The sequence below is a fragment of the Candidatus Amarolinea dominans genome, from assembly GCF_016704685.1.
Taxonomy (GTDB): Bacteria; Chloroflexota; Anaerolineae; order SSC4; family Amarolineaceae; genus Amarolinea; species Amarolinea dominans.
Window position 1 is genome coordinate 1 of sequence record NZ_JADIZS010000003.1, and the last position, 49038, is coordinate 49038.

At 61.9% G+C, this 49038-nt stretch carries 30 protein-coding genes, 1 tRNA gene, 1 other RNA gene and 1 pseudogene; 11 read left to right on the top strand and 22 right to left on the bottom strand.

The window, feature by feature from the left end:
- The 3 genes and pseudogenes from IPF85_RS03000 to IPF85_RS03010 all read left to right on the top strand — a co-directional run.
- Nucleotides 1-2857: pseudogene (locus tag IPF85_RS03000) on the top strand (DNA-directed RNA polymerase subunit beta); the annotation flags it as partial.
- 78 nt (nt 2858-2935) lie between these two features.
- Nucleotides 2936-7393 (top strand): DNA-directed RNA polymerase subunit beta', encoded by a 4458-nt coding sequence (locus IPF85_RS03005; RefSeq protein WP_343406588.1) that lies wholly within the window; start codon nt 2936-2938, stop codon nt 7391-7393.
- A 264-nt stretch (nt 7394-7657) separates the two neighbouring features.
- Nucleotides 7658-8590: a hypothetical protein gene (locus tag IPF85_RS03010; RefSeq protein ID WP_343406589.1), complete on the top strand. Its 933-nt coding sequence runs from the start codon at nt 7658-7660 to the stop codon at nt 8588-8590.
- 153 nt (nt 8591-8743) lie between these two features.
- Here the strand turns inward: IPF85_RS03010 and IPF85_RS03015 are convergent, their stop codons facing one another.
- Nucleotides 8744-9151: a response regulator gene (locus tag IPF85_RS03015; protein ID WP_343406590.1), complete on the bottom strand. Its 408-nt coding sequence runs from the start codon at nt 9149-9151 to the stop codon at nt 8744-8746.
- Between the two features lie 392 nt (nt 9152-9543).
- Between IPF85_RS03015 and IPF85_RS03020 the strand changes: the two genes are divergently transcribed.
- Nucleotides 9544-10452 carry a tRNA (adenine-N1)-methyltransferase gene (locus IPF85_RS03020; RefSeq protein ID WP_343406591.1) on the top strand — a complete coding sequence of 303 codons (909 nt, stop codon included), beginning with the start codon at nt 9544-9546 and terminating at the stop codon, nt 10450-10452.
- A 107-nt stretch (nt 10453-10559) separates the two neighbouring features.
- Here the strand turns inward: IPF85_RS03020 and IPF85_RS03025 are convergent, their stop codons facing one another.
- The 4 genes from IPF85_RS03025 to IPF85_RS03040 form a co-directional block, all read right to left on the bottom strand.
- Nucleotides 10560-12668, bottom strand: a complete 2109-nt coding sequence (locus IPF85_RS03025) for a choice-of-anchor J domain-containing protein (protein ID WP_343406592.1) — start codon at nt 12666-12668, stop codon at nt 10560-10562.
- Between the two features lie 73 nt (nt 12669-12741).
- Complete coding sequence (locus IPF85_RS03030) at nt 12742-13197, bottom strand: NUDIX domain-containing protein (protein ID WP_343406593.1); 456 nt, start codon at nt 13195-13197, stop codon at nt 12742-12744.
- 77 nt (nt 13198-13274) lie between these two features.
- A complete protein-coding gene (locus IPF85_RS03035; RefSeq protein WP_343406594.1) occupies nt 13275-14099 on the bottom strand; it encodes a hypothetical protein in 825 nt (274 codons plus the stop codon).
- A gap of 168 nt (nt 14100-14267) precedes the next feature.
- Nucleotides 14268-14855, bottom strand: coding sequence for a sigma-70 family RNA polymerase sigma factor (locus IPF85_RS03040; RefSeq protein ID WP_343406595.1), 588 nt, complete (start codon nt 14853-14855; stop codon nt 14268-14270).
- Between the two features lie 242 nt (nt 14856-15097).
- Here IPF85_RS03040 and IPF85_RS03045 point away from each other — a divergent pair, with 242 nt between their 5' ends.
- The 3 genes from IPF85_RS03045 (at nt 15098) to IPF85_RS03055 (ending at nt 23603) form a co-directional block, all read left to right on the top strand.
- Entirely contained in the window at nt 15098-20014 is a 4917-nt protein-coding gene (locus tag IPF85_RS03045) for a hypothetical protein (protein WP_343406596.1), read from the top strand.
- A gap of 275 nt (nt 20015-20289) precedes the next feature.
- Nucleotides 20290-22281: a DNA primase gene (gene dnaG / locus IPF85_RS03050; protein WP_343406597.1), complete on the top strand. Its 1992-nt coding sequence runs from the start codon at nt 20290-20292 to the stop codon at nt 22279-22281.
- A gap of 20 nt (nt 22282-22301) precedes the next feature.
- On the top strand, nt 22302-23603 hold the full coding sequence (locus tag IPF85_RS03055) for a sigma-70 family RNA polymerase sigma factor (RefSeq protein ID WP_343406598.1): 1302 nt from the start codon (nt 22302-22304) through the stop codon (nt 23601-23603).
- Between the two features lie 78 nt (nt 23604-23681).
- Here IPF85_RS03055 and IPF85_RS03060 read toward each other — a convergent pair whose 3' ends face one another.
- A complete protein-coding gene (locus tag IPF85_RS03060) occupies nt 23682-24833 on the bottom strand; it encodes an ATP-binding protein (RefSeq protein ID WP_343406599.1) in 1152 nt (383 codons plus the stop codon).
- A gap of 266 nt (nt 24834-25099) precedes the next feature.
- Here IPF85_RS03060 and IPF85_RS03065 point away from each other — a divergent pair.
- From IPF85_RS03065 to ssrS, 4 genes are all read left to right on the top strand, one after another.
- Nucleotides 25100-25172: transfer RNA gene (locus tag IPF85_RS03065), tRNA-Asn, on the top strand.
- Between the two features lie 75 nt (nt 25173-25247).
- A complete protein-coding gene (locus IPF85_RS03070) occupies nt 25248-26279 on the top strand; it encodes a homoserine dehydrogenase (RefSeq protein ID WP_343406600.1) in 1032 nt (343 codons plus the stop codon).
- Between the two features lie 24 nt (nt 26280-26303).
- Nucleotides 26304-29699 carry a carbamoyl-phosphate synthase large subunit gene (gene carB, locus IPF85_RS03075; RefSeq protein WP_343406601.1) on the top strand — a complete coding sequence of 1132 codons (3396 nt, stop codon included), beginning with the start codon at nt 26304-26306 and terminating at the stop codon, nt 29697-29699.
- Nucleotides 29700-29767: 68 nt separating this feature from the next.
- Nucleotides 29768-29946: non-coding RNA, 6S RNA (gene ssrS, locus IPF85_RS03080), on the top strand.
- A gap of 50 nt (nt 29947-29996) precedes the next feature.
- On the opposite strand, the gene IPF85_RS03085 is transcribed toward ssrS, so the two are convergent.
- The 16 genes from IPF85_RS03085 to metH all read right to left on the bottom strand — a co-directional run bounded on the left by IPF85_RS03085 (nt 29997) and on the right by metH (nt 49022).
- Nucleotides 29997-31070: a radical SAM protein gene (locus IPF85_RS03085; protein WP_343406602.1), complete on the bottom strand. Its 1074-nt coding sequence runs from the start codon at nt 31068-31070 to the stop codon at nt 29997-29999.
- A gap of 4 nt (nt 31071-31074) precedes the next feature.
- The gene (locus IPF85_RS03090) at nt 31075-32598 is read right to left on the bottom strand and encodes a radical SAM protein (protein WP_343406603.1); all 1524 of its coding nucleotides are present in this window, start codon (nt 32596-32598) and stop codon (nt 31075-31077) included.
- A gap of 18 nt (nt 32599-32616) precedes the next feature.
- Complete coding sequence (locus IPF85_RS03095) at nt 32617-34107, bottom strand: radical SAM protein (RefSeq protein ID WP_343406604.1); 1491 nt, start codon at nt 34105-34107, stop codon at nt 32617-32619.
- Between the two features lie 16 nt (nt 34108-34123).
- Entirely contained in the window at nt 34124-35566 is a 1443-nt protein-coding gene (locus IPF85_RS03100) for a radical SAM protein (RefSeq protein WP_343406605.1), read from the bottom strand.
- Between the two features lie 32 nt (nt 35567-35598).
- A complete protein-coding gene (locus IPF85_RS03105; RefSeq protein WP_343406606.1) occupies nt 35599-36765 on the bottom strand; it encodes a radical SAM protein in 1167 nt (388 codons plus the stop codon).
- Nucleotides 36756-38225, bottom strand: a complete 1470-nt coding sequence (locus IPF85_RS03110; protein ID WP_343406607.1) for a radical SAM protein — start codon at nt 38223-38225, stop codon at nt 36756-36758. Before IPF85_RS03110 ends, IPF85_RS03105 begins: the two co-directional genes overlap by 10 nt.
- Before the next feature lie 176 nt (nt 38226-38401).
- Nucleotides 38402-39904, bottom strand: a complete 1503-nt coding sequence (locus IPF85_RS03115; RefSeq protein WP_343406608.1) for a radical SAM protein — start codon at nt 39902-39904, stop codon at nt 38402-38404.
- A 196-nt stretch (nt 39905-40100) separates the two neighbouring features.
- The gene (locus IPF85_RS03120; RefSeq protein WP_343406609.1) at nt 40101-40532 is read right to left on the bottom strand and encodes an HNH endonuclease signature motif containing protein; all 432 of its coding nucleotides are present in this window, start codon (nt 40530-40532) and stop codon (nt 40101-40103) included.
- A gap of 4 nt (nt 40533-40536) precedes the next feature.
- Nucleotides 40537-40908 carry a hypothetical protein gene (locus IPF85_RS03125; protein ID WP_343406610.1) on the bottom strand — a complete coding sequence of 124 codons (372 nt, stop codon included), beginning with the start codon at nt 40906-40908 and terminating at the stop codon, nt 40537-40539.
- A gap of 90 nt (nt 40909-40998) precedes the next feature.
- Complete coding sequence (locus tag IPF85_RS03130) at nt 40999-41349, bottom strand: rhodanese-like domain-containing protein (RefSeq protein WP_343406611.1); 351 nt, start codon at nt 41347-41349, stop codon at nt 40999-41001.
- Between the two features lie 2 nt (nt 41350-41351).
- On the bottom strand, nt 41352-41621 hold the full coding sequence (locus IPF85_RS03135; protein WP_343406612.1) for a DUF433 domain-containing protein: 270 nt from the start codon (nt 41619-41621) through the stop codon (nt 41352-41354).
- A 59-nt stretch (nt 41622-41680) separates the two neighbouring features.
- Nucleotides 41681-43132, bottom strand: a complete 1452-nt coding sequence (locus IPF85_RS03140; protein ID WP_343406613.1) for an RtcB family protein — start codon at nt 43130-43132, stop codon at nt 41681-41683.
- 112 nt (nt 43133-43244) lie between these two features.
- Nucleotides 43245-43619 carry an iron-sulfur cluster assembly accessory protein gene (locus tag IPF85_RS03145; RefSeq protein ID WP_343406614.1) on the bottom strand — a complete coding sequence of 125 codons (375 nt, stop codon included), beginning with the start codon at nt 43617-43619 and terminating at the stop codon, nt 43245-43247.
- Nucleotides 43620-43682: 63 nt separating this feature from the next.
- Nucleotides 43683-44717: a GTP 3',8-cyclase MoaA gene (moaA, locus tag IPF85_RS03150; protein ID WP_343406615.1), complete on the bottom strand. Its 1035-nt coding sequence runs from the start codon at nt 44715-44717 to the stop codon at nt 43683-43685.
- The gene (locus IPF85_RS03155) at nt 44714-45373 is read right to left on the bottom strand and encodes an ArsR family transcriptional regulator (RefSeq protein WP_343406616.1); all 660 of its coding nucleotides are present in this window, start codon (nt 45371-45373) and stop codon (nt 44714-44716) included. The genes moaA and IPF85_RS03155 overlap by 4 nt, the downstream gene beginning before the upstream one ends.
- 109 nt (nt 45374-45482) lie before the next feature.
- Nucleotides 45483-49022, bottom strand: coding sequence for a methionine synthase (metH, locus tag IPF85_RS03160; protein ID WP_343406617.1), 3540 nt, complete (start codon nt 49020-49022; stop codon nt 45483-45485).
- Nucleotides 49023-49038 lie beyond the last annotated feature (16 nt).

A 49038-nucleotide genomic window follows, 5' to 3' on the forward strand; every position in this document is an offset into this window, starting at 1 on the left:
GAGTTGATTCAGAATCAGCTGCGCATCGGCCTGCTGCGCATGGAACGCGTGGTGCGCGAGCGTATGAGTACGCGTGACCCGGAGCAGGTCACGCCGCTGGCACTGGTCAACATTCGCCCGGTGGTGGCTGCAACGCGTGAATTCTTCGGCGGCAGCCAGCTCAGCCAGTTCATGGATCAGACCAACCCACTGGCCGAGTTAACCCACAAGCGCCGATTGAGCGCCCTCGGACCTGGCGGTCTTCGTCGTGAACGCGCCGGCTTTGACGTGCGCGACGTTCACCACAGCCACTATGGCCGTATCTGCCCCATCGAGACGCCGGAAGGCCCCAACATCGGCTTGATCGGCTCGATGGCGACCTTTGCACGGGTCAATGAGTATGGTTTCATCGAAACCCCGTACCGCCGCGTCTTCAGCGCGGTGCCCAACCGCGCCGACAACCTGACGGGCCGAATCCTGCGCGAACGTCTGGTTGATCCCATCAGCAAGGATGTGATTGCCGAGCCAGAGACGGAAATTACCGCGGACATGGCTGAGTTGATCGCGTCTTATGCTGAGGCCTACAGCGAGGTGCGGGTCAAGTCCTTCGCCTCCACGAACGTCGTCTACGCAACGGCCGATGAGGAAGAGAGTTTTTCCATTGCGCAGGCCAGCGCCGCGCTCAATAGCCGTGGCGAGTTCCTCAACCCACGCATCGGCGCGCCACAGTAAGGATTTCCTGTTCGAGGTGCCGGAGCGTATCGAGTTCATGGACGTGTCGCCCAAACAGAGCGTCAGCGTGTCAGCCGCGTTGATTCCGTTCCTGGAGCATGACGACGCCAACCGCGCGCTGATGGGATCGAACATGCAGCGTCAGGCCGTTCCCCTGTTGCGCCCCGAAGCCCCCATCGTCGGCACCGGCATGGAATACCAGGCGGCCGTGGACTCTGGTCAGGTGGTGGTTGCCCGCAAACCGGGCGAGGTTACCAGCGTGACCGGTCGAGATGTGACGATCCTGGAAGAGGATGGCAGTCGCCGCGTCTACGCGCTGCGCAAATTCAACCGCTCGAACCAGTCCACTTGCATTGACCAGCGCCCTGTCGTCCGCAAGGGCCAGTGGGTGCGTGAGGGCGCCGTCCTGGCCGATTCAAGCTCGACGGAGGTCGGTGAACTGGCGCTAGGGCAAAATGTGCTGGTGGCCTTCATGAGTTGGGACGGCGGCAATTACGAAGACGCCATCCTGATCAGTGAACGCATGGTCATGGAAGACAAATATAGCTCCATCCACATCGAAAAGCATGAGGTGGAAGCGCGCGATACCAAACTGGGGCCGGAAGAAATCACCCGCGATATTCCCAACGTGGGTGAGGATGCACTGAAGGACCTGGACGAGGAAGGCGTGATTCGCGTCGGCGCCGAGGTGGGACCGGGCGACATCCTGGTCGGCAAGATTACACCGAAGGGTGAAACCGAACTGACGCCAGAAGAAAAATTACTGCGAGCCATTTTTGGCGAAAAGGCGCGTGAGGTCAAGGACTCCTCGCTGCGTCTGCCCCACGGCGAAAAAGGCAAAGTGGTAGACATCAAGGTTTTTGGCCGCGATGACTACCGCGACCTACCGGCAGGCGTGGAAAAAATGGTGCGCGTCAGTGTGGCACAACGGCGCAAGATCATGGAAGGTGACAAGATGGCCGGCCGTCACGGCAACAAGGGCGTCATCTCCAAGATCGTGCCAGTGGAGGACATGCCCTACCTGGAGGATGGCACACCGGTGGACATCATCCTCAACCCGTTGGGCGTGCCGGCCCGTATGAATATCGGTCAGGTGCTGGAAACCCACTTGGGCTGGGCAGCCGATCGCTTGGGCTTCCGCACCAACACCCCCGTTTTCGATGGCGCCAAGGAGCGCGAGATCGAGGCCGAACTGGCCCGTGCCTGGTTGATTGACCTGGCCTGGCGCGACGCCTCGCAGCGAGCCTGGCACTGGGTGGCGGCACAAGGTATCCCCGCCGAAGAGATCGAGGATGATGCCGATGCCCGTACCCGCTTCCTGATTGATTTCCTGTCGGAGCGCGGGTATGACCCGGAACTGGTGCTCAGAGATACGACCTTTGCACGTCGCGCCACGCTGCGCGAGTGGCTGAGAGATCAGGGGTATCATCCCGATGACGTTTTGATGTTCGAGGATGTGGCCTACAATCGCGACCTTCGCGACCGCGCGGACACCCAGGCCATTGATGTCTGCCTGCACGAATGGATCAAGTATTACGATCCAGACACCAGCCCGGGGACATTGGCCCTGTCGGAATTAGCCTTGCATGAGGCGGCCGAGCAGGTGAGCCTTAAAGTCGGCTGGCCCCTACCCACGACGGGCAAACAGGTGGTGCATGACGGCCGCACAGGTGATCGCTTCGACCGCCCAGTGACCGTGGGCATCATCTACATGCTCAAGCTGGCACACTTGGTCGAAGATAAGGTGCATGCCCGCTCTACCGGCCCGTACTCGCTGGTGACGCAGCAGCCGCTCGGTGGCAAGGCGCAGTTCGGCGGTCAGCGCTTCGGAGAAATGGAAGTGTGGGCGCTGGAAGCCTACGGCGCCGCGCACATCCTGCAGGAAATGCTGACGGTCAAATCGGACGACGTCACCGGGCGTGTGAAGACGTACGAATCAATTGTCAAGGGCGAGCCGATTGCCGCGCCGGGCGTTCCAGAATCGTTCCGCGTGCTGGTGAAAGAACTGCAATCGCTCGGCCTGTCGGTTGAGGTCATCAACGAGAAGGACGAGATCATCCAGTTTGGCAAGGAAGATACCGATGAGCGCCTGCCGAAGCTGGGATTTAGCCTGAGTTTACCGGGGCCAATGGCCGGACGCGACTGAGAAATGCTGCAGGCTGCGCGTCGAACGAACGGTTCGACGCGCGGTGTTCAGCGTTGCGCCTTTCGATAGGGGGTAACCGTGGAAGTAAACGATTTTGATGCGATTCGGATTAGTCTGGCGTCGCCGGAGCAAATTCGCTCCTGGTCACACGGGGAAGTCCTGAAGCCAGAAACAATCAACTACCGGACGCTGCGGCCCGAACGTGATGGATTGTTCTGTGAGAAAATTTTCGGTCCCACGAAGGACTGGGAGTGCTACTGCGGCAAATACAAGCGTGTGCGCTACAAGGGCATCAAGTGCGATAAGTGCGGCGTCGAAGTGCTGCCCAGCCGCGTGCGCCGCGAGCGCATGGGGCACATCGAGTTGGCCTCGCCGGTCAGCCATATCTGGTACGTCAAAGGTGTGCCCAGCCGGCTCGGCCTTTTGCTGAACATCTCGCCGCGCAACCTGGAGCGCGTGCTCTACTTTGCCCAGTTCATCATTACGCGGGTAGACGAGGAAGCGCGGGCGCGCATGATTCAGCGCCGCGACCGCGATCTGAATCTCAAACTGCAGCGCATGGAAAATGACCTGCAGACCAAGCTGGCCGATTATGAACATCGCCTGGCCGATGCCCTGACCCGCCTGGACAATGAAGAAGCGCGCCGCATCGGTGACATCGAAGATGAGATGGCGCGTAAGACCAACGAGGCGATGGGCACGGGCAGCCAGATTCAACGCCAATTGGAAGGCCAGATCGGCAAGATCGCGGCCGCGGCTGTGAACCTGCCCTGGCTGAGTGACGCCCTGGTGCCGGTCGGCGAGCCGATTGACCGCCACAGCCTGAATCGGCTGGGCGATAGTATGCAGCAGCGCCTGACCGAGATCAAGGAGTCCGGTGATCAGGACAAGGCGCAGATTGGTCTGCAGGCGGCTGCTCGGCGCGACCGCTTCCGCCATGAGGTGTCCGAGAAGAGCGAAGGTCAGCGCCGGGATGTGGAACGCGAAAAAGAAAAACTGCGCGTGACCCATGATCAGGATGCGGCCGAGATCAAGAGCATCAAGGAGCTTGATCTGCTGACCGAGACCCGCTACCGCGAACTACAGGAGCGCTGGAGCTCGCTGTTCGATGCCGCCATGGGCGCCGAAGCCATTCGCGATGTCGTGGCCCGCATTGACCTGAACAAGATGGCCAAGGAACTGCGCCACGAGATCCGCATCAGCAAGTCGAAGCAGCGCCGCAAGAAGGCAGCCAAGCGCCTGCGCGTGGCCGAATCGTTCCGCAAGTCGGGCAACCGGCCGGAGTGGATGATCCTGACCGTGCTGCCGGTCATCCCACCGGATCTGCGCCCGATGGTGCAGTTGGACGGTGGACGTTTCGCGACCAGTGACCTGAACGACCTGTATCGCCGCGTGATCAATCGCAACAACCGCTTGCGCCGCTTGCTGGAGCTGGGCGCGCCCGATGTCATCGTGCGCAATGAAAAACGCATGTTGCAGGAAGCCGTGGACAGCCTGATTGACAACGGGCGCCGTGGCCGGGCCGTCAGCCGCAGCGGTAAACGTAAGCTAAAGAGCCTGAGCGACATGCTCAAGGGCAAGCAAGGACGCTTCCGCCGCAACCTGCTGGGCAAGCGCGTGGACTATTCGGGCCGCTCTGTGATCGTGATCGGCCCCACGCTGGCCCTGCATCAGTGCGGTCTACCGAAGAAGATGGCCCTGGAGCTGTTCAAGCCCTTCGTCATGCGCAAACTGGTGGAAGCCAACTTCGCGCACAACATCAAGAGCGCCAAGCGCCTGGTGGACCGGCTCAGTCCGGAAGTGTGGGACGTGCTGGAAGAGGTGTCGTTGGAGCGGCCGGTGCTGCTCAACCGTGCGCCTACCCTGCACCGCCTGGGCATTCAGGCCTTCGAGGTGGTGTTGATCGAAGGTCATGCCATCCAGATTCACCCGCTGGTCTGCTCGGCCTTCAACGCTGACTTCGACGGCGACCAGATGGCCGTGCATGTGCCGTTGAGCGATGAAGCGGTGCGTGAGGCGCGCGAACTCATGCTGTCGTCACACAACCTGCTGAAACCGGCCAGCGGCGAGCCGATCGTCGGGCCGTCCAAAGACATGGTTCTCGGCATGTACTGGCTGACGGGTGAAAAGCCGGGCGTCAAGGGTGAAGGCAAGGCCTTCGGCAACATGGACGAGGTCAAGCTGGCCTATGACCTGGGCGCGGTGGATCTGCGTGCCAAAATCAGGCTGCGCTACCACGATTGGCTGCGCGACGTGTCCCTGGGCAACCTGCACTTGGGGCCGAAGGCGCACGCCGCGCTGGAAGCAGCCGGCGTCACCACAGCCGCCCAGGTGGTCGAGCTGATGCAGCAGGCGTCAAGCGGCCAGCCCTCGCCGGTGATCGGTCATACTGAGGAAATTCGCGCACATCTGCTGCGCCTGGGTGTGGCCGCCGAAGCCCCGCGGATGCATGGTCTCATCGAAACTACGGTTGGACGCGCGATATTCAATATGGAGCTGCCGCGCGAGCTGCAGTTCGTCAACAAAGTGATGGACAAAGGCTCGGTCAACACGGTGGTTGCCGACTGCTACCATCGCCTGGGTGTGCGTAAGACGGCCGACCTGGTGGACAAGATCAAGCAACTGGGCTTCATCTACGCCACCCGCAGCGGTATGACGATTGCGGTGAGCGACATCCAGGTGCCGGAAATCAAACAACAGATCATTCAGGACACCACCACCGAGGTCGAGAAGGCCGAGCGCCAATATCGCCGTGGCCTGATCACGGAAGAGGAGCAGTACAACCGCATCGTGGAGCTGTGGACGCGTGCCACCGATGACCTCACGCAGGCGGTGAAGCAGCAGTTGGATCCGCTGGAAGGGCTAGGCGCGATGGCTATCAGCGGCGCCACCAAGGGCGGTGTAACGCCCATTCGCCAATTGGCCGGTATGCGCGGCTTGATGGCCGACCCTTCAGGTCGTATCATTCCGCTGCCCATCCGTTCCAACTTCCGCGAGGGCCTGACCGCCCTGGAATACTTCCTGAGTACGCACGGCGCCCGCAAGGGTTTGGCCGACACCGCGCTGCGCACCGCCGACGCCGGTTATCTGACTCGCCGCCTGGTAGACGTGGCGCAAGATGTCATCATCAGCGTGGACGACTGCGGCACCGACGCCGGCATCTGGATCGAAGCCTCCGTGAGCAGGCTCATTGGCGAGGCGTTCGGTGATCGTCTCGTTGGGCGCTATGCGGCCGGGGCCATCCTGCATCCACAGACCGGGGATGTCATTGTGGAGAAGGGCCAGATGATTGACGAGGTGGCCGTATCGGCCGTTCTTGCGGCCAAGGTGCAGCGAGCCTATGTGCGCTCGCCCTTGATCTGCACGCTGACTTTCGGCCTGTGTGCCACCTGTTACGGGCGCGACCTGGCCCGTGGCGGCATCATCCGCCAGGGCGAGGCGGTCGGCATCATCGCGGCGCAGTCCATCGGCGAGCCGGGCACGCAGTTGACACTGCGCACCTTCCATACCGGTGGTGTCGCGGGCACCGAAGACATCACGCAGGGTCTGCCCCGTGTGGAGGAATTGTTCGAAGCACGCAATCCCAAGGGCGAGGCTGTCATTGCTGAGATTGACGGCAGTGTGGGCATCTATTGGGAGGGCGAGCAGCGCAAGCTGAAGGTGACGAACACCAAGCTGTTGTCGCAAGAACGTGACATTCCACGCCACTTCCGCCTGGCGGTCGGTGACAGCGATCGCGTGCAGGCCGATACGCCGCTGGCTGTGGCTGTGAATGAGCAAACGGGCGAGCCGATCAACATCACGGCCGGGCTGGATGGTCACGTTTTCATCGAGGAAACCGATGACGGCTGGCGGGCGGTGGTGCGCCGCGAGGAAACTACGGTCTGGGAAAAGGCCATTCCGCCGAGCGCACGTCTGCGCGTGGACAAGGGCGACGTGGTGAAATCGGGTCAGCAGTTGACCGAAGGCGCCAAGAACCCCAAGGAAGTGCTGCGCATTCAGGGCCGCGACACCTGCCAGCTCTACCTGGTGGAAGAGGTGCAGAAGGTGTACCGCTCACAAGGCGTGAACATCCACGACAAGCACATCGAGGTGGTCGTGCGCCAGATGATCCGCAAGGTTCGGGTGCGCGCGACAGGCGATACCGAGTTCCTGCCGGGTGAGTTGGTTGACCGCTTCAAGTTCGACGAGGCGAACCAACGCCTGATCGAGCGCGGACGCACCCCGGCGCGTGGTGATACGGTGCTCCTGGGCGTCACCAAAGCCTCCTTGAACACGGAAAGCTTCCTGGCCGCGGCCTCCTTCCAGGAGACGACACGCGTGCTGACGGAAGCGGCCGTGCGCGGGGCGCAGGATGATCTGCGCGGCCTGAAAGAGAATGTCATCATCGGCAAGCTGATCCCGGTGGGCACCGGCTTCGAGAAGCGCCGCCAGCGCGTGCGCACCGAAGGGCACGATGTGGGCCGCGAAGAAGCCGCCCTGGCCGAGCGTGGCCTGGCCGCCGAGCATGGCGACGTGGAAGCCGATCCTGATTGAGCGACTAGCCGGGCGCTGGCATGAGCCGGCGCGGCAGTAACCGGTTTTTGTACGAGAGAACGGGAGATCAGCCCTGGCTGGTCTCCCGTTTTGTTTGGGAAGAGGGCAAACCTCACCATACGTGCCGCAACCATTCACATTTTTTTCACAGGGGAGTTGCCGACGCAATTTGGCAATTCACGCAACTAGGCACAATCGGCTGAGTGTGCTAGAATACGTTCACTCGTTCCACTTTCCCCTGCGTTCATGTTAGGAGGTATGCACATGCGTAGAACTACTCGGTCTCTGTTGGTCCTCGGTCTCGTGCTGCTGCTGACTCTGTTCAGCGTCTCGCTGATGGCAGCCCAACCGAGCGCGCCCGTCTCGGATGACGGCCCCACCCTGGCAGGCGTCAACGCACCGCCGACTCAGCGCGTCGGCCCTGGCCCCAGAAGCCCCTACAGCGATCTCTTCGACAATGGCCCCCTGGTCAACAGCCCAGGCACCGGCCCCGGCGGCAGCGACGAGAGCATCGCGCTGAACGTCACCGTGGGTCTGACCAGCCGTGGCTTCAACGCATCGGCCAGCGGCCTCTTCCGTATCTCTGACGATTTCGCCATTCCCAGTGGGGCGAGTTGGCAGATCACCGGGGTTCGCCTATACGTTTACATGGGGGGATCGCCCACTTCGCCCAGCCCATTCACGGCAGTCAATTACCAGATCTGGAACGGCCCGCCCAGCGACCCCGGCAGCACCGTGGTCTTTGGCGACACTACCACCAACCGCCTGGTGAGTTCAACCTGGGCCAACATGTACCGCCGCCAGGAGTCCACTCCGACCGACTACACCCGTCCCGTTTTCGTACTCAACAACAGCGCCGGGGTGACGCTGGCGCCAGGTCACTACTTCATTGACTGGCAGGTGGACGGAGACATCAACTATACCGGGCCCTGGCAGCCGCCGGTGACGATTGACGGGCAGACCACTACGGGCGATGCCCAGCAGATGGTCAGCGGCGTCTGGCAGCCGGTTGTGGATGCCGGCCTGCAGACTCCCCTCGGTGCGCCCTTCGTCATCGAAGGCACGGTAGTCAATCCCACGGCCGTCGAACTGAGCAGCCTGCGGACCGACAGCACTCCCAGCCTGTCCTGGCTGCCCCTGACAATCCTGGCTCTGTTGGCCGCCGGCCTCACTCTGCGTCGCCGCCTGGTGCGCTAACAATTCGTATCAACGCCGGACTTGGGCGACAAACCGGGTCCCTGGTTGAATCGAAAAAAAATAACAGGGCGTGGCATCTGTGTTGATGCCACGCCCTGTTGTGTGATCGTTACAAAGCGGGCGACTGCACATCGCGGCAACGATGACGCAAACCTAGGTGCGTTCGACAACCGGCTGACTCCGCTCAGACAAAACCCGCCCGATCGTCCCGATCAAATCGTGCATGAAAAACGGCTTGGTGACGTATGCCTGCGCCCCCGCCACGTGCAGACCATAATCACGGTCCTGGGCCAGGGCTTTGGCCGTCAGAATGATCACCGGCATGTGCTGCAGCGCAGCGTCCGCCCGGATACGCCGCAGCACCTCCCAGCCGTCCATCCCTGGCATCATCAGATCCAGCAGCACCAGGTCGCATGGCTGCTGCCTGAGCAATTCCAACCCCGCTGGGCCATCAGCGGCTGTGAGCATGTCGTAGTCCTGGCGTGCCAGAATCAAGCGCACCAGTTCGACAATCTCCGGTTCATCTTCGATATAGAGAATCGTTACCCTATTTTCGCTCATCAACAAGTGCCTCCGCTTTTGACGCCGTCCACGATGCATGAATACTGTGAGCGTCACCCATTGGGAACCTGCGCGCCCTGGCGATGCTGCGGGCAAGACGCCCGCGCGCCCAGCCTGTGACGCTCTCGGAGGGTGCATTTCAGTCCTGGGGCACAGCCCACGCAGGTGGGCTTCGCAGTCGTTGCAGCGACTTGCAGTCGCCGGGCCTGCCCCCAATTTGAAATGCACCCCTCTCCGGATGTTCAATTGCAGCGCAGCGCTGCCCGCGGTATAATCGGTGCTCCCGTTCTCCTGGGGTTACAAACCAAAATCCCCTCAGAAATTCGTTTTCGGCGAGAGAGCGATTTCTGACAACGAATTTTGCCGACAACAGAGCAAAGGGAGCAACTACCTTGTCCGCACTCGCCCAGTCCAACGATCTTGTCTTGCTTGTCAGCGAGGACGAGAAACGCTACCTGGTTCGCCTCAAAGCCGGCTCGATTTGGCATTCTAATCGCGGTCGTCTCCCGCACGACGCCCTCATTGGGCAGCCGTTTGGGCAAACCGTGCAGACCCTCATCGGGCGCCCGCTGCTGATGCTGGAACCGACAACATACGATCTGATCTCGCTGCTCAAACGCGTCACGCAGATCATCTTTCCCAAAGATGCGGCCCACATCCTCATGCGCCTCAACCTGTTTCCGGGCCGCCGCGTGTTGGAGGCGGGCACCGGCAGCGGCGGTTTGACGCTGGCCCTGGCGCGGGCCGTCATGCCCAGCGGCCATGTCTACACCTACGAGATCAAGCCGGAGACCTTCACCCTGGCCAAGCGCAACCTGGAAAGCCTCGGCCTCTTGCCCTACGTCAGCCTGCAGCAGCGTGACGTGACCGTCGCCGGCTTCGACGAACAGGATGTGGATGCCTGTTTTCTTGATCTGCGCGAACCCTGGGCGACCCTGCCCGCTGCCGTGACTGCTCTGAAGACCGGCGGCATCTTCGGCAGCCTGGTGCCCACCACGAACCAGGTTGAAGAGATGCTGCGCGCCCTGCAAACACACGGCTTCAGCGATATCACCGTGGAGGAGCTGCTGCTGCGCAGCTACAAACCAGTGCCCGACCGCCTGCGCCCCGCCGACCGCATGGTGGCCCACACAGGCTACCTGATCTTTGCGCGCAAACTGGCAGAAGGTGAAGCGCATCGCTGGCGACCGCGTGAGCAGAAACGCTATGCCGGGCGCCTGGCGGCCCTGGCCGGCCCGGTCACTACATCCCCCGACAATGACCTGGCCGACGCTGACGACGCCGAGTTGGCGACGCTTTGACTTTGCCGGCCAAATCGTGCTGACCCCTGTCTTGCGACGGGGGTCAGCATTTTTTGTTATCCGTTACATCCGTCAAACTCCAAGCCGGCTTCGTGACCCGACTGAGTCTATTGCTGCCGCACCTCGAAGTTGTACGAGGCCGGTTCCGTTGTGACCGGGGCGATGGCGCTGACGATCAGGTAGGCCACCTTGCCATTGTTGCCAATGGCCGGCACGACGAGCGAGCCGCGACCATCTGCACCGACCTCCATCACCGACACCTTGACGCCTTGACGATCCTGTTCCACCACCTGAATCAGCCAGCGCTGGGTCAGCACGTTATCGGTGCGCAGCCAACCCTTGCTGATCCAGCCCCCGTCGCCATCTTCGACATCACTGCTGTAGTTGAGTTCAGGGATGCTGATATCATCGAGCAGAATGCCCGGCTCATTAGCCGCGTCGTCGGTAATGTACTGGAAACGCACCTGCACCTGCTGGCCTGCATACGCGCTCAGGTCAATGCTCTCCTGCACCCATTCCGGTGCGCGTCCGCCGCCGCTGACGCCGGTGTAGCCTGCGCCGAAGCTGTTGCCGTTCGGATTTGTGGTCACACTATAACGACCTGCCAGAATGGTCCAGGTCGCGCCCGCGTCGGTCGAGGTTTCGACATAGGCATAGTCGAAGTCTTCTTCCAGGTCGTACCAGGCCCAGAAGTCCAGCGTCGCGTTCTTGACCCCACTCAGGTCGAAGTCGTGCGTCAGGGTGGCGTCGCTATCATCGGTGCGATTGCCCCACCAGGTGAAGGCGCCGCTGTGAGGCTCTGCATCCACCAGGCCAACGGTGGTGCTGCCGCTGAAGTCAATCGTCACATCACCGCTGCCCTTCAGCGCAAAGTAGTCGGCGGCATACTGAGAAACCTGACCGCCATCTTCGACGGCCGGGTAGCGCCGGAAGCTGGCCTCAAGGCTGACCTCACCGGGGTCTGCGGATTGATAGCCAAAACGGCCATTATGCACGGACGGATCATCGAGCAGATTGGCGACAATCCAATCGGCAAAGACGGCATCAAAGTTGGCGCCGGTGTTGTTGGCAGTCAACACGTCGTCGAAGCCGGCAATGCCGTTGAGACCCGATGCAACCAGCGAGCGCGTCATCTCTTCACCGAACTGCTCCAGGAAATAGGCCATGAACAGATACGCGCTGCCGTAGTGCGGGGCGTTGGTGCCAGGCTCGGAACCCCAGGTGGTCAACTGCGTGTCCGGGTTGGCCGTGAAGGCGCGGTCGGCGCCGCCCGGATCGAAATCGTTGAGCGCCGAGGCAAGCTCGGACGAGCCTTCGTTGACCCACGTCTCTTCATTGCGGTCGTTGTGCCAGTGGATCATGTGCTGGAACTCGTGCGCCAGGGTCCCATCGTAGAAATCGGTGCCTGGTTCGTTGTTATCAATGTTGATGTAGAACATCTCCTTCTCGTTGGAGAAGGGTTGGGCCTTGCGCGAGAATTCATCCGCGGAGGAGTAATAACCGGCAATGCTGTCGCCCAGGTCGCTGGCGTGCAGAATGTGCAGATGCACGTCGTTGTCAACGCCTGGCGTCCATTCGCTGCCGAAAAACTCCCGATTGGTGGGATAGGTCTTGGCCTCGAACAACTCGGCCGAACGTTCCAGGCCGTCTTGATTGACACGTTGGTCCTTTTCAACCCACATGAAAAGGTGTGGCGTCTCATAGCGCAGCTCGGCCTCGATCTCGAAGTGGCGGTTGTCATCCACATTGCTCACCGTGAAGGTGGCGACATCGCCCACCTCGAACACGGGTGGCGTTGAATTGACGGTTTCGGGAATGTCACCGATACCCGGACGCAACTGCATGGCCAGCAAGCGCAGATCACGCTCTGGCACGTTGACTTCTCGCAGCAGGCGCTCGGTCTCCGAACCGGTATCGGAACTGGAGACGGTTGGGCGCGGTGTACCCGCGACCGCGGTGGACCGCGCCGGCGGGGTGGAGGTGACACGCGGCGTGCGCGGGGTGGGCGTGCCGGCCACACGGGTGAACTCAACCACCGGCGTGGACCAATCGCTGATATTGGATTCACCCATGAAATTGAAGAAGATGGTGCCGCCGGCAATCAAGGCCAGGCAGCAGCAGCACAGAAAGATGGCCGCGGCGCCCAGGACGATCCACAGCGTGCGCTGTGAAGAGGGCGTGGCCGGGGCTGATTCAGGCAGTGGAAATTGACTCATCCGTTGGGAACTCCTCGTTGCGTGATAATTGACTGACTTGATGGATTGGATCAGAGGTGTGCGCTTGGTCCCATCACCTGGTATGCACCAATCCTTCGTCCCCGCGATCCAACCAGGCGCGGGCACGACGCACAAACTCGCGTTCTGTCTCATAAGAGAGATGAACCACGGCTTCGTCGAGCTTGAGCCAGCCAGGTTCAAACTGAAGCTCATGGGCGTCACGCGCGACCTGGCGCGGGCTGCCAAGTCGAAACAGGAAATAAAACTCCTGGCGCATCACATGTTGATTCTTCTCTGGTAAATCGAATTCGACCACCTGTACGCCCAAGCTTGTGATCAACTGCAAATCGGCGTACCCTGACTCCTCTCGGATTTCGCGTGCCGCTGCGTCTTCCAACAGCTCACGCGCTTCGACATGCCCCTTGGGTAGGCGGATTTCGTTGTTGCGCGAACGGTAGAGTACGAGGATGGCACCCTGTTCATCCAACACCACACCGCCCGCCGCGTCGTAGGATACGCGTCTTCTCACAAGTCATTCCTCATGCTCACGACTCCTTACGGCTCCGTCTTACGGCTCCGTCGGCGCTCGGCAAGTCCGGGATACAGCTAAGGCACTGGCTGCCCCACCGCAAACGGATAGGGCGATTCGGGGAACGGCGCCGACCAACATTCCTGATCCAGGGGCAGGACGCCGCCGCCAATCGTCAGCGCGCCGGTGGCATCCAAGTCAATATAGACGCGACGCCACGGTACATAGAAAAAGGTGTAGCTGCGCAGGCAAACGCGCCATTCCGGCCCTGTGGGCGGCGGCAGGCCGGGCGCATCGGGCTGCAAACGTTGGGGCAGACGCCGCACATCCTCCAGCGCCAGACGCTGAATTCGCCAGTCCAGGCCGCCCAGCGCCCGCGCAGCCAGGCGTTTGGCATTGATCCCCAGACGCTGCGCATCACCACGCACGGCCGGCTCCGGCGGCGCGGCGTAGCGCGGAATCAACGACCACAGGCCAACCACAACCGCAGTGATCAGCAGCACCTTGCGCCAGGCATATGCCGGCGGCAGGCGCCAGTTCCGCTCGGCCGCACTCCAAAGGGCTGCCACCAGGAGCAGCAGCAGGCCATGAAACAGAAAGTTGATCCCCAGCCCGATCGGGCTGACCGTCCACGTGCCATGCATGGTGCTGAGCGCCGTTGGCACCGGGTAGCCGCGCCAGCCGGCGCACAATTCAGGGCATCCTGCCAGATAGTCCGGCACTTCGAACAACTGACCCGCCGACCAGGTGAATAACCCCGCCAACGCCAGCGCCAATGCCAGCCCATAGCCCCAACGTCGGCTGCGCTCACGCCACCAGATGATCAAGAGCAGCAGCGCAACCAGGCCTGCCAGCATCACCAGAAAAACAGTGGTTTGCGATTGCAGCCACGTCGGCGTCATACGCGACCTTTGCCAAAAACAATGGGTGCATTAGAGTTTATGCACAATAGTGTGAACAAACTCTATTTTACGCTAAAGTGCGGGACTTGCCAAACAGTGGAAGGGTGATGAGGAGTCGCCCGGCGGTTCAAGCCGCGGCGGGTACACAAACAGCGCGGATGCCCGGCATCAGGAATAGGCCACCCGGGGCGCCAGGCTGAAGTTGGGCAGAACGAGGCGATCGCGCAGGCGGGCGCGCCCGCGCGCGATGCGGGATTTGACCGTGCCCAGAGGGATGCCGACCAGGTCGCTGATCTCGTGGTAGTTGTAGCCCTCGATATCGCTCAGCACAATCACCAGGCGCTGGTCATAGGGCAGATCGGCAATGGCCGTTTCGATCTGATGGCGCAATTCCCGGCGCAGCGCGTGATGCTCAGGCCCCTCGCCCGGGTCAATCATGATCGTGGCACGTTCGGGCTGTTCTACCAGGCTCTCCAGCGAGGTGACGGGGCGCCGGCGCATGGCGCGCAGGCGATCATAGCAAGTGTTGATGACAATGCGCAGCAGCCACGCCTTGAAAGAGCCACCCCGATACTGGTCGAGCTTGCGGTAGGCTTTCACAAACGCATCCTGGGTGGCATCCGCGGCCAGATCGGAATCGCTCAGCACCCGGCGGGCCACGCTGTAGGCCAGGGTTTGATACGTTGTCACCAGTTGGTTGAACGCGTGTAATTGGCCTGCACGCGCCGCCACGATCAGTTTTTGCTCGTCTAACATACGCCACACTCGCAGGAAATGGATTGAACGATGGTCAGGTCTCAGTCGGGAAGGGCACGGGCGGATTGGCTCACGCTGTCACCCTGATTATGCCATCGCGGCGCCGGCAGCACATCCGGCGGATTATTCAGGGTTCTCTACGCCGTTTGGCTGAGAAAGACCGGGGAAAGTAGCGCAGACCGCACACCCTGCCACGGCCGGTGTGGTATAATACGCGGACTGACCATCAACGAGAGAAACCTATGCGTAACGCCCTACTTTGCCTCTTGGCAGCCCTACTCCTAACCCTTTCGACCAACGCCAGCGCCGGAGTACCCTATCCGGTCGTCACCCTGAGCAAAACCGTCTCGCCCAACTCCGTGGCGCCCGCCGCGGCCGTGACTTACAACATCACCTTGACCAACAGCGGTGACGTGGCCGCCAACGATGTCAGCGTCACCGACATGCTGCCCGCCGGTTTCAGCTACCGCGCGGGTACCACGCGCATCTACCGCAACGGCGTCCTCATTCGCTCGTCTGACCCCAACGTCAGCGGCCGCAGCCTGACCTGGAGCGGGCTGACTGTGCCTGCGCGGCGCGGAGACAGCTTCTACGGCATCAACACCTTTGTCCAGGAAAACTGTAACATCAACACGATCACCTGGCAGTTGGACCGCGCGCGCGAACTGATGGGGTACCATGCCCTGGCCAAGCAGTTCTTCTACGGCATCACCAATAACACCGGCGGCCCCGAATCGTGCTGGCTGGATTATGTCAACGCCGCTTATGACCGGGGCTTCGATGTGCTCCTGCGCCTGCAAGGCACGCACGATGGGGCCAATTGGGTCAAGCCACAAGCGGACTGGGCCGGCAATTACAGCAGCGTGGCACAGGCGTTTCGCCGCGTGGTCGCGGGGCTGCCCCGGCGCGACGGATTCACGCTCTACATCCAACTCTGGAACGAGCCAAACCTGAACCTGGAATGGAGCGGCGCGGCCAATGCCACCGAATACGCCCAATTCCTGGAGCAGGCGGCCGGCGCGATCCGCTCCATCGGCGATAGCCGCATCCGCATCGTCAACGGGCCGCTCTCGCCCGGCGGCAACATCAGCCCGGTGACCTTCATCAATCAGATGTTCACGGCCGCGCCCAACGCCCGCTGGGCCTTCGATGTCTGGGGCACGCACCCCTACCCATCCAATCACCCACCGGAGTACAACGTGCATCGTGGCACCGCCGGTCAGCCGCAGGCCACCATTGACACTTACCTGCGCGAACTGAACGCCCTGGCCACCTGGGGTCGTCGCGACGTGGATGTGATTCTGTCTGAGACGGGCTACCAGCTCGGTGACGGCATGTTCACCTGGGAAGGCTACCCGATCATCACCGAAACCAACCGCGCCGATTACATCACGCGGGCCTTTCGCGACTACTGGCAGGGTTGGGCCGAGGTGCAGGCCGTGGCCCCCTTTGAATTGAATGACCCCAGCGGTGGCTGGGCGGTCTGGGATTGGATCTCAGCCAACGGTACCCCGCACACGCAGTTCACCAGCGTGCGCGGTCTGGACAAAACCAGCCCCTACGCCAGCGCCAGCCTGGTCATCAGCTTTGGGGCCAACGCGGCCAGCAGCGGCGGCGCCTACTACAACGATGTCAGCGCCACCAGTTCCAACACCACGATTGCGCCGCACACCCAGGTGGCGCCGGTCATCGTGCGCCAGCCAACGCCGACGCGCACGCCGACGAGAGCCGCCACGCCCACCGTGACACCGACACCCTCGCACACCCCCACCCTGACCCTCACGCCGACGGTCACCAACACACCGACCAGGTCGCCGACGCCCACGGCGACGCCAACGCACACGCCCACCGCCTCCGCGACGCCGACGCGCACACCCACCGTCACGCCAACAGCAACCCCCACCGCGACGCCGACGCGCACGCCGACAGCAACCCCCACCGCGACGCCCACGCGCACGCCCACCGCGACCAACACCGCGACGCCAACGCGCACGCCCACCGCGACCCACACCGCGACGCCCACGCGCACGCCCACCGTCACGCCAACGCCCACGCTGACCTCCACCGCCAGCCAGACACCAACCGCCACGCACACCCCGACCATGACGCCAACGCCAACGGGCACCGTGCCGACTGCAACCCCCACGCCGACACTGACGCCGACGCCGCTTCCCACGGCCACGCCCAGCGCAACCCCCAGCGCAACACCAACGGATACCCCCACCTCGACTCCCACCGCAACCCCTACGGCCTCGCCGACCGCCACCCACACGCCGACCGCTTCGCTGACTCCCACGGTCACCCACACGCCGACGTTTACGCCAACGGGTACCAACACACCGACGTTTACGCCAACCGGTACCGACACCCCAAGTGCGACGCCGACGCCGACGCCAAGTCCAACGCCGACGCCGACGATCACGCCGACGGCTTCACCGACACGCACCGCCACCCCCACGCGCACCCCCACCCACACGCGCACCGCCACGCGCACGCCGACGATCACCCCAACGCCAACGGCCAGCGCCACGCCGGTGGGCGTGCTCGGCATTCTGCGCGTGGGGCAGGAGCCGCAAGGGCTGGCATTGGATGGCGCCGGGCGCCGGCTGTTTGTGGCGAACGGTCTCAGCGGCAATGTGTCCGTGGCCAACCTCGACACCAACCAGATCGTGGCCACATTGGGCCTGGGCGGCGCCGCGGGGCCGGTGGGGCTTGATTTCGACCCGGCGCGCCAACGCCTGTATGTGGCCGCCCGTTTCAGCGATGTCCTGGTGGCCGTGGACGCGCCGCCGGGCCTCACGGGCGAAATCGTGGGGGCGGTCCTGGTGGGCGTCAGCCATCAACCGGTCGCGGCCGCGGTCGAAGTCATCAGCGGGCAAGTGCTCGTCGTTGGCGCCGGTGACAGTTCCCTCGCGCTCGTAGACGGGGCGGCCGTTACTCTGACGGAGATTCGACGCATCGGCAGCGGGCCGCTGGCGATTGCGCGGCATGACACCGCGCCCAGCTTTCTCATCCCCCATCGCCTGGATGACACCGTGGGCGTCTACGACGAACGGGGATATTTGCGCTTTCTGATCCCAGTCGCCGGCGGGCCGATCAGCGTGGCAGTGGACAGCGTGCGCCAGCGCGCCTATGTGGCCGCCCAGGATGGCTTCGCGATCGCGGTGATTGACCTGGTCAACGCCGCGGTGGTCAACACCGTGCCGCTCAACTGTATGCCAGGCGCCGTGGCCGTCAATCCCAACAACGGTCGTTTCTTCGTCGTCTGCCCAGACGAGCGCGCCGTTCACTTCTTCCAGGGTGGCGCCGACGCCTGGCTCTACTGGCTGCCGGTGGGGAATGACCCCAGCGCCATCCTGCTCGATCCGTCCACCAACCGACTCTATGTCAGCAACCGCGCCGATGACACGGTCACGATCTTGCAGGACGAAGGGCCGGTGGCAACGCCGACGCCCTACCCTACCGTGTCGCCAACCAGCGGCAGCACGTCAACCATGACACCAACCCCCACGAGTACCCCTGGCCCCAGCGCCACACCGACAGCCACGCGCACTCCCGGCCCCACGCCGACACCGACGCCGACCGCCACGGTCACGCCCACGCGTACCCCCGGCCCCACGGTGACGCCGACCGCCACGCGCACCCTTGCTCCCAGCGCTACGCCAACGCTCACGCCAACGCCCACGCCGTTTGGGTCTTGCACAGCCCAGCCGGATACCTTCGAGCCGGACGACACGCCGTCCGCTGCGCCGCCCACGTTTCCTGGCCCCTACACGCAGTTGCACAGCTTTCATCGGGCCGGCGACGCGGATTGGAGTCGCGTCGAGGTGCAGGCCGGGGTCATCTATCGCCTGCAGACGCACCTGCTCGGTACCCTCGGCGACACGCGGCTGGAGCTGTGGAACGAAAGCCTGAACATCCTGCTGGCCGAGAACGATGATTGGATCCTCTCCGCGCCCGACTCCCTGATCCAGTGGGTCGCGCCCTGGACCGGCGCCGTGTACGTACAAGTGGCGCAAGCTCACGGGCAAGGCGGCTGCGACAGTGATTACACCTTCCAGATCACCACGGTCACGCCCAACTTCGTGCCACTCATGCTGCAGGCGCCAGCCGCCGAATTGCGTGGCGAGATGATGACCCCAGCGCCAGCCGCCGAATTGCGTGGCGAGATGATGACCCCAGCGCCAGCCGCCGAATTGCGTGGCGAGATGATGACCCCAGCGCCGTCCGCCGAATTGCGTGACCAGGATGCGGCGCCGACGCTCGACGAGCCGACCTTCAGCCACGCCGTGGTTGCCGTCAATCCCGTGGATGGGAGCCGTATCCTGGGGTCCGGGCGCACCCTCATCATCGGGGACGCCGCCGGAACCGCGCGCCAGCAGATTGAGCTGCCCGGCGATCTCGTGGCCCTGGCCGTGGACGCCAACGGCCAGAATATCTTTGCCAGCACGTGGGCTGCGCCAGGCGCTGCGCCCAACCACCTGGGCACGGGTGGCCGCTTACTGCGCCTGGACGCCCGCAGCGGCGCGGTGCAGGCCATCTCTGCGCCATTGGCACGCTTGGGCGGGTTGGGGTTGGCGGGTTCGCAGGTATGGCTGGCCGAGACCGGCGCCGATCGCCTGCTCAGGCTGGACGCCACGACCCTGGAGGTGGTGCAAACCATCCACCTGGCGCCGGCGCCGTGGGTCGTGGTGGTCAATCCGGTCGCGGCGCGCGTTTATGTGGCCCTGGCCGGCAGCGATGAAGTGGCCCTGCTCGATGCCAACCGCGGTGACCTGGTCAGCCGGGTAGCCGTGGGAGGCTTCGGTCATCCCCTGGCGCTGGCCGCAGATGTGGCCGGAGGGCGCCTGGCGGTGCTCTTCTGGCGCGGGCCACACTACGGCGAAGTGGCCTGGCTCGATGGCGCGACCGGGACGCCGATTGGCGCCCTGCTGCCCACGATCACCCACCCGCTGGCTGGGGCGCAGGCGCTGGCGTTCGATCCGGGCACGGGCGAACTGCTCATCAGCGATCGGGCAGGCATACAACGCTTCGCGGCGGCCGACGGGCGCTTCCTCGGCAGCCTACCGGCGCCGCTGGTCACATCGCCGTTTGGCCTGGCCCTGGACGCCGGCCGGCAGCGCATCGTGAGCGGGGTCGCGATCCATCCCATCCGCTAACCCAGGCAAGCCAGAACAAAATAGGACGGTCTCCGCCATGAATTGGCCCCATTGTTTTCGTGCCATTCGTAGCAGGAGAGTCTGTGCTCCCTGTGCAAGAAGTCAACGCTCCGGCCGCAAGCCGCACGTTGCGGGCGAGACGCCCGCGCTCCCAGGGCGAAACGGACGTACTCCGGCCGCAAGGCTTGGCGTTTTGGGTGTTCACCGATATAATTACGGGGAAGCCCTCCGTAGCCAGTTCGTAGGGAGGGCATTGGCTCTCAGAGGTACCGGGCATGAGCGTGGTAGACGACATCAAAGGCCGCCTCGACATCGTGGACGTTATCTCGGCATACGTCCCCCTCAAGAAAGCCGGGCGCAACTTCAAAGGATTGTGCCCATTCCATGCCGAGAAGACGCCCTCGTTCGTGGTGTTCCCAGACAATCAGAGTTGGCACTGCTTTGGCTCCTGCGGCATAGGCGGCGATCTTTTTTCTTTCATCATGAAAAAAGAGAAGCTCGACTTTGGCGAAGCGCTGCAGGTGTTGGCGCAGCGGGCCGGGGTGGAGTTGACCGCACACGGCGAGGAGATCTCGCCCGAAGAGCAGAACCGTGAGCGGGTGCGCCAGGTTTTGCAAACCGCGGCCGCCTACTTTCACAATCTGCTGCTGACCGCACCGGCAGCGCAGATCGCGCGCGACTATGTGGGCCGGCGCGGGTTGAACAGTGACACGCTGGCTCGCTTTCAGTTGGGTTATGCGCTCGATGACTGGGAAGCGCTCAAACGCACCCTGCTGGCACAGGGCTACACCACCGACCACCTGTTGGCGGCCGGGCTGTTGATCCACAACGAGGAACGCGGCAGCATCTATGATCGCTTCCGTCACCGCCTCATCATTCCGATCCGCGATGTGCAGGGCCGCGTGATCGGCTTTGGGGCGCGTGCTTTCGACGACATCCCGCCCAAATACCTCAACTCACCGCAAACGGTGGTGTTCGACAAAGGTCATGTGTTGTATGGACTGGACCAGGCGCGGCGCGCCATTCGGGATGCCGGGCATGTCGTCATCGTCGAGGGTTACATGGATGTGCTGGCCGCGCACCAGTACGGCGCCAGCAACGTCGTGGCCTCCATGGGGACGGCGCTGACCGAAACGCAACTGCGCCAACTACGGCGCTACACCAACGAATTCGTCCTGGCCCTGGATGCCGATGACGCCGGTAGTCAGGCCACCATTCGGGGCGTCGCCCTGGCCCGGCAAGCCCTGGAAAAAGAGACGGTGCCGGTGCCCACAGCCAGCGGCGCCGTACGCCAGGAGGCTCGCCTGGCCGTCAACGTGCGGGTGATGACTCTGCCCCAGGGCTTCGATCCGGACGACCTGATCCGCCAGGACGTGGCACAATGGCACGCCCTGGTCAAGGCTGCGGCGCCCCTGGTTGATTTTCTGTTTGGGGTGGCCGTGCAGGAGAACGACCTCAACACGGCCAAGGGCAAGGCCACCGTGGTGCGCGAACTCGTGCCGTTGATCCAGGAATTGGCCAACCCGATCGAGCGGGCGCACTACGTGCAACGCCTGGCTCGCCTGACCCAAGTAGACGAGCGCACCATTCAACGCGAAATCGAACGCCAGGCCGCCGCCAGCGCGGCGGCCGGCAACGCAGAACGGCAGGCCCGTCATGGCGGCCCCACACGCCTGATCCGTACCGCGCCCGTCACCCTGGCGCCCAAACCGGGCGATGGTCTGGCCGGCTATATTTTGCAACAGGTCATGCTGCAGCCGCACCTTCTGCCTGAGGCCGATCGCCAACTGGTTGCCATGGGCTTCGTGCCGCTGGGCGAGAGCGATTTTGGCCGCAGCGAACAGCGCACCTTGTTGCAGGTGCTGACCGACCTGCGTGGCCGCGGTGAGACGTGGCAACTGCCTACCCTGCAAGAAGATGTGCCGCCCTTCCTGCGGGCCTACCTGGCCGACCTGGTAGCCGGACTGCAAGCGCGGCCATTGGTTGCCCTCGATCAGGCCGCGTACGATCTCATCAATGTCGTGTTGCGTTTGCGCCAGAGCAATCTGCAGCAGCGCCTGCAAGAGCTACGTCATCTGCAGGCCGACGACGCGGGGACACAGGCTGAAGCCAGCGATGGCGAGCGCATTTACCGGGGCTTGGTAGACGCCCATCGCCGCGACCTGGGCAAGCTCCAGGTCGCCTTGAGCCGCCGTTCCCTGTTGTCACAGGATGGGCAGCGCCCAACTCCCCAGGCCGCCGCGCTGACAGGAACTGAGAACCTATGATGGAGAAAAAGAGACGACCCTTGCCAGGGTCAATCTCAACGCCAACCGCAGCGGAAGCTACCGCCGCGCCAGTGAAGGAGCGACGCCGGCGGCGCAGCGGCAGCCCTCCGGCCGCGACAACGGCGCCTGAAACAATGACCGCCATCACCGCGCCCGTTGCCACAGATGTGCGCACGCGGGTGCTCACCGCGCGTCACCCTGACAGGGACAAAGCGCAGAACACGCACCAGGTTCAGATAGAGGTTGATGAGGAATTTGCCACCGAGGTCGCAGCCGACGCGGCCAGGCCGATCGAGCAAATTCTGAAAGAGACGCATGACTACGCGAGCGTCGGCGACCCCGTGCGCATGTATCTCAGTGAAATTAGTCGCCATGCGCTGCTGACCACCCTACAGGAAGTTTCACTGGCCGAGGAGTTGCACGCCGGGCTGGCGGCCGCATCTCGTCTACGGTGGGCCGACCTGACCGACGCCGAGCGCGCCACGCTGGAGCAACTTGTGCAGAAAGGCAATGCCGCCCGCTGGCGGTTGGTGCAGAGCAACCTGCGCCTGGTCGTCAGCATTGCCAGGCGCTACCTGAGTCGCGGCATTTCATTCCTGGATTTGATCCAGGAGGGCAACATCGGCCTGCTGCGCGCAGTCGAAAAGTACGATGAGACGCTTGGCTTTCGCTTCAGCACGTATGCCACCTGGTGGATTCGACAGGCCGTTTCGCGCGCCATTGCCGACCAATCACACACCATTCGGATCCCTGTGCATGTGACGGAGAACATCAACCGGCAGACACGCCTGCAGTATCAATTCATGCAAGAACTGGGCCGCAAGGGCACGCCGGAGGAGATCGCCCGCGCGATGGAATTTCTGTCGGTGGAAGACTCCGCGGCCATCGAAGCGGCCCATGCCAGCGGTCAAGCGCTGCCGCCGGCCCTGGAGCAGCGTTGGCAGCGCGCCGCCGCACGCGTGCGCGAACTTGCGCGTGCCTCCGAAGAGCCGATGTCGCTGGAAAGCCCGGTGGGCAGCGATAACAACAGCTACCTCGGCGATTTTATCGAGGACAACGGTATGCTTGGCCCGGCCGACGAAACTAACCGCCAACTGCTGCGCGAACAGATGCGCGATGTGCTGGCCGCGCTGACCGACCGTGAGCGCCGCGTGCTGGAGATGCGTTTTGGACTGAACGACGGCATCAGTCGCACGCTGGAAGAAGTGGGACTGGAGTTTGGCGTCACGCGCGAGCGCATCCGCCAGATCGAAGCCAAAGCCCTGCGCAAGCTCCGCCACCCCATGCGCAGCCGGCGCCTGCGTGATTACCTGAGCTCCTGAGCCTGAATTCCTCGGACATTCTGTCAATCCCGTGAACCCTGTCGAATTTCCAGGCAGGTTGAGCAGTTGCGCCTGGGGTTAAGATGGGATGCGATCCAGGTGAAGCCAACTGATGAATGCACCGGTACTGGTTTGCATTGACTGATCACCGCCGTAGACCACAAAACCTTGATCCTCTGGCAGATCCGCCAGCGCCCGCCAGTATTTGAGATTGTCAAAATAGCTTATAGACATCGTCTTGCCGGCTTTGATCTCAACCGGCGTAATTTCTTCACCATCCACTAGCAGACAATCAATTTCCTTGCCATGGCTATCCTGCCAGAAAAAGGGCTGACGATTCTCGCCGCGGTGAAAACTGCGTTTGATGAACTCGTTGATCACCAGATTCTCGAACAATGCACCTTTCAGGTAGTGTAGATTGATCTGATCCGCGTCGCGAATGCCCAGCAGTGAACAAGCGACGCCCGTGTCGTAGAAATAGAGTTTGGACGATTTGACCAGCCGCTTGTTGAAATTACGATAATAGGGTAGTAAACGATACAGAATGAATGAGCTTTCCAAAATGGAAAGCCAGCTCCTGGCTGTGTTCGGGCTGATACCAGCATCGCTTGCCAGGCTGGCGTAGTTGAGCAGTTGACCGACGCGCCCGGCGCACAGCCGGGTAAACTGAATGAAGGCGTTGTAATCCCCGATGTTCTTGAGCAAGCGTACATCTCTTTCGATGTACGTCTGGATGTAGGCCGGGTAAAAATCGGTGGGAGCCATGTCACGGTCGTAAATGCGCGGATACTGGCCCTGGAAGATGACGCTTTCCAGCCGCTCGGCATCCGGCTTCAATTCGGCAAGGGAAAACGGCAGCAGGTGTAGAACCGCAGTACGCCCTGCCAGGGTCTGGCTAATTTTCTCCATCAACAAGAAGTTCGATGAGCCGGTCAAGATGAACTGAACCTGCCGGTCCTGGTCCACCAGGCTCTGGATGTAGGAAAGGAGGTCGGGCGTGTGTTGGATTTCGTCCAGGATGGCGCCGGCAGGGTAGTTGGCAAGAAAACCGCGAGGGTCGGTCAACGCAATCTGGCGCATATCCGGTTCTTCCAGGGAGGCGTAGGGCATGGTCGGAAAGGCAGCACGAACGAGAGTGGTCTTGCCAGACTGGCGCGGCCCGGTGAGGGTGATGACCTGGAATTTCTGCGCCAGGGCAATGATTTTGGCTGTCAGGGTTCTTGCGATCATGAGAACGCTCCATTTTGTCGAAACGAGAAACCAGGAGATACGCAACCAGAGTGAACAGCCCCATTGTATCACATTTTGCACAAATATGCAATTGGATTGCAGATTTGTACAAGTCGAAGTCCAAGGCAAGGTGCGATTCCTCTGCGCTCTCTGCGCTCTCTGCGGTGAAAAATCTGCGGCGAAAAATGAGATTACGCTTGGAATTGCTGGTGACGACGCCAAAAATTTGACAGCCCATTGCAGGTGAGTATAATTCGCTTTGTCCTTCCTCGATAGCTCAATTGGCAGAGCAAGCGGCTGTTAACCGCTAGGTTCTTGGTTCGAGTCCAAGTCGGGGAGCCTAACCATCCATCACAAGAGCAGCGAAAACGCTGCTCTTTCTGTTATACTGCAACGGAAAGCAGGTATGTGTCCATGTCCCAGACGATCCGGGTTGCGCTTGTCGGCCTCGGCCATGTTGGCCGGGGCTTTCTTACGCTCATGCTCGACAAGAAGGACACCCTCGCCTCTCGCTTTGGCCTGAGCATCAAGCTGACGGCCGTGGCGGATAGCTCCGGGGCCGTGCTCGACGCGCGCGGCATTGACCCGACCCTGCTTTTGCAGCACAAACTGACCCACGGCGGCATCGGCACGTTCCCCTATGGCGGCAAGCCGGGCCTGGCCGCACCCGACATGGTCAAACGGGCCAAGGCCGATCTGCTCCTGGAGGCATCGCCGGTCAACATGGAAAGCGGCCAGCCAGGGCTGCACTGTCTGCGCCTGGCGCTGAGCCAGGGCTGGCATGCCGTGCTGGCCAACAAGGCGCCCCTGGTATTGGCCTATCAGGAGCTGAGCGCGGCCGCGGCGGCACAGGGCAAGCACCTGGCCTTCAGCGCCACCGTCTGCGGCGCGCTGCCTGTGGTCAACATCGGGCGCCGCGATCATGTGGCGGTGCGCTACGCCAAGATCGAGGGCGTGCTGAACAGCACCAGCAATTACATCCTGACCACCATGGAGGCCGGCAAGACCTACGCGGAGGCGTTGCGTGAGGCGCAGGCCGAGGGTGTGGCCGAGGCCGATCCTGCGCTCGACGTGGATGGCTGGGACACGGCCAACAAACTGACCATCATCGCCAACAGCGTGCTCGACTTCCCCTGCACCATCACCGATGTGGAGGTGCGGGGCATACGCGGCATCGGCCCGGAAGACCTGCGCCGCGCCCGCAGCCAGGGCGAGGTCATCAAACTGCTGGCTGTCGCGCTGCCCCTGGGCGCCGGCTACCGCTTGAGCGTACACCCGGCGCGCCTCCCCCTGCCCCATCCGCTGGCCACCGTCAACGGCTGGGAGATGGGCGTTGTCTGGCACACCGACATCATGGGGGTGCAGTTTGCCAAGGTGGACGAGCGCGGGCCGATTCCCACGGCCGCGGCCATGCTGCGCGACGTGATCAACATCAGCCGCGGCTAACAGCGGCGGCGCACAGAAGAACGAATGCCAAAACGAACCGACATCCATTCCATCCTGATCCTGGGCGCCGGCCCCATCGTCATCGGCCAGGCGGCCGAGTTCGACTACAGCGGCACGCAGGCGGTCAAAGCCCTGCGGCGCGAGGGCTACCGCATCATCCTGATCAACTCCAACCCGGCCACGGTCATGACCGACCCGGAACTGGCCGATGCCACCTACGTGGAACCGCTGACCATCGAGATCGTGGAGAAGATCATTGCCCAGGAGCGCCCCGATGCCCTGCTGCCCACGGTCGGCGGGCAGACGGCCCTCAACCTGGGGGTGGCCCTGGCCGAGCAGGGCGTTCTGGCCCGCTACGGCGTGCAACTGATCGGCGCCAGTCTGCGTGCGATGAAGGTGGCCGAAGATCGCCAGCTCTTCAAGGAAGCGATGCTCGGCGCCGGGCTGAGTGTGCCGCGCTCCGGCCTGGCCGCCACGGTCTCTGAGGCGCTCACGATTGCCGCAGAGATCGGCAGCTTTCCACTGCTCATCCGTCCCAGTTTCACCCTGGGCGGTTCCGGTGCTGCCATTGCGTACGATCGCGACGATTTCATCGAAAAGATGGAATTCGGCCTGCGCGAAAGCCCGGTCCATGCCTGCCTGGTCGAAGAATCGGTCCTGGGCTGGAAAGAATTCGAGCTGGAAGTGATGCGCGACCACGCCAACAACTTCGTGGTGGTCTGTTCGATTGAAAACCTCGACCCCATGGGCGTGCATACCGGGGACTCGATCACCGTTGCGCCGGCGCAAACCCTCACCGACAAGGAATACCAACGCCTGCGCGACCAGGCGCGCCTCGTCATGGAAACGGTGGGCGTTGAAACAGGCGGCAGCAATGTGCAGTTTGCCGTCAATCCGGCCGATGGCCGCGTGATCATCATCGAGATGAACCCGCGCGTCAGCCGCTCCAGCGCCCTGGCCAGCAAGGCGACCGGTTTTCCCATCGCCAAGATCGCGGCCCTGCTGGCTGTGGGCTACACCCTGGATGAGATCAAGAACGACATCACCCGCGAAACGGTGGCCGCGTTCGAACCGAGCATTGACTATGTCGTGGTGAAAATTCCACGCTGGGCGTTCGAGAAATTCGCCAATGTGGATCCCACCCTCGGCCCGCAGATGAAATCGGTGGGCGAGGTGATGGCGATCGGGCGCACGTTCAAAGAGGCGCTGCTGAAAGGGCTGCGCGCGCTCGAATGGAAACCGACCCATCTGGCCCCCGGCGCGCTGGGAGACCTGGCGGCGCGACTGAGCGCGCCGACACGCGAACGGATCTTCCATACCTTCAGCGCCCTGCGCCAGGGCGTTGACCAGGCGCAGATCGCCGCCTGGACTGGCTTCGATCCCTGGTTCGTCGCACAGATGGGGCAGATTGTGGACCTGGAACAGGCCATTGCCCACCACACCCTGACCAGCCTGCCGGCCGAGCTGCTGCGCCAGGCAAAACGCTTCGGGTTGGCGGATCAACAGATTGCGGCGTTGGTGGCAGCGGAAAAAACATCGAAGCCCACAGCCCACAGCCCAAACACGGCGTGGGAGGGTCAGCAACCTCAATCCGGGAGCTGGCTGCAGACGCCAGAACAGGCGGTGCGGGCGCTGCGCAAGGCGTTGGGCATTATGCCGACCTATCAGCGGGTGGACACCTGCGCCGCCGAGTTCGAAGCGTACACGCCCTATCTTTACGGCAGCTATGAAACGCAGGATGAGGCGCCGCCCAGCGACCGTCCGAAGGTCATCATCCTCGGCGGCGGCCCCAATCGAATCGGGCAGGGCATCGAGTTCGACTATTGCTGCTGTCATGCCGCGTTCGCCCTGCACGACCTGGGCTATGAAACGATCATGGTCAACTGCAACCCGGAGACGGTGAGCACCGACTATGACACCTCGGACCGCCTCTACTTCGAGCCGCTGACGCTGGAAGATGTGCTGAACATCGTGGAGCGGGAGTTGGGGGAACTCCCAAAGCCTGCAGCCCAAACGCTCATACAGGGCGGCGTGACGCAAGGTTCGCGGGATGACAGCGAGAGCACAGATACGGAGACACAGGCAAGTGGGCTGCGGTCAGGGGTGATTGTGCAGTTCGGCGGGCAGACGCCGCTCAACCTGGCGCGAGGGCTGGCGGAGATGGGGGTGCCGATCCTGGGCACATCATGGAATGCCATTGATCTGGCCGAAGACCGGGGACGCTTCGGCAATCTGCTGGCGGAGTTGGACATCCCCGCGCCGGCCAACGGCATGGCCACTTCCGTGGCCGAAGCCAGGCGCGTAGCGCGACAGATTGGCTATCCGGTGCTGGTGCGTCCCAGTTATGTGCTGGGCGGCCGGGCGATGGCGATCGTGTATGACGACGACACCCTGGCGCGCTTGGTGCAAGAGGCGGCCCAGGCCAGCGAAGGGCGCCCGATCCTGATTGATCAGTATCTCGAAGACGCGTTCGAGGTGGATGTGGACGCGGTGGCCGATGGCGCCCGCGTGGTCATCGGTGGCATCATGCAGCACATCGAAGAGGCCGGCGTGCATAGCGGCGATAGCGCGTGCGTCCTGCCGCCGTATAAAATCAGCTACTACCACCTGAGCATCATGCGAGAGTACACAGAAAAGTTGGGGCTGGCGCTAGGCGTCCGCGGGCTGATGAACATCCAGTACGCGATCAAGGATGACATCGTCTATGTGCTGGAGGTCAATCCGCGGGCCAGCCGCACGGTGCCCTTTGTGAGCAAGGCCACCGGCGTGCCCTTGGCCAAAATCGCTGCGCAGGTCATGGCGGGCCGTTCCCTGGCCGAACTTCGTTTCACCACAGAGCCGCCGATTGACGGCTTTTTTGTCAAAGAAGCGGTGCTGCCGTTCAGAAAATTCAGCGGTGTGGACACCCTGCTGGGGCCAGAGATGCGCTCGACCGGCGAGGTGATGGGGCACGCCAGTCACTTCGGCCATGCCTTTGCCAAAGCGCAAATGGCCGCGGGCGAGCGTCTGCCCCTGGCCGGCACAGCCTTCCTCTCGGTCAACGATTTCGACAAGGGCAGCATCCTCAAGATCGCGCGTGACCTGCATCGCCTCGGGTTCACCCTGCTGGCCACGCGCGGCACGGCCGCAACCCTGGTGCGCGCCGGTCTGCCGGCCGCGCCGGTCAACAAGGTCAAGGAAGGCTCGCCACACGTGGTTGACCTGATCAAGGCAGGGAAGATCCACCTGATTATCAACACGCCCCTGGGGCCAACCGCCTTCGACGACGGCAAGTCCATTCGCACAGAGGCCGTGCGCCACGGCGTGCCCCTGATAACCACGCTGAGCGCGGCGCAGGCTGCGGTGAACGGTATCCGCGCCCTGCAGGGCAAGGAGATGCGCGTGCGCAGCCTGCAGGAACACTACCAACGGCAGGGGTAAAAGGATAATAGTCCTGAAAAACGCCCTTGATTTGCCAGAAGTGACCGGCTATGCTAAACTATGTTCAGAGTACCCTGCGGTGTGCGTGATGTCAACCAAGTGCTCTGAGCCAACACCTGATAATCGGGTGCCGGATGTTCTGGAGGCCAGGCGTTAGCTCCCTGCGAGCAAGGCTGATGTCGTCGGACAGGTACCCACCTGCGCAAGCAGGTTCAGGCCCTATGGCACACGGCACGGCGGGGCACTTTTGTCCTTATCAGCGACCACTCTGGCAACAGAGTGGTCGCTCTTTTGTAACTATACCATGTCTAACGCGACTTTGACCAGGGTTGGCGGGTGCAGCAGCATGTTGGTGTAGTTGGCGTTGGCCATGGGGCAGGCGCATTCTTTGGCTGCAATGCTGCGGCGCAATTTTGCCATCTCCGGGCTGAACCAGATCGGCGCCAGGTCATAGTTTGTCTGGCGCAGGTTGCCCACCGGCTCGGCGCGAATGCAACAGCTCCAGATATCGCCGTTGGGGGCGATGTGCGCACTGGCCCAGCCAGCATAACAGTCAATGACCTGCGTGCGTTCCTGCAAGGTGCGCTTGGCCAACTGGTAATACTGGGCGCGAAACGCCTGGGTGAAGCGCGCAATGCCCTTGACCGGTTTCTGTCTCGCTTGGGCGCTCAGGAAATCTGCAACAGGCGCGTACTGCGCGGCCAGCGGAGTGATCCCCCAACCCACCGTGTCCAGTTCGACACGCTCCTCGGCCACCTCGGTGATGTAGGAGTCGGGTTCCAGCTTCTGCAAGCCGGCGTAGGTTTCCTCGAACAGGTGAATGTTGAAGCGCGAGATCACGGTGTGGATGGTGAGCACCAGGTTCTTGTAACGCGGCTGCAGCGCCTTGAGTTGTTCCCAGGTCTTCATGGAGCGTTCCCAGTTACCGTTGACCCCGCGGATGTCGTCATGCACATCGCCCAGGCCATCCAGGCTGAGATTGATGCCGATCTGCGCGCCGGGACAGGCGGCACAGATGCGCGCCACCCGTTCGACCACGCGCTCCGTCAGCAGGCCGTTGGTGGGGATGGTGATGACCTCCGGGCGGCATTCCTCATAGCCGGCAATCACCAGTTCATCCAGATCGGGGCGCAAGAAAGGCTCGCCGCCCGTAAAGGTCATGTAGAACGGCGTACGCCCCAGGTTGTGAAAGACCTGGCGCCACTCAGCGACCGTCATATCATCATTGGGTTTGCGCCAGACATCGCAGGTGCGGCACTTGGAATTGCACTTGTAGCTGATGCTGACCACAATGCTGAAGGGGTACAGGCGCGGCCAGCCAAAGCGACGAAAGGCCCAGTAGGCCGGTAATTTCGGAATCAGGCTAATCATACTGTTAGCCCAGCGGCCGAATGGTCCCTAGCCCCAAGCCGCGGCCGCGAATGGAATGCACGGTCTTCTGGGTGAGCAGCAAGGGATGGCGCGCCCAGAAGCGCCAATCGTTCAACACGCGCTGCACCTTGAGCTGCCAGCCGTTGTTGATGTCGTCCACAAATGCCATCATGTCGGTGACAATCTCGCTGAAGCGTTCGCGCGAGATGTTCTGGACGAAATGATTCTCCGGGCTTTGGTGGCTGAAACGGCTCCAGTCAATCTTGGCCGGCAGCAGGTTGAGCCGTTTGGCCACCTCGTGCTGCGGCGTGCCCGGATAGGGCGTGAAGATGGACATGATGATGTGATTGGGCTTGATTTCCTGCATGAAGCGCTTGGTGGCCTCGATGTCTTCCTCGGTTTCTTCAGGAAAGCCCATCATGAAAAACGCCGACCAGTTCAGCTTGTACTTGGTCATCAACTGGCTGGCTTCTGCCACGCGCTCTGGCGTGGTGGCTTTGTCAATCAACTTCATCATGCGCGCGCTGCCGGTTTCCACGCCAATGTCCACACCGCTGCAGCCAGACTTCTTCATCCACATGACCTGTTCTTCATCCAGCAGATCCACGCGCGTGGTGCAGCTCCAGGAAATGTTGAGTTTGTCATCCAGGATGCGTTTGCACAGATCGAGCGTACGCTTGCGGTTGACCGTAAAGCTGTCATCCCAGAAGGAAATCTCACGCGTGCCAAACGTCTGGATGATGTGCTTGATCTCGCGCACGGTGTAATCCACGGAATGAAAACGCACGGAGCGTCCCCAGGTCTTGTGCTGTTCGCAGAAACCGCAATAGAACGGGCAGCCGCGCAGCGTCACCATGACGCCCAAGTGGGCCGGATCGTAGCGATCGAGGTAGAGCGACAGGTGTTTGGCCGGGAAAGGCAGCACGTCCAGGTTGGGAATCTTGGCACGCGCCACATTGTGGACAACCGCGCCATCTGTCTGGCGCCAGGACAGGCCTTCGATGGCCGCGAACGGCTTGCCCTTGCCTTCCAGGGCTTCCACCAGTTCCAACAGAGTGTACTCGCCCTCTTCACGGACACAGAAGTCAACGGTTGGGTAGCCCATGACCTCCTCAGGCAATACAGTGATGTGCGGCCCCCCCATGACAACGATAGTTTCAGGGTGCTCGCGCTTCCACATCTCAGCCGCTTTGATGGCCGCGGGCCATTTGGGGCTTTTGACCGTGAAGCCAATCATGTCCGGATTGAACTCGCGCAGGGTCTGCATGAATTCCGCCCACACGACGTGGTTATGTTCATCCACTTGCGGCCGCAGGGCATTCAGCCATAATTGGTGGCCGTGCAACAAATTGTCGTACGTCTCGTGACCGATCTCCTCGTTGCGCGCCGGCACCTCGGCGTTGTAGATGCGGACCTCATGCCCGGCCTGTTCAAGCACGCCAGCCAGGTAGCCGCAGCTCAGGGGAAAGTAAATGCTAGAAACCTTCTTCAAGCGTTGGAAGGGTGGATTGATCAATAATACACGCATCGTTACGTATCTCCTCGCTCACCCTAAGCGCCGGGCGGCTGAACCGCTCCAGGCTGGAGTCTTGGGCGCCGCGCTCAGGTTACCCAGGAAAAAGCGCTTGGCATCGCGCAGCCGCGCCGGCGCATTGCGCCAGGTATCCCACTGAGTCAGGCGCCGGGCCAAACGATTGGGTCGCATGTAGAATCGGCGATAGGCCTCGTGCCATTTCTCTTCGACATCTTCGGCGCGCAGGCCGTCAACTTGAAAATGCGCCTTGTTGTCTTGAATCGCCAGGTCATGCCAGTCATGGCTGAAGATCTCGGCGCCCATCTCCTCCAGCATGTCCCACAGACGCGTGCCCGGATATGGCGCCGCGATCATGAAGTTCGCCAGGTCAGGGTCAAGCTCCAGCGCAAATTTGACCGTGTCTTCCATGGTTTCAGGCGTTTCGCCGGGCATACCCAAAACGAAGAACCCCATCGTCTGCAAGCCGGCCGCTTTGGCGTTCTTGAACGCGTCGCGCACCATGTCGAGGGTCTGGCCCTTCTTGATGATGTTGTTGAGCACGCCCTGGTTGCCGGACTCCACACCGAAGCCTACGCGCCTGGCGCCGGCGGCCTTCATCAACTGAAACAGCTCGGCGTCGCCATAGTTCACCTTCATGCCATGCACCGTGACCCAGGGCACCGCATTCAGCCCTTCCGCGATCAGGCGCCGGCACAGCTCTTTGGCGCGTTTGAGATCACGGTTCCAGATGTCATCGGTGATGCCGATTTCGGTCGCATGCAGGTCGCGCACGAGCCAACGCCATTCACCCAGCACGTTATCCACCGAGCGATTGCGCCAGGTGTCCCCGGTGATGGGCTTGGAGCAGAAAGTGCATTTGAACGGGCAGCCGCGGCTGGTTACGATCGTGTAGCTGCGCGAACCCGGAATCAGCCCGTCGGTCAGCGGATTCAGGTTGGTGTAGCGGTCAATCTTGAACAGGTCGTGGGCCGGAAAGGGGATGTTGTCCAGGTCCGGGCGCAGCGGGCGCGCCGGGTTGTGGCGCACGTCGCCGTTGCGATACGAAAGGCCCAAGATCTCTGACCAGCCCTTGTGGCTGAAGCGGCGGGGAGCGGTCGGTGTGGCCTGCAGGCCAGGGTCAAGGTCGAGCATCTGCATGATCTCGATCATGGCGTCTTCGCCCTCACCGCGCAACACCAGGTCAACCTCATCATGTTCCAGCGACTCGGCGGGCTTGAGCGTCAAGTGGGGACCGCCCAGAATCGTCACCGCGCCGGTGGCTTTGGCCACGACGGCCGTTTGCCACGCCTCGCGGATCAACGGCGTGGGGCTGGAAATGCCCACCACATCGAAGTGCTCCCGCTGCAAGACGTCGGCCAATGGCTCGGTTTCAACGGACGCGTCGTACAGGCTCACAGCGTAACCGGCGTGACGCAGCGCGCCCGCCAGATAGCCCAGTCCATTGTGGATGTGCTGGCGCGAATTCCAAACCTTCGACTCTGGACTCGCCAATAAAACTCGCATGATTACCTCATTCAGGTTAGCCCGCGTGCGGCTTGACCGGCAGCGGGCGCAAGGCGGATGGCTCGTCGCGGGTTAGTCCCAGCAGCCGGCGCGCCTTGTTGACATACTTGCGCGGGTCCGTGTATTTCTCGACCACGGCATTGTACGTCCGGCGGGTCTGGTTCTTGAATTTGCGCTTCTGACTGTAGTCGCGTGCCCACTTCAAGAATTCGTAATCCTGGCCCTTGATCTTGGGTTCGGTTGGGTTACGCCGGTACGAGTCATAGTCGGCCACCAGGCTCAGATCGTGCTCCACGCAGTAATCGTAAAGATCAGTGCCGGGGTGCGGGGTGAAGAACGACGGGCTGTAATAGTCCGGGTCTATCTCACGGATCATGTTGACCGTATCCATGACTTCTTCCTTGGTTTCGGTCGGGATGCCCATCATGTAGTTGGCCCAGATGACCAATCCGTATTCACGGCAGACCGTGGCCGCCTCCAGGTTGCGGTCCACGGTGGTGCCCTTGCGCAGGAAGTTCAGGACGCGCTGATTGCCGCTTTCGAAGCCAATGAAGTATCCCTTCAGGCCGGCATCGCGCATCATCTTGACCATATCGGGGTGGCGGGTGATGATGTCGGCGCGACTCTGGCAGAAGAAAGACTGCGTGAAACCTTCCGCCCGATACTTGGCGCAAAACTCGGTGACCCACGCGCGATCCTCGGTCAGGCAGTCATCGTGGAACATGAAACTCTGGAAGCTGTACGTGTCGCGCAGATTTTTCAGCTCGGCGATCACGTTGTCCACACTGCGGCGGCGCACGCGCTTGCCGAAGATGTAATCCTCACCGGGCTTGCAGAACGAGCAGCGATAGGCACAGCCGCGACCGGCAATGATCGTCAGGAAGGGACCGGGCAGTTCTTTGACAAAGGGAACCTCAGGGCTGTTGAGGGTGTAGCCCCAGTTGCGCCATTCACCCAGGAACAGGGCACGATCGGCAAAGGGGATGCGATTCAGGTCGGGCGTTTCCCCGCGCAACACCTTCTGCTCAGGCCGCTTGCCTTGCTCGATCTGGCGCAGCAGCTTGGGGAAGGTGATTTCGCCCTCGTTCGTGATGAGATAATCGGCGTTGGGAATGCGCAGCGAATCTTCCAACGCCAGCGTGACGTGCGCGCCGCCCAGAATGGTGACGCACTCCGGCTTGATTTCCTTGATGATGCTGAGACAGCGTTTGACCGGGTTGTAGTCCACCGACATCATGGTGATGCCAATGACATCCGGGCTGCGCTTCTGAAACTCCTCGCGGAAATGATCCCAGCTCTGCAACGCACGCAGGTCAATCAGATCAATCTCGAAACCTTCGGCCCTGGCACTGGCGCTAATCGAAGACAGGCCGTGCGAAACCCAGCCGGCGTCCATTCCCTGGCTCAAACAGTTGAACCCACGACCCGCAATACCGGGATAAATGAGCGTCGTCTTCACAGAAATACCTCCTCGAAACAATCGGGTGCTGTCTAGTTCAAATTCGTCGTCTGATGCTCGCCAAAACCAACATCAGCAAGAGCAACAAAAGCGCCTGGTGTGCCGTTGTGATGTTCGTCTACTTGCCGGGCGGCCAGACGCTGCGATTCGCCCTGCTCCACCGGCCGGTTGCCCTGGCTGGTGAAAAGGGTCGGCTTCCACCAGGCCCACTCGCTGCACGAATTGCAGGGCGCCAGGTCGTGGATGTCATTGGTCACATGGCGCCGGCGCAGGGTCTGCATCTGCGGCCCATTCCAGTTCTTCATCACGCGCACGCTGCCATCCGGGTCAATGACGTTGCCCAGGGGAAATACGCTATTGAAATCACGATCACACATGGCGATGGAACCATCCCAATAGATGTGAACGTGGTACCACAGGTTGGGGCAGGCGTAGCGTTTGACCGCGGTCGCCGCCTGTCCTGGTCGCAGCTCGCTAATGGCCTCGATCTGATCGGCCCAGGAATCAAAAGGCTTGACATTGATACGATCCACACCCGGCAACTGCCACGATTGCATGAACTCATCAATCTCGCCCAGCGTCTGCTGCATCTGAATGATCTGCAAGTTGACGTAGGTTTGATAGTGACCCGCCTGCTTCAGTTCGATGAAGCGATGGATGTTGCGATTGGTCTTGGCGTAATCGGCGTTGACGCGGATGGCCTCGTAGGTCTCCGGGCGCATGCCGTCCAGGCAGAGGTAGATCGCATCCAGGCCGGCGTCGAGCAGCTTTTGGGCCTTCTTCTCATCCAGCAGCGTGGCGTTGGTGCTTATCTCGCTGCGCAGGTTGTGCGCACGACAATAGGCTACCATGTCGAAGATGCGTTTGTGCATCAGCGGCTCGCCCCAGATGTGCAGCGTCGTCGCCTTGACGTGCGGCGCCATTTCGTCCACGATCTGCTTGAAGACATCGAACTCCATGAAGCCCTTGGGGCGTAGAACCTCCTTGCGTCCGGTGGGGCACATGACGCAGGACAGGTAGCACATGTTCGTGGACTCGATGTACATTCGATCAGGGTGCGGCACCAGGCGGGTCTGACCGGTGGTGTAGGCCAGCCATTTGACCGGCGCCAACGCCTGTTGGTTGTAGTAACGGAAGCGGTTGCGCACTTTGTCTTGAAAGGTGCGGTTGGCCTCGACCGACGTGAAGCTTACCCCCATGAGTTGGCTCCTGCCCGCTCACGCACCTGGCGGAAACTGCCGAGCATCCCGGCGCCGAGCAGGGCATTACCCAACTGGCGCAGCGGCTTGATGCGTGACACTTCCCACAGTGCGGGGCCAAGCGTCTTGCCGAAGGACCGCTCGTACATGCGGCGGCGCTTGGCCTCATCAAAGCGGCGCCGCGCCTCGATCGCCAGGCCACTCAGGCGCTCGTCGGGCACATCGCTGACATTCATGAACGGCGCAATCTCGGCCGTGTATGAATTGTAGTAATAGGTCTTGGTAAAGTCGGCATTGTACTGCGTCTCAGGATGGCGACGTACCAACTCATCCCACAGGCGCGTGCCGGGGAACGGCGTGGCAATGGAGAACATCGCTTCGGTCAACGGCAGGCTGGAGGCAAACTCGATGGTTTGCTCCAGTGTTTCCTCTGTGTCGCCTGGCAGCCCCAGGATGAAGTAGCCCTTGCTGTCAATACCCGACTCCGCCGTCCACTCGATCGAACGACGCACCTGCTCCAGGCTGATGTGCTTGGCGGTGGCCTTGAGCACATCATCGTTGCCCGATTCGATGCCATAATGAACCTGGCGGCAGCCGGCCGCGTACATCTTCTTGAGCAGCTCCGGGTTGACGCGATCCACACGCGCCAGGCAGCGCCAGCGGATATCCATCTTCTGCTCGATGAAATAGTCCATGATCTTTTCCAGGCGGCGCAGGTCAATCGTGAACAGATCGTCAATGAAGTAGAAGTTGCGCACCTGGTACCGCTGCTGCAAGTGGCGCAGCTCTTCGACGATGCTCTCCGGCGAACGCTGGCGGTAGGTGCGCCCGACCACGCCCTTGAAGCAAAAAGAGCAGTTGTACGGGCAGCCGCGGCTGGAAAGCACGGTCACCATCTTCTCACCATCGGGTGCGTAGAGCGGGTATTTGTCCAATTCGAACAGGTGACGGGCCGGAAACGGCAGCGCATCCAAGTCTTCGATCAACTTACGCTGGGGGTTTTGCACGACCTTGCCGTCGTCTTTCCACCACAAGCCGGCGATGCGACCGTAACGCGTATCACCGGCCTCGATGGCTTGCAGCAGATCGAGCCAGACCTCTTCGCCTTCGCCGTAGATCAGGTAATCCAGATGCGGGTTTTCGATGGTCAGTTGCGGCAAAGAGGTCGCGTGCGGCCCGCCGATGATGGTCGGTACACCCAGGGTCTCTTTGACAATCTCGACCAACTGCTCGATGTGGTGGTAGGAAGTCGTCATGGAAGTGAACGCCACGACATCGGGCTTGTCATCGAAGATCTTTTGCGCGTCTTCGGCCAGGGTCGTGTGCGGGTGCAAGCCAAAATCGTGAACCGCGACCTGGTGCCCGGCGCGCTCCGCCACTGCAGCCAGGTAGCCCAGGCCCAGCGAAGGATAGCTGTTCACCATCTCGTTCCATTTCGGTCCAACCAAAGAAATTTTCATGCATCCTCCTCGTGATCTGTCAGCGTGTGTCGGGTAACCTATTGTCACTATCACGCGCCATGATGAAGTGCGCATGAACAGAGGTCACGATCCACTTGACAGTTTGTTCATCAGGAAGCAGATTGAGCGTCTCACCGACATGCATCAGGGGAAAAACTACTTCTCTCGCCCACACGCTAGATCAGGCCCTCGGCTTCGATCTGGCGGCGCAGTTCGGTCTTCTCCTGGCGCGGGAAGATCGTGTGCCAGGCGACACGGAAGGTGCGACGGTAGTTGAGCCAGAAGTCTTTGCGGGTCATGGTGCCCAGGATGCGATGCGGGCGCAGGTAGAACTGGCGATAGGCCTTCTTCCACATCTCGGTCATCAACTCGGCCGTCAAGTCACCCAGTTCGTAACGAGCCTTGCCGTCGAAAAAGACGTAGTCTTCCCAGTCCTTGACCAACATGCGGCCCTGGCGCTTGACGGTTTCGTAAACCTTGGTGCCAGGGTAAGGCGTCATCATACTGAAATTGGCAATCAGGGGGTCCAACTCGCAGGCAAACTCGATGGTGCGCTGCATGGTGGCGCGGGTGTCGCCGGGCAGGCCGATGATGAAGAAGCCGATGGTCTCCAGGCCGGCGGCCTTGGCATTCTTGAAGGCCTGGCGAATCGTGTCGTGGTCAACGCGCTTGTCAATCGAAGCCATGATCTCCGCGTCGCCGGTTTCCACGCCAAACGCCGTGCGCTTGAGGCCGGCTTGCTTGAGCTTTTTCATCAGTTCCAGGCTGGCCAGGTTGGCGCGGATGCCGTTGACAAAAATCCACGGCACGTGGTTGAGCTGATTGGCGATCAGCATGTCGGCCAGCTTGTTCAGGCGGTCCACCCGGATGTTGGCGCTATCGTCCAGGACGCCGATTTCGAGCGCGTCCAGGTCGCGCACCAGGTGGCGCCACTCCTCCAGGACATTCTCCGGCGAACGCGCGCGCCATTTGATCGGCATGATGGACTGCGAACAGAAGGTGCAGCGGTAGGGGCAGCCGCGGCTGGTCATGATGGAGAACGACTGTGCGCCGCTGACATGATCGGTGGCCGGCTGCAGATTGGTGTACTTGTGCATCTTGAAAAAATGATAGGCCGGCCAGGGCAGGCTGTCGAGGTCAGGCATGGCTGGGCGGTCAGGGTTGCGGTGCAGTTGGCGGTCACTGGTCTTGAAGCTGATGCCGAGGACATCGCTCCACAGATTCCGCTCGGGATCAAAAATGTCACGGCTCTGGTAGGTGGGCTGATCCCTCAGGTAACTTTCAATGCGTTCACTGATGATCGTCCAACTGGTCTCGCCTTCGCCACGTACCACCATGTCCACGTCGGGCTGCTGGCACGATTCAAAATCAAGGCTTTCGGCCGCGACGCTGACATGGGGACCGCCCAGGACGATCGGCACATCATGCACCTTCTTGATCTTGGCCGCGGTGCGCCACGCCTGTTTGACCTGCGGCGTGTTGGCGGTGATGCCCACGAGGTGTGGGCGGAACTCCTGGATGAAATCCTCGAGCGGTTGTTCTTCGACATCGGCGTCATAAACACGCACCTCATCGCCGCGGCGGGCCGAAACGGCCGCCAGATAGGCCAGGCCGAGGTGCGCCGTGGTGCGGGTATCAATGGGTAGACGGAATCTGGGGTTGATCAAGGCGACTTTCATGCAAAGTCCTCCTATGTTGATTTGCCGAAAGGCGGCGCCAGCACATGACACCATGTGCAATCTGCCCTCAGGCGGGCAGGCCGCGATTATAGTCGCGCCCGTGGAAACTGTCAATTCTTATCATGCTTATCTACAAAATTACGGGTCGCCGCCCAACGTACTGCGATGGTGGTCTCTGGTATTGCCAGGAAGATGCTCAATCTTGCGGTGGATGCCAGCCTGCCATTACCCAGTAGCTGCGCACCGCCAGGGCATCCGCATCATCGCTCAAATGCAAGGCCGCGACTGTGGCTCGCCCCGTCGGAGTCAAGCCAACGATGAGCAGTCCATTGTCTGTCCATCTGAAATGCTCATACCAGACCTGAGTGCGTGGGTTGAAGAGGGAGACTGTCAGACCCGTTTCGGGGTCCATAGTGTGAGTTTTTTCGCCCTTTGCCCGGTTACACAACGGGCAAGCCAGCCACAGATTGGACTCCGTGTTGACGCCGCCTTTTGCCAAAGGGATGATGTGCTCCACTTCCAGGCGCGCCATCACCAGATGCTGTGGGCTGAGGCAGTATCCGCAGCGATTGCGAGCCACAATTCGCACGCTTCGTTCGATGGCTGCCGGGATTCGTGGGCGATTCACCTGGCTACCTGTCGAGACTCAGAGGAGGTCGAAGGCCGCGCTGCACGGCTACATGAATCGCCTGCGCCTTACGGACGAGGCCGCGACGGTAGACTTGCATCAACTCGTCGAGGCGGCGGCGGTCGTCTCCGCTGAGCCAACCCTCACGCTGATGCGCCAAAAGCCTGCTCAACTGTTCTTGCTGCGCGTTCGTCAGTTGCGAGTCACACAACGCCAGCACCTGGCTATCGGGAAGAGCCTCAACCGGCAAATCAGACATCGTTCGATCTATCCAATCAACGAGCAAGTCCTCCAGGCGCCGCTGCGTGCGGGTCGCAATCTCACGGGTACTGCGTGCCAATCTATCGGGAAGCTCCAGGACAATCGTTTCGCTCATCGTGACCCTCCCTCATCGCCTGCTCTTCTGCCCAATTGTACCGCGTACAGGACTGAAGCGCAAGACCCTGTCTCACTCTCGGTTCTTGGCTCAATAACGCGGTACGCGCGGATCAATGCGCAGTGACCAATCATCAATACCCCCGGCCAGATTGAACGCCTTGTTGAAGCCGAGCTGGCGCAGCCAGGTCGTCACCTGGGCGCTGCGCACGCCGTGATGGCACTGCACGATGACATGGCTGTCCGGCGTCAGGTCGGCAGGCAGCGCCGCGGTCAGTTCATGCGCCAGCCGCGACAGGGGCAGCAGCCGCGCACCCTCGATGCGCGCACGCAGCCACTCATGCTCCTCGCGCACGTCCAACAGCACATGCGGCGTCTCATCATCGCGCAGGCGCTTGAGCTCTTCAACGCTGATTTGTGGCAATTCAGTCTGCTTTAGCATCTCTAATCCTTGAGTCTCTGAATTCGTCTAAATCGGTATCCAGTTGGTTCCACAACAATGAACGCATCTTCTGCTGCAATCAAGGCAATTGCATAACGTAAGCAAGCGTGAACGTCTTGGGTGTTGATATCAGGGTAGTATTCCTGAATGATTTTGGCGAAAGGAATTCCTTCTTCCACCAATTCAAGTATGTTTTGTACGGGTATGCGAGTCCCAGCAATACATGGCTTGCCGAAATGAACGTGCGGATTGACAGCAATACGATCGAACATGTTATCACCTCTTATTCTTCACACGGATCCATGAACCGAAGCCATTTATGCCCGGCATGTTACCCCTTGACCACGGCCACGGGCACCAGCCGCGCAACCCTGCGCGCGATGCCGGCGTTGTGTACGACATCCACGACGTGATCCACATCTTTGTAGGCGCTGGGGGCCTCTTCAGCCAGGCCGGCCAGGCTGCCGGCGCGCACCTCGATGCCCTGCGCCTGCAAATGACCCCGCAGCTCGCCGCCCTGCACCAGCCGCTTGGCCGCGGACCGGCTCATGACGCGGCCGGCGCCGTGACAACTGGAGCCGAAGGTCTGCGCCATGCTGCCCGCTGTGCCCACCAGGACGTACGAAGCCGTACCCATGCTGCCCGGCACCAACACCGGTTGGCCGATGTCCTGGTAGTCGCGCGGCAGCACGTCCGCGCCGGGGCCAAAGGCGCGGGTGGCGCCCTTGCGATGCACACAGACCTGCAGCCGCTGCCCATCCACGTCGTGCATCTCGATCTTCGCCATGTTGTGCGTGATGTCATAGACCTGGAACAGATCGAAGTTCTTCACCTTGCCGGCCAACACGGTGCGAAAAGCCTGACGAACCTGGTGCGCCAGCAGTTGGCGGTTGGCAAAGGCGAAATTGGCCGCGCAGCTCATGGCCGCGTAATAGGCCTGCCCCTCTGGCGACTGCAACGGCGCGCAGACCAATTGGCGGTCCGGCAGATGGATGCCGTACTTGTGAATGACCTTCTGGAACATGTCCACGTAATCGGTGCAGACCTGGTGACCGAAGCCGCGACTGCCGCAGTGAATCATCACCACGATCTGGCCGGGGAAAAGGCCCATGGCCTGCGCAGCCTCGTCATCGTAGATCTCGGCTACCTCATCCACTTCCGCGAAGTGATTGCCCGAGCCCAGCGTGCCCAGTTGACTCTTGCCGCGCTCTTTGGCCCGTGCGCTGCAATGAGCCGGATCCGCGCCGGCCATCATGCCGCGCTCCTCGGTGTTCTCCAGGTCGTCTGCCCGCGCAAAACCCTTCTTCAGCGCCCATCGGCTGCCCTGCGCCAGAACCTCGTCCAACTCTTTGACCGACAGGCTGACAAATCCCTTCTCGCCCGCGCCGCTAGGAACCTGCTTGTAAAGCTCTGTCGCCAGCGCGGAGAGATAGGGCTGGACACTCTGGCGGTCCAGGTGCGACGCCAACAAACGCACGCCACAGTTGATGTCGAAGCCGACTCCGCCCGGAGAGATGACGCCATCCGCGCCGGCCGTGGCAACCACACCGCCGATGGGGAAGCCATAGCCCTGATGAATGTCCGGCATGGCCAGCGCGTAACCCACGATGCCGGGCAGGGTGGCGGTGTTGATCAGTTGATCCAGGCAGTCATCGTTCAGAGCCTGTTGCAGAATCAGCTCGTCGGCGTAGAAGCGGGCCGGCACGCGCATGTCGTGACGAAAGTTGCGCGCCACTTCATACACGTAGGGCCGAATCTGACGAATGTCTTTACGCATCACCATGAGGTCACCTCCAAAAAAAACGAAGGACGCAAGATGAAGTCTGAACGGCTGTTGGCGCCGATTCGGAGACCCTCTCCCGTCCTTCGTCAAGCGACCAGCGCCCGTCGTTGTTCTAGTTATGGCCGCAAGAAGCGGGTTCTTCGCCACTGTGCGTCTGCGCAGTGCGGAACGAACTGCCACAGCCGCAGCTTGATACGGCGTTCGGGTTCTCGATATGGAAACCGCCGCCCATCAGGTTATCAACGAAATCAATCTGCGCACCGTTGACGTAGAACATGCTGGTGGGATCCACAAACACCTTGATGCCAAAAGTTTCGTAAACTTCATCCACCTCGCGCGGATTGCCCTCGAAGGTCATGCCGTACTGCATACCGCCGCAACCGCCGCCCTGCACGAACACGCGTAACCCATGCGTGGCCTCGCTGAGGCCTTTGCTGTGCAGGACATCTTGCAGCTTGCTCGCTGCTGTAGGTGTCAATGTAATCATGAACGTCCTCCCTGAAAAAGATAGATCAACAACTTGTTGTGTAAATTTACACGGTCGCCCGGCTCAGCCGCCAATCTGCGACATAACCCGTAGCGCCGGAACCACGTCATGGGCCAGGCCGTGGCCCCACGGCTTACCCCAGACGGCCACGCGCAGCAGCGCCTGAAGTTCGTCCAGTGAACAGCCCTGGCGCAGCGGCGTCAGCAAGTCTACTTCGTTGTCACGCAGAAGACAGAGTCGCAGCTTACCATCCGCAGTCACCCGCACGCGGCCGCAGCCGGCGCAAAAAGGCTGGGTGACCGAGCTGATGAAGCCCAACGTGCCCTGTGCGCCCGCCAACCGATAGGGCCGCGAGGGGTCATGACCATCGTAGCCGGGCACAGCGATCAGGGGGCCGAGCGCCTGCTCGATCTGTGCCATCGTCTCCTGGTACGGCACCACCGCATTGTGGGCGAAGTTCGCCACCTCGCCAAACGGCATCAGTTCGATAAAACGCACCTCCCAGGCGTGAGCAAACGTCAATCGGGCCAGATCGGCCACCTCCTGATCGTTATAGCCGCGCGTGACCACGCAGTTGAGCTTGATCGGCTTCAAGCCGGCGGCCTCAGCGGCTTCGACGCCCGACCACACATCGTGCAGCGAACCCCAGCGCGTGATGCGCTGGAAGCTGGCGGCGTCGAGCGTGTCTACGCTGATGTTGACCCGATCCAGGCCCGCGGCCGCCAACGGGAAGGCCAGTTCGGTCAGCAGGACACCGTTGGTGGTCATCGCCACTTCCTGGATGCCCGGCACCTGCTTGACGCGCCGCACCAGTTCCACGATGTGCCGGCGCACCGTCGGCTCGCCGCCGGTCAGCCGAACCTTGCGCACGCCCAACCGGGCCGCCGCCTGCACGATAAAGATGACTTCGTCATCCTGCAAAAGTTCAGCGCGTGGCTGGAATTGCATCTCTTCAGGCATGCAGTAGACACAGCGCAAATTGCAGACATCGGTCAGGGAAATGCGCAGGTAGTCAATCCGTCGTCCAAACGCGTCGTGCAGGCCGTCGTGCATGGGCACAAGCTTCGATGGCTGTAACGTGATGGTTGCTGCGGTCATCCCTGTCCCCCCGTTGGCTCCCCAGTGTGATTCAACTCAAACATGTACGAGCAACGGCCATCGCCGGCAGCCAGGCGCCCCAGGCAGCGCGGTGCGCTCGCGCTGAGGCCGGACATCAATTCAGAGACCAGAATCAAATCCATCTGACACAACTCAGGGTGTTCCGCGGCCAGCCCTGCGTAAGGGCAGTTGCAGGTGTGCAGCAGCAACTGCCGGCCGTTGTGATGCTCCCATTGCGCCAGATAACCCTTATCGCTCAGAAACGTGGTCACGTCCGCCACGCGTTCATCCACCGACTGGCCGTAACGGGCAAGCGGCGCCTCTGCCAGCGTGCGCTCCGCCAGGCGCTCGATAATGCCGTTCAACGCACTGGCCGGCAGCAGGCGCTTCACTTCGTGCAGGACATCGGTTGCCAGCGCGCGAAAACTCTGCGGAAAGAAATCGTTGGCGGCTGCGGTCAGCAGATAGACCTGCTCCGGCCGCCCGACCGTGCGTTTGTGCTGCACCAGGGATGTGACCAGGTCCTGACCCTGTAAAATATCCAGGTGATGACGCACCGAAACCGGCGCCATGTCCAGCGCCTGCGCCAGGTCCATCACCGTCGCTTTGTTTTCGATCTTTAGAATTTCAAGGATACGGCGACGGGTGGCTTGCACGTCTTGACCCCTTTGCTCACAACCAGGCTCACTGCACAGCTCAAGCCTCAAGATTGTAACACAAGGGATAGGTGCTTGTCAATTCTTATGAAAACTATAAGAATAATTCTCAGCGCAGCAACTGCTCAACCCGACTGCCGCCGATGACGTAGTATTTCGCGGCCGGATGGTGTACGATGAGCGCGGCCGTGCTTTGTTCGGGCACCAGTTGAAAAGCGGTGGTCAGGCTCATGCCCAGCTCCTGTGCGGCCGGCAGCAGATCGAAGAGCACGCTGTGGTCGTTGAGGTCCGGGCAGGCGCCGTAACCCCAGGAATAGCGCTTGCCCCGCGGCCCGCGACCAAGCTCCTTCTGAATGCGATCATGCAGCCAGGCCGCGGTAGCTTCGGCGGTCTGCACGGCCAGGCCATGCATGAAGTAGGCTTCGCTGTAGTCACCGGCCGCCTGCAGTTCTTCGAAGCGCTGCGTGGCGCCTGCGCCCACCGTCACCACCTGCAGAGCGACGACATCGAGCAGGCCGGACGCGGCCGGGGCAAAGTAGTCAGCGATGCACAGATGCGCATCGTCCTCCTGGCGCGGGAAGGTAAAACGGCCTATCACCGGTAGGTTCGAAGCGTTGGCGGCGCTTTTCATGGCGGCCGGGTCGTAGATCAGCAGATCATTGCCATCGCTCTGACAGGGGAAATAGCCATAGACGGCCTGCGGCTGCAGCCAGCCGCTCTTTTGGGCCGCCGCGGTCATGCCAGCCAGGCGGGCATCGAACTGGGAGCGCAGCGTTTCCCAGGCCGCGCCGTGGGTATTTTTGGCCCCCCATGACAGGCGGTAAAGTTCGTCCTTGTCCAGGAAAGGAAAGACCTGGATGGGCGGAATGTGACGGATCGTGCTGACGCCCCAGAAAGGCGGCGCCGGGATGTCGGCCTGGGCCAGGAGCGGCGTGTCGGAACGGGTACGGCTGCTGGGCGCCGCCGTCTCCACGGGGCGCTGCAGCTCGGTCAGACCTTCCTCCCGATTGCGCTGCACCAGGTCGGCGCGCTGCGCGGAAAGCAGCGATCCCACGGTGTCCAGGCCCTCGAACGCGTCCTTGCAGTAGAAAACGCCGGGCGCATAGGGCGTCGTCGTGCCCTCGCCATCCTTGACAAACAGGATGCGCCGGCCAAAGCGACGGTTGATCGCCGCGCCGCCTACCAGCACCGGGAACGCCAGCCCGCGTGTGTGCAACTCCTGCACGATCAGCGGCATCTGTTTGGAGGTGCTCACCAGCAGGGCGCTGAGACCAATGGCATCCGCGTTGACCTCCACGGCCTTGTCAATGACGACGTTGGCCGGCACCTGCTTGCCCAGGTCGAACACGGTGAAGCCGTTGTTGGTCAGAATGGTGTTGACCAGGTTCTTGCCGATGTCATGCACGTCGCCGTAGACAGTTGCCAGCACCACCTTGCCCTTGGTTACGCCTTCGGCGCGTTCCAGGTAGGTCTCCAGTCGCGCCACGGCCTTCTTCATCACCTCGGCCGATTGCAGCACGTAGGGCAGGATCAATTCGCCGGCGCCGAACTTGTCGCCGACCTCTTTCATGGCCGGCAGTAGCACGTGGTTGAGCACCCACACCGGATCACGGGCGGCGATCGCTGTGCTGACCAGGTCCTCCACGCCTTCCTTCTGACGATGGACGATCTGCCAGTGCAGCTTTTCCTCCACGCTCATGCCCTCGGTGGGGTCCACTTCGGCCTGGCGCTCGCCGATGGCGTCCTGGTGTTCTTCGAAATACTGAATGTAGCGCGCCAGGGCATCGGGCTGGCGGTTGAAGATCAGGTCCTCGCACAGTGTACGCAGCGCGGCCGGAATTTCGGCGTAGGGCAGCGTGTGCTTGGGATTGATGATCGCCATGTCCAGCCCGGCCCGTACCGCGTGCCAGAGAAAGACGCTGTTGAGCGGGCCGCGCGTGGGCAAGGCCAGGCCAAAGGAAAGGTTGCTGACGCCCAGTGAGCAGAAGACACCCGGCAGGTGGCGCTTGATGAGGCGAATCCCCTCCAACGTCTCGACCGCGCTGTTGGCAAATTCAGGGTCGCCCGTGGCCAGGGTGAAGGTCAGCGCATCGTAGATCAGGGCGTCGGGCGGCAGGCCGTACTCGTTGACGGCAATCTCGTAGATGGCTTGGGCCACTTCCAACTTGCGCGCGGCCGTTTTGGCCATGCCGATCGGGTCAATGGTCAGTGCGACGACGGCCGCGCCATGCTCCACCGCCAGCGGCAGGACTGCATCGCAGCGCTTGCGCCCGTTTTCCAGGTTGATCGAGTTGATGATGGGCCGGCCGGGGATGTTTTCCAACGCCACTCTGAGCACGTCCACTTCGGTGGAGTCAATGACCAGGGGCGCGTCCACCGCTTGCGATAGCAGGCGCACGGTGCGGCGCATCATTTCCGGCTCGTCGGCGCGCTCGGTCAGCGCCACGCACACGTCCAGGGTATGCGCGCCGCCCTCGATCTGGTCGCGCGCAATCTGCAGCAGGCCATCGTAGTCATCGGCCAGCAGCAGCCGCTTGACGATCTTACTGCCCTGCGTGTTGATGCGTTCGCCGATCAGGTGCGGCGCCGGTTCCTGCACCAGGCCGGTGGCACGCATGGCCGAGGCCACCAGGGCCGGAAAGACCGCTTTGGCCGCGATGCGTTGCAGGCCAGGCGCGCGCTGCCTCAATGGCCGCACCAACTCGACGATCTGGCGAATGTGCTCGGGCGTGGTGCCGCAGCAGCCGCCCACGACGTTGACGCCCAGGTCGCGTACGAATTCGACCAGCGTGCCGGCCAGCGGCCGCGGTTCCATCGGATAGACGGCCTTGCCGTCCACGTTGAGCGGCAGGCCGGCGTTGGGAATGACCGAAATCGGCAGGTTGGTGTTGGCGGTTAGATAGCGGATCGGCTCGCGCATGTAATCGGGACCGGTGGAGCAATTGAGGCCGATGACATCAATGGGCAGATAGCGCAGAATGGTCAGCACCGCGGCAATGTCGGTGCCCAGCAGCATGCGTCCGGTCACATCGAGCGTGACCTGCACCTGCACTGGCACACGCACGCCGGCCTGACGGAAGTAGCGGTAGATGCCGGCCACGGCCGCCTTGACCTCCAGAATGTCCTGCTGCGTTTCCAGCAGCAGCAGATCCACGCCGCCTTCCACCAGGCCCCGCGCCTGTTCACCAAAAACCGTCGCCAGTTCCTCGAAGGTGATATTGCTCAGCGTGGGATCGGACGCGCTGGGCAGATAGCCGGTCGGCCCGATGGAGCCGGCGACGCAGCGCGGGATGCCGGTGGCATCCGCAAAGCGATCGGCCGTCTGCCGGGCCAGGCTGGCCGCGGCGCGGTTGATCTCCAGGATGCGATCCTGCAGCCCGTACTCGCGCATCGTCAGGCGGTTGCTGCGGAAGGTGCAGGTTTCGATCACCTCCGCGCCCGCCTCCAGGAAGTCGGCGTGGATGGTTTCGATCATCGAGGGTTGACTGATGACCAGGTAATCGTTGTTGCCCCACAGCTTTTCGCCGCCGTAGTCGGCCGCGGTCGGTTCCAGCATCTGGATGTTGGTGCCCATCGCGCCATCGAAGACCACGATGTGATCGCGCACGGCTTGCAGATAGCGGTCATTGGTAAAGGGTATCGGTTTCAAGGAATGCATCCTTTGG

Coding starts and splice junctions, on each gene's coding strand:
- carB (WP_343406601.1), top strand. CDS start 26,304: ATGCCAAAACGAACCGACATCCATTCCATCCTGATCCTGGGCGCCGGC.
- IPF85_RS03105 (WP_343406606.1), bottom strand. CDS start 36,765: ATGGGGGTAAGCTTCACGTCGGTCGAGGCCAACCGCACCTTTCAAGAC.
- IPF85_RS03015 (WP_343406590.1), bottom strand. CDS start 9,151: ATGAGCGAAAATAGGGTAACGATTCTCTATATCGAAGATGAACCGGAG.
- IPF85_RS03095 (WP_343406604.1), bottom strand. CDS start 34,107: ATGCGAGTTTTATTGGCGAGTCCAGAGTCGAAGGTTTGGAATTCGCGC.
- IPF85_RS03110 (WP_343406607.1), bottom strand. CDS start 38,225: ATGAAAATTTCTTTGGTTGGACCGAAATGGAACGAGATGGTGAACAGC.
- IPF85_RS03135 (WP_343406612.1), bottom strand. CDS start 41,621: ATGTTCGATCGTATTGCTGTCAATCCGCACGTTCATTTCGGCAAGCCA.
- IPF85_RS03140 (WP_343406613.1), bottom strand. CDS start 43,132: ATGGTGATGCGTAAAGACATTCGTCAGATTCGGCCCTACGTGTATGAA.
- IPF85_RS03145 (WP_343406614.1), bottom strand. CDS start 43,619: ATGATTACATTGACACCTACAGCAGCGAGCAAGCTGCAAGATGTCCTG.
- IPF85_RS03085 (WP_343406602.1), bottom strand. CDS start 31,070: ATGATTAGCCTGATTCCGAAATTACCGGCCTACTGGGCCTTTCGTCGC.
- IPF85_RS03070 (WP_343406600.1), top strand. CDS start 25,248: ATGTCCCAGACGATCCGGGTTGCGCTTGTCGGCCTCGGCCATGTTGGC.
- IPF85_RS03035 (WP_343406594.1), bottom strand. CDS start 14,099: ATGACGCCGACGTGGCTGCAATCGCAAACCACTGTTTTTCTGGTGATG.
- moaA (WP_343406615.1), bottom strand. CDS start 44,717: ATGACCGCAGCAACCATCACGTTACAGCCATCGAAGCTTGTGCCCATG.
- IPF85_RS03090 (WP_343406603.1), bottom strand. CDS start 32,598: ATGCGTGTATTATTGATCAATCCACCCTTCCAACGCTTGAAGAAGGTT.
- IPF85_RS03060 (WP_343406599.1), bottom strand. CDS start 24,833: ATGATCGCAAGAACCCTGACAGCCAAAATCATTGCCCTGGCGCAGAAA.
- IPF85_RS03040 (WP_343406595.1), bottom strand. CDS start 14,855: ATGTTAGACGAGCAAAAACTGATCGTGGCGGCGCGTGCAGGCCAATTA.
- IPF85_RS03130 (WP_343406611.1), bottom strand. CDS start 41,349: ATGCTAAAGCAGACTGAATTGCCACAAATCAGCGTTGAAGAGCTCAAG.
- IPF85_RS03125 (WP_343406610.1), bottom strand. CDS start 40,908: ATGAGCGAAACGATTGTCCTGGAGCTTCCCGATAGATTGGCACGCAGT.
- IPF85_RS03010 (WP_343406589.1), top strand. CDS start 7,658: ATGCGTAGAACTACTCGGTCTCTGTTGGTCCTCGGTCTCGTGCTGCTG.
- IPF85_RS03025 (WP_343406592.1), bottom strand. CDS start 12,668: ATGAGTCAATTTCCACTGCCTGAATCAGCCCCGGCCACGCCCTCTTCA.
- IPF85_RS03045 (WP_343406596.1), top strand. CDS start 15,098: ATGCGTAACGCCCTACTTTGCCTCTTGGCAGCCCTACTCCTAACCCTT.
- IPF85_RS03115 (WP_343406608.1), bottom strand. CDS start 39,904: ATGAAAGTCGCCTTGATCAACCCCAGATTCCGTCTACCCATTGATACC.
- dnaG (WP_343406597.1), top strand. CDS start 20,290: ATGAGCGTGGTAGACGACATCAAAGGCCGCCTCGACATCGTGGACGTT.